The sequence below is a fragment of the Acidovorax facilis genome (genome assembly GCF_050626955.1).
GTDB classification, from domain to species: domain Bacteria; phylum Pseudomonadota; class Gammaproteobacteria; order Burkholderiales; family Burkholderiaceae_C; genus Acidovorax; species Acidovorax facilis.
Genome location: NZ_CP192460.1, coordinates 736,135 through 792,418, shown reverse-complemented (window position 1 = coordinate 792,418; position 56,284 = coordinate 736,135). Strand labels below are relative to the sequence as shown.

Below are 56,284 nucleotides of genomic sequence, written 5' to 3'. Positions count from 1 at the left end.
CCCCGGCATTCCGCGCGCGCTCCCTCCGGACGGTTCTTCCCCTGGTCGAACCCCGAAAGGACGCTTCGCATGTCTGCCACCGATACCGCTACCTCCCACCAGCCGCTGTTCAGCGGGCTCTGGATCGCCTTGGTCACACCGTTCAAGGACGGCGCCGTGGACCACCCGGCCCTTGCCGCCCTCACCACCCGGCTGCGTGCCGACGGCGTTGCGGGCTTCGTTGCCTGCGGCTCGACCGGTGAGGCCGCGGCCCTCGACAAGGCCGAGCAACTGCAGGTACTGGAGACCGTGCTCAGCGCCGCCCAGGGTTTGCCCGTGGTGATGGGCGTATCGGGCTACCACCAGGGCCAGGTGCTGGAACAGGTGTGGACCCTTGCACACTACCCGGTTGCAGGTCTGCTGGTGTCCGCCCCGCACTACATCCGCCCCTCGCAGGAGGGCCTGCTGCACTGGTTCCGCACCCTGGCCGACGCCAGCGCGGTGCCCCTGCTGATCTACGACATTCCGTACCGCACGGGCGCCACGCTCACCACCGAGACGCTGCTGGCGCTGGCGGCGCATCCGCGCATAGAGGCCATCAAGGACTGCGGCGGCAACACGGCCAAGACGCAGGCCCTGATCGCCGATGGACGTCTGCAGGTGCTGACCGGTGAAGACGCGCAGATCTTCCATACGCTGGCCCTCGGCGGTGCAGGCGCCATCTCTGCCTGTGCACACTGGCAGACGCCGCGTTTTGTGGAGTTGATGGCATTGCTGCGCCTGGGCGACCTGCCTGCAGCCCGCCACTTGTGGCAGGCCTTGCAACCCTGGGTGGAAGCGTGTTTTGCAGAGCCCAACCCTGCCCCGCTCAAGGCCATGCTGGCGCATGCAGGGTGGATGCGCAGCGAACTGCGCGCGCCGATGATGCCGGCCTCGGAGGCGCTGCAGGATCGTTTGAGGGCGCTTTGAGGTGACGTGCCAGAGCGTGCGAGAGCGCCCCGGCTAACCGCCCGTCACCGGCGGGAAAAAAGCCACCTCGGCCCCATCGGCCAGGGTGGCGGATTCATCGCTCAAGGTCTGGTTGAGTGCCATGCGCACGGCCCGGCCACGCGCGAGGCTGCTGGCATGGGCGCCGCCGCGTGCAATAAGCTCATCGCGCAGGGCACCCAGCGTGGTGGCAGCGGTATCGACCGCTTCGCTGCCTTGCCCAATGGCCTCGCGGATGGAGGCAAAGTAGCGCACGGTGACCGTCATGACAAAAGCTCCGAAAAGGCAATCAACCGCACCGTGTCGCCGGATGCAATCGTCTGGCCCGCCGGGTTGTCCACCACACCATCACCCCAGGCGGCCGAAGTGAGCACGCCCGAACTCTGGTTGTGAAACAGATCCAGCCCACCTGCCGCGTTGTGGCGCACGCGCAGAAACTCGCGGCGTTTATCGGCCTTGGGCCAGGTGAAATCAGCGCGAGCAGCTATGGGTTGAGGAGCAACGTCCACCACACCCTGCAGCCGCAGCACAAACGGGCGCACCAGCAGCGCAAAGGTCAGAAAGCTCGACACCGGGTTGCCGGGCAGGCCCATGAAGTGGGCAGCACCACCGTCACGCGGGATCTGGCCATAGGCAAACGGCTTGCCGGGCTTCATGGCGATCTGCCACAGGTCGAGCGTGCCCAGCGACTCGACGGCGGGCTTGATGTGGTCTTCCTCGCCCACACTCACGCCGCCGCTGGTCAGGATCAGGTCGTGTGCGCTGCTGGCTTGGCGCAGGGCGTCGATGGTGGCGTCGCGCCGGTCGGGCACGATGCCAAAGTCCGTCACCTCGCAGCCCAGGCGCAGCAGCATGGCGCGCAGGAAAAAGCGGTTGCTGTTGTAAATGGCACCAGGGCGCATTTGCTCAGGCGGCACCTCGCCGGGCATGACCAGTTCATCGCCCGTGGAGAACAGCGCCACGCGGGGGCGGCAGGCCACCTGCAGTTCGTGCAAGCCGATGCTGGCGGCCAGGCCCAGCTCGGCCGGGGTCAGGCGTGTGCCGGCCGACAGCACCACGGCACCCCGGGTGATGTCCTCGCCCGCGCGGCGGATCCACTGGCCCTGTGGGGGCACGGCGTTGATGCGCACCTGGCCCAGGCCGTCGCCCGTGGCGAGGGCTTCGCAGTCTTCCTGCATCAGGATGGCATCCGCCCCCTCGGGCACAGGCGCGCCGGTGAAGATGCGAGCGGCGGTGCCCGGCAAGAGCGGATCACCCGCGCTGCCCGCAGCAATGCGCTGCGAAACAGGCAAGGTGATCGGCAGCGCCACACCCACGGCCGCCACATCGGCGCAGCGCACGGCGTAGCCGTCCATGGAGCTGTTGTCCTGCGGCGGCACCTGCAGGGCCGAAACACAGTTTTGCGCCAGCACGCGGCCGTCCGCGTCAAACGTGGTGACCGTATCGACCTCTGGCAACGGTGTGGCCTTGGCCAACAGGTCGGCCAGCGCCTCGTCGAGCGGCTTCAGGGGCTTCATTGGGGGGCGCATGGCACCAGGCCTCCGTGCAGATCCCAGTTGTACTCAAAGCGGTGTTCGTATTGGAGCAGCCAGTCCACCACCTGCGCCGGGCTGTTGAGGTCTAGCAGGGGCAACTGGGTGGGCACAGGCAGGCCCTGCGGTGCATCGGTGGCCACGGCGACCACAAAATCGTCTTCGGGGTAGCGCACGGGCTTGGCCACCTGGCCGGGTTCGGGGGCACGCCAGACCTCGATCTTGAGCAGGTCGCTGTCCTTGAAGCCCTCCACCAGCACCCAGTCCACGCCCTGGTACAGCTCGGCCAGCAGGTGGTGCACGCTGAGCGTGGCGGGCTGCTCGAACTCGCGCACCAGCATGAGGCGCTTGTCCGATGCCGCGACCACCTCGAAGGCCCCTGCCTCGCGGTGGCGGTAGGTGTCCTTGCCCGGGTGGTCGATGTCGAAACTATGGTGGGCATGTTTGACCACCGACACGCGCAACCCCCGCAGCCGCAGCTCGGGGATCAACTGCTCGACCAGCGTGGTCTTGCCACTGCCGGAAAAACCGGCAAAACCGACAACCTTCATCCACTGCTCCTTGGTTAGCTATTGTATTTATAGCTGCTAACGCTTACCAGACAAGCGCCAGGGGCATTTTTAGTTCAAACCCAGTATCCTGAGCCGCTCCCGCATCCGCAGCGACAGAGCGGCTACGGATTGCCCACCCTAGAGGGCGGGCGTGCAGTGGCGCTCGATGTATTGCTTGACCAACTGCACGTTGGCAGGCATCACCTGCACGCGCTTGGGCAGGTCTTCGATGCCCGCGAACTTGGCGGGCCGCTCGGGCGCATGGCCCAGGGCTTCGACGATGGTCTCGGCAAACTTGATGGGCAGCGCGGTCTCCAGCACGATCATGGGCACCTTGGGGTCCTGGTGGTGTTCGCGCGCCACCTTCACGCCGTCGGCCGTGTGGGTGTCGATGGTGACGCCGTGGCGCTCGAAGTTGTCCTTGATGGTGGCCAGGCGGTCGGCGTGGGTGCTCTTGCCGCTTTCAAAACCGTATTTGGTGGCGGCATCGGCAAACAGCGGTTCGGCGCTCAAGTCGAACCTGCCATAGGCGGGCAGCGCTTTGGCAAACAACGCGTTCGTGCGCTGGCCGTTGCGGCCCAGCAGGTCAAAGATGAACCGCTCGAAATTGCTGGCCTTGCTGATATCCATCGAGGGGCTCGATGTCTCGTGCGTGTCGGCTGCGGCGCGCACGCGGTAGGCGCCGGTGCGGAAGAACTCGTCGAGCACGTCGTTCTCGTTCGTGGCCACCACCAGCTTGCCAATGGGCAGGCCCATCATGCGCGCCACATGGCCCGCACACACGTTGCCAAAGTTGCCGCTGGGCACCGTGAAGCTGACCTTCTGGTCGTTGGTCTCGGTGGCCTGGATGTAGCCCGCGAAGTAGTACACCACCTGCGCCAGCAGGCGCGCCCAGTTGATGGAGTTGACGGTGCCAATCTTGTACTTGCGCTTGAAGGCCAGGTCGTTGCTGACGGCCTTGACGATGTCCTGGCAGTCGTCGAACACGCCTTCGATGGCGATGTTGTGGATGTTCTCGTCCTGCAGGCTGAACATTTGCGCCTGCTGGAACGCGCTCATTCGGCCGTGCGGGCTGGTCATGAAGACGCGCACGCCCTTTTTGCCGCGCATGGCGTACTCGGCCGCGCTGCCGGTGTCGCCGCTGGTGGCGCCCAGGATGTTGAGCTCTTCACCCCGGCGGTTCAGTTCGTATTCGAACAGGTTGCCCAGCAATTGCATCGCCATGTCTTTGAAGGCCAGCGTGGGGCCGTTGGACAGGGCTTCGAGCCACAGGCCGTCTTCGAGGTGGCGCAGGGGCACGATCTCGCCCGTGCCAAACACCTCGGCTGTGTACGTCTTGGCGCACAGGGCCTTCAGGTCAGCGGCGGGGATGTCATCGATGTAGAGCGACAGGATCTGAAACGCCAGCTCGGCGTAGCCTTGCTCGTGGTAAGCCTTGCGCAGCTTTGTCAGCATCGCGTCGCTGACCTGCGGGTAGTGCTCGGGCAGGTACAGGCCGCCATCGGGCGCCAGGCCTTCGAGCAGGATGTCGCAGAAATGCTTGCGGTCGGCGTGGCCGCGTGTGGAGATGTACAGCATCAGTTCAGTTCCTCCTTGCGGATGCGCGTGATGGGCGCCAGCACCGTGGGCAGGGCCTGCATCTGGGCGATCACGGCGTCCATGGTGCCTTCGCGGGTGTCGTGGGTCAGGATGATCAGGTCCGTTTGCGTAGATCCTTCACCACCGACTTCGTCAGCCTCACGCTGCAATACTGCGTCGATGCTCACACCGGCCTCGGCCAACAGGCCGGTGACCTTGGCCAGCACACCGGCCTGGTCGGCCACGCGCAGGCGCAGGTAGTAGCTGGTGACCACTTCGCTCATCGGCAGCACGGGCAGCGTGTCCATGGCATCGGCCAGCGTGTTGGCCTGGAAGGCCAGGTGCGGCACGCGGTGCTCAGGGTCGGCCGTGTGCAGGCGCGCAATGTCCACCAGATCGGCAATGACGGCGCTGGCGGTGGGCTCGCTGCCCGCACCCTTGCCGTAGTACAGCGTGGTGCCCACGGCATCGCCCTGCACCACCACGGCGTTCATGGCGCCTTCGACGTTGGCGATCAGGCGCTTGGAGGGCACGAGGCTCGGGTGAACGCGCAGTTCGATGCCCTTGTCCGCGCGCTTCGTGATGCCCAGCAGCTTGATGCGGTAGCCCAGTTGCTCGGCGTACTTGATGTCGGCCGCGCCGAGCTTGGTGATGCCTTCGACATAGGCCTTGTCAAACTGCACGGGGATGCCAAACGCAATGGCACTCATCAGCGTGACCTTGTGCGCGGCGTCCACGCCTTCGATGTCGAAGGTGGGGTCGGCCTCGGCGTAGCCCAGGCGCTGTGCTTCCTTGAGCACCACATCAAAGTCTAGCCCCTTGCTGCGCATCTCGGACAGGATGAAATTGGTGGTGCCGTTGATGATGCCGGCGATCCACTGGATGCGGTTGGCGGTGAGGCCTTCGCGCAGCGCCTTGATGATGGGGATGCCCCCCGCCACGGCTGCCTCAAAGGCCACCATCACGCCCTTGGCCGATGCAGCCGCGAAGATCTCGGTGCCGTGCACGGCCAGCAGCGCCTTGTTGGCGGTGACCACATGCTTGCCAGCGGCGATGGCTTCAAGCACGAGCGCGCGGGCGATGCCATAGCCACCAATCAGTTCGATGACGATGTCGATGTCAGGGTTGGCAATGATGGCGCGGGCGTCGTTGACGACCTGGATGTCAGCACCCACTACCGCCTTGGCTCGCTCCACGTCCAGATCGGCCACCATGGTGATCTCAATGCCACGGCCAGCGCGGCGGCTGATCTCGTCCTGGTTGCGCGCGAGCACGTTGAACACGCCGCTGCCGACGGTGCCGATGCCCAGAAGGCCTACTTGGATGGGTTTCATGGGATTTTTATCAGTCAAAATGGGCTCTGGCGCTTATCCATCAAGCGCTAGCAGCTATGAAAAAATGAGTTTCTGCACCACTCAACGTGCAAGTTACGCAGCCGCCGCCATTTGTACGCGCTTGCGGTATTGCTCCAGGAAGCGCGCCACGCGGCCGATGGCGTCGCGCAGATCGTCTTCGTGTGGCAGGAACACGATGCGGAAATGGTCCGGCGCCGCCCAGTTGAAGCCTGTGCCCTGCACCAGCATGACCTTGGTCTCCTGCAGCAGTTCCAGGAAGAACTGCTGGTCGTCCTCGATGGGATACACGGCAGGGTCGAGGCGCGGAAACATGTAGAGCGCCGCCTGGGGCTTCACGCAGGTCACGCCCGGGATGGCCGTGATCAGCTCGTACGCCAGATCACGCTGCTTGCGCAGGCGGCCGCCCTCGCCTACCAGCTCATTGATGCTCTGGTAGCCACCCAGCGCCGTCTGCACCGCCCACTGGCCGGGCACGTTGGCGCACAGGCGCATGTTCGAGAGCATGTTCAGGCCCTCGATGTAGTCCTTGGCGGGCTTCTTGTCGCCCGACACCACCATCCAGCCCGCGCGGTAGCCACATGAGCGGTAGCTCTTGGACAGCGAATTGAAGGTGAGTGTGAGCACATCCTCGCTCAGCGAGCCAATGGCCGTGTGTTTGGCGCCGTCGTACAGCACCTTGTCATACACCTCGTCGGCAAAGATGACCAGGCCATGCTCACGTGCAATGGCGACGATGCCCTTGAGCAATTCGTCCGAATACAGCGCGCCCGTCGGGTTGTTGGGATTGATGACCACGATGCCCTTGGTGCGGGGCGTGATCTTGGCGCGGATATCCTGAAGGTTGGGCATCCAGCCATTGGCTTCATCGCACACATAGTGCACGGGCGTGCCGCCCGACAGGCTGGCAGCGGCGGTCCACAGGGGGTAGTCGGGCGAAGGCAGCAGCAGCTCGTCGCCGTTGTCCAGCAGTGCATTGGTGGCCATCACGATCAGCTCGCTGGCACCGTTGCCCAGGTAGATGTCGTCCAGCATCACACCCTTGATGCCCTGCTTTTGGGTCTCGTGCATGACGGCCTTGCGCGCCGCAAAGATACCCTTGCTGTCCGAGTAACCCGCCGAATTGGGCAGGTTGCGGATCATGTCCAGCTGAATCTCTTCCGGCGCATCAAAACCGAACACCGCCAGGTTGCCGATGTTGAGCTTGATGATCTTGTGGCCGTCTTCCTCCATCTGCTTGGCCGCGTCCATGATGGGCCCCCGGATGTCATAGCAGACGTTGGCGAGCTTGGCGGATTTTTGGACGGTTTTCATGCGCTGACGGTGGTGCAGTGGGGTCAGGTGGCGGCCAGAGCGGCTGGCACCTTGGCGAAACCTATAATTTGACCACAGATCACAAGCGCGCCCAGGCCCTGCGCCGGGCCTACCCGCAGCGCCACCGCCTGCAACCGACGCCAACACCCATGAAATTCCAGCCCGACCGCTCGAACGCACAAACCATCAGCGGCTACGGCCCCGGCTGGATCGGCGTGGATGCCGAGAAGATCACGCACAGCGTCATCATCGGCTCGTCGGGGCTGCGCCAGGCCTGGCCCTGCACGCGCTTTGAAGACCTGACCCCCGAACATTTCGCGCAATTGGCAGCCCTGGAGACAGAGCTGGTCATTTTTGGCAGCGGCACACGCAACCGGTTCCCGCCACCGGCGTGGCTGGCGCCGCTCATCGCCCGCCGGCTGGGGCTGGAAACCATGGACACCCCTGCCGCCTGCCGCACGTACAACATCCTGGCCAGTGAAGGGCGCAACGTGGTGGCAGCACTGATTCTGGAAGCCTGAGCTACAGGCCCGCAACCGCCGCGGCAAGCTGCAAATCCGGCGCTTGCACCTATGCAAGCCCTTGCCTAAATGCCCGCCACTGCGGGCCGGACACACTGTCTTACATTTGGCCGAAGAGTGAATTCGGGGTAAAATCGCCGGTTGCGGTCGGGGGCACCACCAAGAGCAATAACACACTAGCTCCCCCGGCTTACCAACGACTACATCCTGAGAGATTGAAGTGATATGGCGATCGTTGTCAACAAACCCCTCCCTGAATTTGAAGCCAACGCTACCGGTGGACTCAAGGTCTCCAACACCTCCCACCTTGGCCAAATTCTGGTTCTCTACTTCTATCCCAAGGACAACACGCCTGGCTGCACTACGGAGGCCATGCAGTTTCGCGACAAGTACAAGGACTTCGTGAAGGCAGGCGCTGCCGTGTTCGGCGTGTCCCGCGACAATATGAAGTCGCACGACGAATTCAAGGAAAAGCTGGAACTGCCCTTCGAACTCATCGCCGACACCGAAGAAAAGATGTGCCACATGTTCGGTGTGGTCAAGAACAAGATCATGTACGGCAAGAAGGTCAAGGGCATTGAGCGCAGCACCTTCCTGATCGGCCCCGATGGCCTGCTGGTGCAAGAGTGGCGCGGCCTCAAGGTTCCCGGCCACGTGGACGAGGTCCTGAAAGCCGTCAAATCCATCAAGGCCCTGAAAAAGGCCGCCTGATCTGCACATTGGGGCATCGGCGCGACACCCCGCTTGTTTTGCCCAGGCAAGACATCCGGAGTAGGCATAATGGTTTTATGCCCCTGGTTATCGCAACGTTTGCCCTCCTCCAAAAAGCCGCCTTGGCCTCCAGGCGGCTTTTTGCTTTCTGACCCACCCGTTACCCCTTTACCGACCGAGGCCCTGCCACCATGCCCCTGCCCCCCGCCCCCAGCCGGCGCGCTGCACTCCTCGCGCCAGAAGCCTTTGAAGTCGCAGCCCGCCCCCGCGTAGCTACCACCTCGGCGAACGAAGCCGTTGCTACGCCCCAGCGCACCGCCACCGCTACAGCCCCCACCCGCGCCGGACGCAAGGCAGACAGCGTGGCCTCGTCGCTGGCAGCGCCTGACACAGCTCCATTGGTCCAGATTGAGACCCGAGCACGCACACCCCAACCCTCCGCCGCCCCCGTGGCCCGAAGCACCGGCACGCGCAAGGCACGCAGCACCGACACACCTGCCGCCGTCACCGCCAGCACCACCCCGGCCACCGCGACCACCACACGCACCCGCAAATCCGCACCGCAAGGTCCGACCAAGCTCTTTGTGCTGGACACCAACGTGCTCCTGCATGACCCAACCAGCCTCTTCCGCTTTGAAGAGCACGACATCTTCCTGCCGATGATCGTGCTGGAAGAACTGGACGGCCACAAGAAGGGCATGACCGAAGTGGCCCGCAACGGCCGCCAGGCCAGCCGCACGCTGGATGCCCTGGCTGCCGCCCAGGGCGCCGACATGGCCAAGGGCCTCAAGCTTGACTCCACCGGCCAGCGTGCTGCGGGTGGCCACCTGTTCTTCCAGACGGTGCCACTGGACTACAGCCTACCCACCAGCCTGCCCCCGGGCAAAGCCGACAACCAGATCCTGGGCGTGGTCGAAGCCCTGCGCAAGCTGCACGCACCGCGCGAAGTGGTGCTGGTCTCCAAAGACATCAACATGCGCGTCAAAGCCCGCGCGCTGGGCCTGACTGCCGAGGACTACCAGAACGACAAGACGCTGGAAGATGGCGACCTGCTCTACGCTGGCGTGCTGGCCCTGCCCCCCGACTTCTGGGCCAAGAGCGGCAAGAACGTGGAAAGCTGGCAAAGCGGCGCCCACACCTATTACCGCATTGGCGGCCCCATCGTGCCGCAGCTGATGATCAATCAGTTCGTGTACTTCGAAGCCCCCGGCGAGCCCAGCCTGTTTGCGCGCGTGAGCGAAATCCGCGAGAAAACAGCGGTACTGCAGACCCTGAAGGATTACGGTTCGGCCAAAAATGCCGTGTGGGGCGTGACCACGCGCAACCGCGAACAGAATTACGCCATGAACCTGCTCATGGACCCCGAGATCGACTTCGTGACCCTGACCGGCACGGCCGGCACCGGCAAGACCCTGCTCGCCCTGGCTGCAGGCCTGACCCAGGTGCTGGACGATCGCCGCTACACCGAGATCATCATGACCCGCGCCACGGTGAGCGTGGGCGAGGACATCGGCTTTTTGCCCGGCACCGAAGAAGAAAAGATGGGCCCCTGGATGGGCGCGCTGGACGACAACCTGGAGTTTTTGGCCAAGGGCGACGGCGGCAATGCTGGCGAGTGGGGCCGCGCTGCCACCAACGAGCTGATCCGCAGCCGCATCAAGATCAAGAGCATGAACTTCATGCGCGGGCGCACCTTCCTGAACAAGTACGTGATCATCGATGAGGCGCAGAACCTGACGCCCAAGCAAATGAAGACGCTGATCACCCGCGCCGGTCCCGGCACCAAGATCATCTGCATGGGCAACCTCGCGCAGATCGACACGCCGTACCTGACCGAAGGGTCATCCGGGCTTACCTACGCCGTGGACCGCTTCAAGGGCTGGCCGCACAGCGGGCACATCACGCTGGCGCGCGGCGAACGCTCGCGCTTGGCAGATTTCGCCAGCGAGGTGCTCTGAGTTGGCTGCAGGCTGGGTTGCAGCACTGAAGCTGGTGCCCTGGGGCGACGTCATCGAGGCGACGCCCCAGATTCTCCAGGCGGCCAAAAAGCTGCTGGGCACCACCCGAAAAGGGAACGCTGAAGCTGCTGCGGGAGCACTCGAAGGCGCTGGGGGCGAGCCCGCCATTCCCGTGGCCTTGCAGCTGGAACATCTGCGCGAGCGGGTGGCAATGCTGGAGCAGGAGCAACAGGAATCCGCCGTGCTGATCCAGTCACTGGCCGAACAGAATGCCCAGGTGGTGCAGGCGGTAGAAGTGCTGCGCCAGCGCCAGCAACGGCTCACTGTGGCTGTGGGTGTTCTTGCCGTGGGATGTGCGGGTTTGCTGGTGTGGGTGCTGCGACCCTAATGGAACTCCGACCAACACCATCTACCCCGGCCAAAAACTCCTAATTTGATAGCTACTTGCGCTTACCCAATAAGCGCTAGTGGCTATTTTTATTAGAAATCGTCGCCCGAACCCATGGCCAGGTTCTCGAAGCGCGTCTGGTTCTTCTGGAAGAACAGCTTCACAGTACCCGTGGGGCCGTTCCGCTGCTTGCCGATGATGACCTCGGCCACGTTGGGCTCCTTGGAGTCCTTGTTGTAGTAGTCGTCGCGGTAGATGAACATGATGATGTCGGCATCCTGCTCGATAGCGCCTGACTCGCGCAGGTCGGACATCATGGGGCGCTTGTCGGTGCGCTGCTCCACCGAGCGGTTGAGCTGCGACAGCGCGATCACCGGGCACTGCAGTTCCTTGGCCAGCATCTTGAGGCCCCGGGAAATTTCACCCAACTCGGTCGCCCGGTTGTCCGAACTGGCCGCCGAACCCGAGCCGCTCATCAGCTGCAAATAGTCGACCACGATCAGGCCCAGCTTGCCGCACTGGCGCGCCAGGCGCCGCGCGTTGGCGCGCAATTCACCGGGTGTGAGGCCCGGGGTTTCATCAATGTGCAGCGAGACGGTGCGCAGTTTTTCAATCGCCTCGGTCAGGCGCGGCCACTCATCATCGGTGAGCTTGCCGGTGCGCAGATTGCCCTGGTTCACCCGGCCAATCGAACCGACGATACGCACCGCCAGCTGGGCGGCGCCCATTTCCATCGAGAAGATGGCGACCGGCAGGCCCTCATTGAGCGCCACGTGCTCGGCAATGTTCACCGCGAACGAGGTCTTGCCCATGGAGGGGCGCGCTGCCAGCACCACCATGTCGCCCGCCTGCAGACCCGAGGTCATGCGGTCCAGGTCTGCAAACCCGGTGGGCACACCCGTCACATCCACAGGGTTGTCTGCCATCTCCTGCACGCGGTCGAGCAGGTCGATCACCAGCGTATCCAGCGACTGGAAACCCTGCTTGGTGCGCGAGCCTTCCTCGCCAATGGCAAAAATCTTGGACTCGGCCTCGTCCAGAATCCGTTCGACCGTCTTGCCTTGCGGGTTGAACGCGTTGGTGGAAATTTCGTCGCTGGCCGTGACCAGCTTGCGCAGGATGGCACGCTCGCGCACGATTTCCGCATAGCGGCGGATGTTGCTGGCGCTGGGTACGTATTGCGCCAGATTGTTCAGATAGGCCAGCCCGCCCATCTCTTGCACTTTGCCCTGGTTCTGCAGGTGCTCGAACACGGTGATCACGTCGGCCGGCTTGCTGGCGTTGATCAGTGCGCCGATGGCCGAGTAGATCATCTGGTGCTCATGGCGGTAGAAATGGCTTTCTACCAGCAGGTCGCCCACGCGGTCCCAGGCGTTGTTGTCCAGCAGCAACCCGCCCAGCACGCTGGACTCCGCTTCTATCGAGTGCGGCGGCACGCGCAACTGGGCGATTTCACGGTCGGGTACCGGCGTGAAGCCATCGTCAAGGGGCGGAAAAACAGCAGACATGGAATCCTCGGAGCTAACCCGGCATGCTAGCGCCCGTGCGGCGCGCCGTCATGGCACAAGTCTGTGGATAAAGTTGGGGCAACCAGTGGGTAACCATGTACAACCCAGAGCCGCACAAAAACAAAAGCCGCCCGAAGGCGGCTTTGCGTGAAACACCGAAGTGAATCTCAGGCGGTTTCGCCGTAGACCGACACGGTCACGTCCACCACCACATCGGTGTGCAGAGCCACACTGACAGTGCTTTCGCTCACGACCTTGATCGGGCCGTTGGGCAGGCGGATTTGCGACTTGGCAACCTTGTAGCCTTGCTTGCTCAGCTCTTCGGCGATGTCGTGGTTGGTCACGGAACCAAACAGACGGCCGTCCACGCCAGCCTTTTGCGTCAGCTTGACGGTGGTGCCAGCCAGCTTTTCGCCTTGGGCTTGAGCTTCTGCCAGCTTGGCAGCTGCGGCCTTTTCGAGTTCAGCGCGCTTGGCTTCGAACTCTGCCTTGGCGGCTTCCGTGGCGCGACGGGCGCGGCCAGCGGGGATCAGGAAGTTGCGGGCGTAGCCGTCTTTGACCTTGACGATTTCACCGAGGTTGCCGAGGTTCACAACCTTGTCGAGCAGGATGATTTGCATGGGTTGTGCTCCTTAGATCTTGTGCTGGTCGCTGTAAGGCACCAGGGCCAGGAAGCGAGCGCGCTTGATGGCGGTGTTCAGCTGACGCTGGAAGATGGCGCGCGTGCCGGTCAGGCGTGCGGGGATGATCTTGCCGTTTTCGGCGATGAAGTCGCGCAGCGTATCGACATCCTTGTAGTCGATTTCTTCAACACCGGTCACCGTGAAGCGGCAGAAGCGCTTGCGCTTGAACAGCAGGGACTGGGTGTTGCGCTTTGGGCGCTTGTCTTTGTTGAACTTCTTGAACGTGGCCATTGCGGACCCCTTGAAAATTAATTTTGTTGAATATCCTGGATGTGCAGCACTGCGGTCTTGCCATTGCGCGGGTTGGCCAGAAATCCATGGAAAGTCCAGAGACTTCCGATGTTCTGCCGTGCCAGTCGCTCGGCCATCGCCCCAAAGGCAATGGCTTTCATGGCAGCCTTGACTTCGCGGGGGTGGCCTGCCTCGGTTTGCTGGGACTCGTGTTCGAGGCGCAGCGTAAGGGCAGGCAATCCGGCGGGCGTGTAGCGCAGGGGTTCAGCCTCTGCGATACAGGCGGTCAAGGCAACGCGGTTCTCCACTCCAACGGGCTAGATCAGCGCTCGGCGCGATCTGGGCGCTCGCCGCGCTCACCACCGGCCGCTGCATATTCAGCTTGGCTGGCCTTGCGGGCTTCTTCGCGCTCGACGGTCTTCATCATGGAAGATGGGCCCGTATCGGCCTTCTTCTTCTGAACCGTCAGGTGGCGCAGCACGGCGTCGTTGAACTTGAAGGCGTGCTCCAGTTCAGCCATCACGGCCTGATCGGCTTCGATGTTCACGCACAGGTAATGGGCCTTGGCCAGCTTGTTGATCAGGTACGCCAGTTGACGGCGGCCCCAGTCTTCCACGCGGTGCACCTTGCCACCGCCAGCGGTGATCATGCCCTTGTAGCGCTCCAGCATGGCTGGAACTTGCTCGCTTTGATCTGGATGGATCAACAAAATGATTTCGTAATGACGCATGCATACTCCTTTTGGGTAAGACCACCCACTGCGTCTTGAAGTGGTGTGGCAAGGGAAAGCCTGCGATTATAGCCCGGCCTGCGTCGCTTGTACACTCAGTGCTTCGCCGCCCCTGCCCAAGCGTACAAAAAGATGGCATAGATGTCTCCAGCCCCTTGCAAAACCAGTGGCTGGGCCGACATGTACTACAACAATCCGCGATGCATACGGGGCCCGAGAGACCATACCCCTGGTGCAGACCTTGATTTGTGGTGTCACGCCCCCAGATCCCGCGCGTACCGTTCATTTACTTCCAGACCAAGACATGTCCGACACCAGCCAAACCACCCCCGCACAGAGCGCCCCCGCCCCCGAAGAAGTCGAAGCCGCCATGGCTGCCCACGCCTCTGACGAGCTGGCACGCCTGCAGGGCGAGTTGGCCGAGCTCAAGGCCAAAAGCGCTGATCTGGCCGACCAGTTCCTGCGCGCCAAGGCCGAGGCCGAGAACGCCCGCCGCCGCGCCGAAGACGAGGTTTCCAAGGCCCGCAAATTCGGTATCGAGAGTTTTGCCGAGAGCCTGCTGCCCGTGGCCGACAGCCTGGATGCCGCCCTGGCCATCAAGGAAGCTACGCCCCAGCAGCTGCGCGAAGGCGCCGACGCCACCCTGCGCCAGCTGACGTCGGCACTGGAGCGCAACAAGGTGATTGCCATCAACCCGGCCGCTGGCGCCAAGTTCGATCCGCACCAGCACCAGGCCATCAGCGTGGTGCCTGCCGAGCAGGAAGCCAACACCGTGGTGGCTGTGCTGCAAAAGGGCTATGTGATCGCCGAGCGCGTGCTGCGTCCGGCCCTGGTCACGGTGACGGCTCCCAAGTAAGCCTCAAAAAAATCGACCCGGAAGACTTGAACCACACCAAGTTATCCACAAGTTACTAGCCATCCAAACCATTCAAGCATTCGGAGAAAAATCATGGGAAGAATCATCGGCATTGACCTGGGTACGACCAACAGCTGCGTCTCCATCATGGAGGGCAACACGACCCGCGTGATCGAAAACAGCGAAGGTGCACGCACCACGCCCTCCATCGTGGCCTACCAGGAAGACGGCGAGATCCTCGTCGGTGCCTCGGCCAAGCGCCAGGCCGTGACCAACCCCAAGAACACGCTGTACGCCGTCAAGCGCCTGATCGGCCGCAAGTTCACAGAAAAAGAAGTGCAAAAGGACATCGACCTGATGCCCTACAAGATCGTGGCCGCCGACAACGGCGACGCATGGATCGAAGTGCGCGGCAACAAGCTGTCGGCCCAGCAAGTGTCTGCCGACATCCTGCGCAAGATGAAGAAGACGGCTGAAGACTACCTGGGCGAGCCCGTGACGGAAGCCGTCATCACCGTGCCCGCGTACTTCAACGACGCACAGCGCCAAGCCACCAAGGACGCTGGCCGTATTGCGGGCCTGGACGTCAAGCGCATCATCAACGAACCCACCGCTGCGGCTCTGGCCTTTGGCCTGGACAAGCAGGAAAAGGGCGACCGCAAGATCGCCGTGTATGACCTGGGCGGCGGCACGTTCGACGTGTCCATCATCGAAATCGCCGATGTGGACGGCGAAAAGCAGTTCGAAGTGCTGTCGACCAACGGCGACACCTTCCTGGGCGGCGAAGACTTCGACCAGCGCATCATCGACTTCATCATTGACGAGTTCAAGAAGGAGTCGGGCGTCAACCTCAAGAACGACGTGCTGGCCCTGCAGCGCCTGAAGGAAGCGGCCGAGAAAGCCAAGATCGAACTGTCGAACTCGGCCTCGACAGACATCAACCTGCCCTACATCACGGCAGACGCATCGGGCCCCAAGCACCTGAATATCAAGCTGACCCGCGCCAAGCTGGAACAACTGGTGGAAGAGCTGATCGAGCGCACCATCGCTCCTTGCCGCATGGCCATCAAGGACGCTGGCGTGTCGGTGTCTGACATCCATGACGTGATCCTGGTCGGCGGCATGACCCGGATGCCCAAGGTTCAGGAAAAGGTCAAGGAATTCTTCGGCAAGGACCCCCGCAAGGACGTGAACCCTGACGAAGCCGTGGCCGTGGGCGCCGCCATCCAGGGCCAGGTGCTGTCGGGTGACCGCAAGGACGTGCTGCTGCTGGACGTGACACCCCTGTCGCTGGGTATCGAAACCCTGGGCGGTGTCATGACCAAGATGATCACGAAGAACACGACCATCCCGACGAAGTTCGCACAGACCTTCTCGACGGCCGATGACAACCAGCCTGCCGTGACCATCAAGGTCTACCAGGGCGAGCGCGAAATCGCTACCGGCAACAAGCTGCTGGGCGAATTCAACCTGGAAGGCATTCCACCGGCAGCCCGCGGTGTTCCGCAGATCGAAGTGTCGTTCGACATCGACGCCAACGGCATCTTGCACGTGGGCGCCAAGGACAAGGGCACGGGCAAGGAAAACAAGATCACTATCAAGGCCAACTCGGGCCTGTCGGAAGAAGAAATCCAGCAGATGGTGAAGGACGCCGAACTGAATGCGGCCGACGACAAGAAGAAGCTGGAGCTGGTGCAAGCCCGCAACCAGGGTGAAGCCGCCGTGCACAGCGTGAACAAGAGCCTGGCCGAACACGGCGACAAGCTCGACGCAGGTGAAAAGGACGCGATCACTGCCGCAGTCAAGGCACTGGAAGAAGCCTTGAAGGGCGAAGACAAGGCCGCGATTGACGAAAAGACCACGGCGCTGATGGCTGCCAGCCAGAAGCTGGGCGAAAAGATGTACGCCGAGTCCCAGGCAGCGCAAGCTGCTCAGACAGCCGGGGGTGCTGAGGCCGCAGGCGCGTCGGCTGGTGGCGCGTCCGCCAAGCCCGCAGACGACGACAACGTCGTCGATGCCGAGGTGAAGGAAGTCAAGAAGGGCTGAGCACGCCGCCGTTGACCCCAGCCGCCGCGCGGGGCCCTTGACGGGGCTTGCGCGGCGTTCCTGTTCCAACCGGGCTCAGAATGACCATGTCCAAAAGAGACTTTTACGAAATCCTGGGCGTTCCCAAGAACGCCTCGGACGAAGAAATCAAGAAGGCCTATCGCAAGCTGGCGATGAAGCACCACCCTGACCGCAACCAGGGTGACGCAGCCAAGCCTGCCGAAGAGAAGTTCAAGGAGGCCAAAGAGGCCTACGAGATGCTCTCCGACCCGCAAAAACGTGCGGCCTACGACCAGTACGGCCACGCCGGGGTGGACCCCAACATGCGCGGCCCCGGCGGCGCGGGGGCGGAGGGCTTTGGTGGTTTTGCCGAGGCCTTTGGCGACATCTTCGGCGACATGTTTGGCCAGCAGGGCGGGCGTGGGCGCGGTGCCGGCGGCCGACAGGTGTACCGGGGCAGCGACCTCAGCTACGCCATGGAGATCACGCTGGAAGAAGCCGCCCGCGGCAAGGATGCTCAGATCCGCATCCCCTCGTGGGAGAGCTGCGACACCTGCCACGGCAGCGGTGCCAAGCCCGGCACCAGTGCCAAGACCTGTGGCACCTGCCAGGGCGCAGGCACGGTGCAGATGCGCCAGGGCTTCTTCAGCGTGCAGCAGACCTGCCCCCACTGCCGCGGCACGGGCAAGATCATTCCCGAGCCGTGCACGACCTGCCATGGCCAGGGCAAGCTCAAGAAGCAAAAGACGCTGGAAGTGAAGATCCCTGCGGGCATCGACGACGGCATGCGCATCCGCTCCACCGGCAACGGCGAGCCGGGCACCAACGGCGGCCCACCGGGTGACCTGTACATCGAAATCCGCCTGAAGAAACACGACATCTTCGAGCGCGATGGCGACGACCTGCACTGCCAGGTGCCCGTGAGCTTCATCACGGCAGCACTCGGCGGCGAGATCGAAGTGCCCACGCTGGCTGGCAAGGCAGCGATCGACATTCCTGAAGGCACCCAAGCCGGCAAGCAGTTCCGCCTGCGTGGCAAGGGCATCAAGGGCGTGCGTGCCAGCTACCCGGGCGATCTGTACTGCCACATCGCAGTCGAGACACCCGTCAAGCTGACCGAGCACCAGCGCAAGCTGCTGCGCGAACTGGAAGATTCGCTCAAGAAGGGCGGCGCCCGCCACTCGCCCAGCGGCGAGAGCTGGACGGACCGGCTGAAGAACTTCTTCAGCTGACCGCGCACCGGCATCCATCGAAAACCGCTTGTGGCCTTTTGGCCCAGGCGGTTTTTTCTTGACGCAGGGCAAGAAACTCCCTAGGGCCCGTGCGATGCACGCACAGCGCAGTAGGATGGGTCTCATCGATGATCACCCGGGAGCTTGGGCACATGAACGTCAACATCACCTTCCTGGGCGGCTCCGGCACGGTCACCGGCTCCAAGTACTTGGTGCGTTACAACGGCAAGAGCCTCCTGGTCGATTGCGGCCTGTTCCAGGGCTACAAGCAGTTGCGCCTGCGCAACTGGCAGCCTCTGCCCGTCACGCCGCACCAGATCGACGCCGTGGTGCTGACCCATGCCCACCTGGATCACAGCGGCTACCTGCCGCTGCTGGCGCGCGACGGCTACACCCACGCCATCCACTGCACACCGGGCACACGCGACCTGTGCACCATCCTGCTGCCCGACAGCGGGCACCTGCAGGAAGAAGACGCGGCCTTTCTCAACCGCCACCAGCTCAGCAGCCACAGCCCCGCCCTGCCCCTGTACACCCGGCTCGACGCGCTGCACTGCCTCAAGCAGTTCCAGATCCACCCATTTCACAAGGCGTTTGAGCCCCTGCCCGGCTGGCGTGTGACGTTTTCGCCCGCAGGCCACATCCTTGGTGCAGCCAGCGTGCTGCTGGAGGTGGGAGGCAGGCGCATTCTGTTTTCGGGCGACCTGGGGCGGCCCGATGACCTGCTCATGAACCCGCCTGACGCGCCGCCCCAGGCCGACACCGTGCTTATCGAGTCCACCTACGGCGACCGCGAGCACCCGCCCGAAGGCCCGCTCGATGAACTGGGCCCCGCCCTGCAGCGCCTGGCAGCGCGTGGCGGTATTGCCGTGGTGCCGGTGTTTGCCGTGGGGCGTGCACAGGTCGTGCTGCACGCGATTGGCCTGCTCAAGGCGCAGGGTGTGGTGCCCGCATCGCTCAAGGTGTTTCTGGACAGCCCCATGGCCGTCAGTACCACGGGGCTGTTCCAGCACCACATGCAGGAACACCGCCTGAGCGGCCGCGAGGTGCAGGCACTGGAGCATGGCGCCACCATGGTCCAGACGCCCGAGCAATCCAAGGGGCTGGCCAAGCTTCATGGCCCCATGGTCATCCTGTCGGCCAGCGGCATGGCCACCGGGGGGCGCGTGCTGCACCACCTGGCACTGCACGCGGGCGACCACCGCAACATGATCATCCTGACCGGCCACCAGGCCCCAGGCACCCGTGGTGCGCGGCTGGCAGAGGGCGAAAAAACCATCCGTATCCACGGCCAGGATGTGGCCGTGCGCGCCGAGGTGGTTCGGCTGTCCTCTGCATCAGCCCATGCCGACGGCAACCAGCTCATCGCCTGGCTGCACAGCATGGGGCACGCGCCGGACAAGGTGTACGTGGTGCATGGTGAAATGGGCGCGGCCGATCTGCTGCGTCAGCGCATTGAACATGAGCTGCGCTGGCGTGCCGCTGTGCCAGAGCACGGCAGCACCTGCACCGCCTGAGCCACGTTAGCTTTCTGGGCCTCAGCGGTTCTACCCTCGCGCAGAAGGGCAGTGCCGCCATCGCGTATCGCGATGTCAAAGCGGCAATAATGGGGAGAAAATAGGCAACCTTCTCATTTCGAGAAGTTAAAACCCCATGAAAAGCTCCGAGCGCAGTTTTGCGCGCCGTATCGACCTGACCTCGCTGCAACTGTTTGTGGCGGTGTGTGAGCTCGGCAGCATTGGCCGCGCGGCTGAGCGCGAATTCATTGCAGCATCGGCCGTCAGCAAGCGCCTGTCGGACCTGGAAACCGCCGTGGACACCGCCCTGCTCTACCGCCACAGCCGGGGCGTCACGCTCACACCCGCAGGCGAGAGCCTGCTGCACCATGCGCGCACCGTGCTGTTTGGCCTCGAACGCATGCAGGGCGAGTTGAGCGAATACGCCGACGGCGTGCGCGGCCATGTGCGCATGCACGCCAACATCTCGGCCATCTTCCAGTTCCTGCCCGAAGACCTGAGCGCCTTTGCGCGCGAGCACAGCCAGATCAAGATCGACCTGCAGGAGCACCTCTCCAGCGACGTGCTGCATGCCGTGCAGGAGGGCGCCGCCGACTTGGGCATCTGCAACATCGGCATGGCCAGTGGCAACGGTGCCCTGGAATTGCAAAGCCGCCCTTACCGCGCCGACAATCTGGTGCTCGTTGTACCCCTGGCGCACGACCTGTCTGCGCTGAATGCTATCAATTTTGAAGAAGTTCTGGACTGGGACATCGTGGGCCTGCATGCCAACAGCAGCATCAGCCTGGCCATGCGCGCCGCCGCCGCCGCCGCCGGGCGCCCGCTGCGACAGCGCATCCAGGTCACAGGGCTCGATGCCATGTGCCGCATGATCGACAACGGCCTGGGCGTGGGCCTGCTGCCCGACCGGGCATTTGCGCTGATGCGCGGCGTGGGCAACCTGCAAGCCATCCCGCTGACCGATGCCTGGGCCCACCGCGAGCTGCGCGTGGTGGCTCGCGACTTCGACGCCCTGCCCGTCACGGCCCGTTTGCTGGTGGAACACCTGTCACCCCGGCCAGACCCCGACACTAAAATCCAATCACCCACCTGAAAAGCAGAAAGAAAGCCACGCCATGGGACGCACCCTGTACGACAAGATCTGGGACGAGCATGTCGTCCACACCGAAGAGGACGGCACCTCCATCCTCTACATCGACCGCCATCTGGTGCACGAGGTGACCAGCCCCCAGGCGTTTGAAGGCCTGCGCGAGGCGGGCCGCAAGGTCTGGCGCATGAGCTCCATCGTGGCCACGGCCGACCACAACACGCCCACCACGGGCTGGGAAAACGGCTACGACGGCATCACCGACCCAATCAGCAAAGAGCAGATCACCACGCTGAACGACAACATGGCGCAGATCTCGCCCGCTGCGTTCTTCCCCTTCATGCACAAGCGCCAAGGCATCGTGCACGTGATCGGCCCCGAAAACGGCGCCACCCTGCCCGGCATGACGGTGGTGTGCGGCGACAGCCACACCAGCACGCACGGCGCCTTCGGCGCACTGGCCCACGGCATCGGCACCTCGGAAGTCGAGCACGTGATGGCCACGCAAACCCTGCTGGCCAAGAAGGCAAAGAACATGCTGGTGCAGGTGGACGGCACGCTGGCCAAAGGCGTGACGCCCAAAGACGTGGTGCTGGCCATCATTGGCAAGATTGGCACCGCTGGCGGCACGGGCTACACCATCGAGTTTGCAGGCTCCGTCTTCCGCGCCATGAGCATGGAAGGCCGCATGACCGTGTGCAACATGGCCATCGAAGGCGGCGCACGCGCGGGCCTGGTGGCGGTGGACGACAAGACCATTGAATACGTCAAAGGCCGCCCCCTGTCGCCCACCGGCGTCGAATGGGACCAGGCCGTGGCGTACTGGAAGACGCTGCATTCCGACGCCGACGCGAAGTTCGACACTGTCGTCAAGCTCGATGCGGCCGACATCGTGCCGCAAGTCACCTGGGGCACCTCGCCCGAAATGGTGCTGGGCGTGGACGCCCGCGTGCCGGACCCCGACAAGGAAAAGGACGCCAACAAGCGCGGCGCCATCGAGCGCGCCTTGACCTACATGGGCCTGCAGCCCGGCAAGGCGATCAACGACATCACCATCGACAAGGTGTTCATCGGCAGTTGCACCAACAGCCGCATCGAAGACATGCGCGAAGCCGCTGCCGTGGTGAAGAACCTGGGCCGCAAGGTGGCCAGCAACGTGAAGCTGGCCATGGTGGTGCCCGGCTCGGGCCTCGTCAAAGAGCAGGCCGAGCGCGAAGGCCTCGACAAGATTTTTGTCGCCGCAGGTTTTGAGTGGCGCGAGCCCGGCTGCAGTATGTGCCTGGCCATGAACGCCGACCGCCTGGAGCCGGGCGAGCGCTGCGCATCCACCAGCAACCGCAACTTTGAAGGCCGCCAGGGCGCTGGTGGCCGGACCCATCTCGTCAGCCCCGCCATGGCAGCCGCCGCCGCCGTGCACGGTCATTTTGTGGACATTCGCCAATTCGCCTGAAGGAGCTCGCCATGAAGAAAATTGCTGCAACCCTCATCGCACTGTCTGCCGCCTTGCTGCTGGTCGGGTGCAACACCGTCAAGGGCGTAGGCCAGGACGTTCAACGGGCAGGGGGCGCACTCGAACGCGCCGCCAACAAATAAACAAGGCACCCATGCAGAAATTCACCTTGCTCAAGGGCCTTGTGGCCCCCATGGACCGCGAGAACGTCGACACGGACGCGATCATTCCCAAGCAGTTCCTCAAGTCGATCAAGAAGACCGGCTTTGGCGTGAACCTGTTTGACGAGTGGCGCTACCTGGACCATGGCGAGCCCGGCCAAGACCCCGCCAGCCGCAAGCCCAACCCCGACTTTGTGCTGAACCAGCCGCGCTATGCAGGCGCCTCCATCCTGCTGGCACGCAAGAACTTCGGCTGCGGCTCCAGCCGCGAGCATGCGCCCTGGGCACTGGACCAGTTCGGCTTTCGCGCCGTGATCGCGCCCAGCTTTGCCGACATCTTCTTCAACAACTGCTTCAAGAACGGCCTGCTGCCGATCGTGCTGCCCGAGGCCACGGTGGCCCAGCTGTTCGATGAAGTGCACGCCTTCCCCGGCTACCAACTCACCATCGACCTGGAGCGCCAGGTCATCGTGCGTCCTCAGGGCGAAGAAATCCCGTTCGACGTGCAGGCCTTCCGCAAGTACTGCCTGCTCAACGGCTTCGACGACATCGGCCTGACCCTGCGCCAGTCCGACAAGATCAAGGCGTTTGAAGCGCAGCGCCTGGCGACCAAGCCCTGGCTTGCGCACACCATGGTGTCGTAAGACACCGCAGGCATCAAAAAATATCATTTAAATTAGCCTCTAGCGCTTTATCCATAAGCGGTAGCAGCTATCAAAATCAAAGCAAATTCAATGAAAATCGCAGTTCTGCCGGGTGACGGCATCGGTACCGAAATCGTCTCCGAAGCCGTGAAGGTTCTGGAAGCCCTGGACCTGAAGTTCGAGATGGAATCTGCCCTGGTCGGCGGCGCCGCCTACGAGGCCCACGGCCACCCGCTGCCCGAATCCACCCTGAAGCTCGCCAAGGAAGCCGACGCCATCCTGTTCGGCGCCGTGGGCGACTGGAAGTACGACAAGCTCGACCGCCCCCTGCGCCCCGAGCAGGCCATCCTGGGCCTGCGCAAGAACCTGGGCCTGTTCGCCAACTTCCGCCCTGCCATCTGCTACGAGCAACTGGTGGGCGCATCGAGCCTCAAGCCCGAGCTGATCGCGGGCCTCGATATCCTCATCATCCGCGAGCTCACGGGCGACATCTATTTCGGCCAGCCGCGCGGCCGCCGAGTGGCCACCGACGGCCACTTCCCCGGTGCCGAGGAAGCCTTCGACACCATGCGCTATTCGCGTCCCGAGATCGAGCGCATCGCCCACGTCGCCTTCCAGGCCGCCCGCAAGCGCAACAAGAAGGTCACCAGCGTGGACAAGGCCAACGTGCTCGAAACCTTCCAGTTCTGGAAGGACGTGGTCACCGACGTGCACAAGGAATACCCCGACGTCGAACTGCAGCACATGTACGTGGACAACGCAGCCATGCAGCTGGTCAAGGCCCCCAAGGCGTTTGACGTGGTGGTCACGGGCAACATGTTTGGCGACATCTTGAGCGACGAAGCGTCCATGCTGACGGGCTCCATCGGCATGCTGCCCTCGGCCAGCCTGAACAGCAGCAATCAGGGCCTGTACGAGCCCAGCCACGGCAGCGCCCCCGACATCGCTGGCAAGGGCGTGGCCAACCCGCTGGCCACCATCCTCTCGGCCGCGATGATGCTGCGCTTCAGCCTGAACCAGGAAGCCGCCGCCCAGCGCATCGAAGCCGCCGTGCAAAAGGTGCTCGCGCAGGGCCTGCGCACGCCCGATATCTACAGCGAAGGCACCACTAAGGTGGGTACGGCGCAGATGGGCGACGCGGTGGTGAAGGCGCTGACGGCCTGATCCCCCGCTCAGCGGTCACAAAAAAAATGCGCCGGACACTCCCGGCGCTTTTTTTTATGGATCCGTGGCACTGCCCGTACCGCCTACAGCCACCCGTTGTCGATGAATTCGATGATGGCGTAGCGCCGGTTCTCCAGCGGCCGCTCGCGCACGGCTGCCACGATGTGCGCAACGCCCTCTGCATAAGGCGCATCGCCATAAACACGGGTTTCCAGCGTCACGCTGCAAGCCCCATCCTCTATCAGGACCTGATGGTAGGCATGGCGGCCAAGATGTTCTGGGGGAATCTGCAGCACGCGCTGCTGAACCTCGGCATCGCGCACAGACCGGATATCACCGGGCACAAGACCCAGCGCCTGCGCCATGCTCACGGCCGTGCCCGGCACCGACGACTTCTGAGCCTGGTGCGACTCGGTCAGCCCGATGCGATAGCCACGGAACAAGTGCCCACTGCGCTCCAGCATGGCCATGAACTTGAGCATGAGAAGGTTGGTGTTGGGACACAGGACCACGGGAAAACCTACAGCCAGGTGTTCCAGCGCTGATCCCGTGGACAGCTCCACCAGCGCAGAGCACGTGGATTCACAAAACGCGCTCACCGCTTGTAGCTCCCGGCCCGAGCCTGCATGCACCACCACCGATTTTTCTGCAGGCAGCCCCTCGGCGGCCCAGGGCACAACCTGCCCAGCGTCCCCAGAGGGCAGCGCCCCCAACAGCTCCCTGGCCAGCTTGCCAGACCCCACAACGATGACTTGCATTTTTCCACTCTCGATGAATCGCAGACAAAGCGATAGGCAGGACTGTAGTGCGGTGCAGACCATGGGCGCATGCTCTCCCCCAAGTCATTGGCTTTTTTCTACCGTCTATCCCGCCGATCGCTCCCCAGAGATGCCTGTTGGAACAACGGCACAGAGCCCCAAGCCCGCATCCGCTACAATCTTCGCCTATGTTTGCCGCCCACGCGTTCGCCCTGAACATTGCACCCGCCGCCACGGCCGGTGTGGCTGCGCGCGCAACCATCACCAAAACCACGACCATTAAGGGCTGACTCAGCCTGGTTCGTCGTGCGCCCTTCCTGGCCAGACGAGCCAGGCGAGCAGTCCGGTCTGGCACTGTTTCTTACTTAGAAAGGGCGTTGAAATGAGCAAGTTGGTAGGGTTGGTCGGCTGGCGCGGCATGGTCGGCTCGGTCTTGATGGACCGTATGGAACAAGAGAAGGACTTCGATCTGATCGAACCCATGTTCTTCTCCACCTCGAACGCAGGCGGCAAGGCCCCTGCCCAAGCCAAGAACGAGACTGCACTGCAGGATGCGTTCAACATCGAGGCTCTCAAGCGCTGCGAAATCATCATCACCGCCCAGGGCGGTGACTACACCTCTGAAGTGTTCCCAAAGCTGCGCGCCGCCGGCTGGAACGGCCACTGGATCGATGCCGCCTCCACCCTCCGCATGGACAAGGACGCCGTGATCATTCTCGATCCGGTCAACATGCCCGTCATCAAGAACGCCCTGGCCAAAGGCGGCAAGAACTGGATTGGCGGCAACTGCACCGTGAGCTGCATGCTGATGGGCGTGGGCGCGCTGTACAAGGCAGGTCTGGTGGAATGGATGAGCACCCAGACCTACCAGGCAGCATCAGGCGGCGGCGCGCAGCACATGCGCGAGCTGCTCACGCAGTACGGTACGCTGAACGCCGAAGTGCGCGCACTGCTCGACGATCCCAAGAGCGCCATCCTGGAAATCGACCGCAAGGTCATCGCCAAGCAGCGCAGCCTGTCAGCCGCTGAAACCGCCAACTTCGGCGTACCGCTGGGCGGCTCGCTGATCCCCTGGATCGACAAGGACCTGGGCAACGGCATGTCCAAGGAAGAGTGGAAGGGCATGGCCGAGACCAACAAGATCCTGGGTATGGGCGAGGGCTTCAACGCCTCCGCCATTCCCGTCGATGGTTTCTGCGTGCGCGTGGGCGCTATGCGCTGCCACAGCCAGGCGCTGACTTTCAAACTCAAGAAGGATGTGCCCGTGGCCGACCTCGAAGCCATGATCGCCGCCGACAACCAGTGGGTCAAGGTGGTGCCCAACACGCGTGAAGCCACCATCCAGGACCTGACCCCCGTGGCGGTGACCGGCACCATGAACATCCCTGTGGGCCGCATCCGCAAGCTGGCCATGGGCCCTGAATATGTGGGCGCCTTCACCATTGGCGATCAGCTGCTCTGGGGCGCCGCCGAGCCCCTGCGCCGCATGCTGCGCATCTTGCTCGACGCCTAAGCCGGCAATCCCCAAAAAGCGCGCACGGCCCTCGCCGTGCGCGCTTTTTTACGCCCGGTACCTTGACACACTCAGTTACGCCACGTTGGCAATTGGCAACATTTGAATGCCCCAATCTGGTGCGTCTGAACCTCGCTCAAAGCTTCGGAGCCACCTCAGCTTGTCAGTGCAAAACATTGATGCTATGGTGCTTTTTACATATTTTCACGCGCCGGGGCGGGACCAGACCATGAGAAAAAAAGCACCGCTCGACCGAGCCGCACAAAAACCTAATCAGTTGTTGGCAAACATGCATCGTTGGAAATTTTCTGTCCTGGCGGCTGCGGCCGTAGCGTCCGCTGGCTTTTACGCTGGCGACGCCTCGGCCCTGGCGTTGGGCCGCATCACCGTGCAGTCTGCCTTGGGCGAGCCTTTGCGCGCCGAAATTGACCTGCCCCAGATCACCCCCGCCGAAGCCGACACCCTGCGCGCTACGACGGCTACCCCGGAAGTTTTCCGCGCCCAGGGCATGGAATACACGCCCGCGATCAACAACCTGCAAATCCAGCTGCAGCGTCGCCCAGACGGCACCGCCGTGCTGCGTCTGACGAGTGATCGTCCGGTGAACGACCCCTTCCTTGATCTGGTGCTGGACGCCAACTGGGGCTCGGGCCGCATTGTGCGCAGCTATACCATGCTGTTTGACCCGCCAGCACTGCGCCGCGCAGCACCGAATGTGACGGCGTCCCCTCAGATCTCGGCACCTGCCGCCCCGTCGGCGCCCGCCGTGCGCGCACCGGTCGCCCCGCGCGCCACCGAATCCCCTGCCGCTGCTGCACCGCCAGCGCCACGCCCGGCAGCAGCAGCCCCTCGTCCAACCCCCGCAGACGGTGTCAAGGTGCAGACCGGTGACACCGCAGGCCGCCTGGCGAATGCCTACCGTCCCGCCAGCGTGTCTTTGGATCAGATGCTGGTTGCCATGATGCGTGCGAACCCGGACGCGTTCATTCAAGGCAATGTCAATCGCCTCAAAGCTGGCGCGGTATTGCAGATGCCCGATGAAGTTGCGGCGCAGGCAACCCCAGCCCCCGAGGCACGCCAGATCCTGGCAGCCCAGGCCAAGGATTTCAACGAATTCCGCCGCAAGCTGGCAGGTGCCGCCCCGACCACGGCAGTGGCCGCTGCCGAGCGCTCTGCGTCGGGCACGGTGCAGACCCGCGTGGAGGACAAGAAACCTGCCACGACCGCACCCGACAAGCTGACGCTGTCCAAAGGCTCCGTGAAGGGCCAGAAGGCCGCCGAGGACCAGCTCGCCAAGGACAAGCAAGCCAGCGAGGCCGCCACCCGGATGGCCGAACTGTCCAAGAACATTACCGACCTGAACAAGCTGGGCGCAGCATCGGCCGCTGCTGGCAGTGCCGCGCCCGCTGGCGGTGCCAGCGCCCCCGCTGGCGTGGCCGTGCAGGCCCCCGCAGTCCCCGCCACGCCTACAGCACCCGCCGCGCCTGAAACACCTGCGTCGGCCCCCGTGCCCCCAGCCAGTGCCCCAGCGGATGTTGCCGTTCCTGCCGAGGCGGCCTCCGAACCCGCCTCTGCACCGGCTCCCGTCGCATCCGCACCCGCAGCCCCCGTACGGATGCCTGCGCCAGCACCAGCCCCTGTTGAAGAGCCGAGTTTCCTGTCCGGCCTCATGGACGATCCGATCCTGCCCTTGGCCGGTGGTGGCCTGCTGGCCCTGTTGCTGGGTTATGGCGCTTACCGTGTGGTGCAGCGTCGCCGCCAGAACGCTGGCGTAGACAGCTCGTTCCTGGAAAGCCGCATCCAGCCTGATTCATTCTTCGGTGCCAGCGGCGGACAGCGCGTGGATACCGCCAACAGCGAAATGACGACCGGCTCGTCAATGGCCTACTCCCCGAGCCAGCTCGATGCTGGCGGCGATGTGGATCCCGTGGCGGAGGCAGACGTTTATTTGGCCTATGGCCGCGACCTGCAGGCCGAGGAAATCCTGAAGGAAGCGATTCGCCACAATCCGGCCCGCGTGTCGGTCCATGTGAAGCTCGGCGAAATTTACGCCAAGCGCCAGGACCGCAAGGCACTGGAAGCGGTGGCAGGGGATGTGTTCAAGCTGACGCAGGGCGAAGGCCCGGACTGGAACCGCATTGCCGAACTCGGCCGCGACCTGGACCCCGAAAACCGCTTGTACCAGCCTGGTGGCCGCCCCGGCATGGCCGAGGACGAATCTCCATCGCTGCCCCCAGGTGGCTTCCCGAGCACCTTCACGGGCGGTGCGGGCAATGCGGCGGCCACAGCGGCACTCCCCCCCGATCTCGACCTGGATCTCGATCTGGACCTGCCAGATGACGCACTGACCGACGCTCCCTCGGTGGCACCAGCACCCCCGGGCGGGTTTGCAGCGGCGGCCGCTGCAGCTGCGGCCGCGGCCGCAGGTGGCACCCGTCGCACTACGGACGCCGATGCCAGCGATGAACCACAAACACTGCGCCCGGAACTGGATTTGCCAGAGCTGCCCTCTGCAACGGCCCCAGCCTGGGGTGGTCAAGATACAGCCCCCGGCCCGATGATGGCCCCTCCGCCCGTCGCCAACCTCGACTTCCCGAGCGCAGACGACCTGAGCATGGCGCCATCTGGCCCCATGCCGCTGGCAGGCGACGCCAAGGATTCCGGCCCCATGGAATTTGATCTGGGCGAACTGTCTCTGGACCTGAACGCACCGTCCAAGCCCATGGCAGCCCCTGCGGCCAAGGCACCCGCTCCGGCACCCGAGTTCGTCGATGATGGCTCGGCTGCGGCCCAGGATGATCCGCTGGCCACCAAGCTGGCATTGGCCGAAGAGTTCAACGCCATTGGCGACACCGACGGTGCTCGCACGCTGATCGAAGAAGTGGTGGCCGAATCCAGCGGCGCCCTCAAGACCCGCGCCCAGCGTATGCTGGCCGAACTGGGCTGATGCAGCCGGGTTCTCTCACGGCGCGCTTTCCCCACCCCCAGGCCGCCCCATGACGCGGGTGGCGCTGGGTGTCAGCTACAACGGACAGGCCTACAGCGGCTGGCAAAGCCAGCTGTTGGGCAACACGATTCAGGACAAACTCGAAGCGGCCCTGGGCCGCTTTGCCACGCACCCTGTCAGCACTTTGTGCGCAGGCCGTACCGACGCAGGTGTGCATGGATTGATGCAGGTGGTGCACTTTGACACGCCGCTGAACCGCCCGCCCTCCTCCTGGGTACGGGGTACCAACACCTTTCTTCCTGCCGATATTGCCGTGCAATGGGCGCAGCCCGTGCCGGACGGCTTCCATGCTCGCGCCAGCGCGATCGCGCGGCGCTATGCCTATGTGCTGCTGCAGTCCCCCGTGCGGCCGAGTGTGGACGCCGGTCGCGTGGGCTGGGTTTTCCATCCGCTGGACCACCAAGCGATGCGGCAAGCTTCGGACTACCTGCTGGGTGAGCACGACTTCACCTCGTTTCGTGCGTCGGCGTGCCAAGCCAAGTCCCCCGTCAAGACCCTGCAACGCATCGACATTACGCGCCGGGGTCTGGGAGAACCACACCCGGAGCTGGGCTGGAGCCCCTGCTACTGGCGCTTTGAGTTCGAAGCCAACGCGTTTTTGCACCACATGATCCGCAACATCATGGGCTGCCTGATTGCCGTGGGCCAGGGCAAACAGCCTCCTGAATGGGTGGCGCAGGTGCTCGCCGCCAAATCCCGCGATGCGGCAGCGCCCACGTTTTCGCCGGATGGGCTGTTTTTTCAAGGCCCGGTCTATGACGCCGCCTGGGGCTTGCCCCAGCGCACGGCTGCGTATGATTGGTTGCCATGAACGCACAAGACATCTCCAAGCTGCCGCATGCACGCACCCGCATCAAAATCTGCGGCCTGACCCGCGAGCAGGACGTGGATGCCGCAGTGGCGGCAGGCGCCGATGCAGTGGGTTTCGTGCTGTATGCCCCCAGCCCGCGTGCGGTAACACCCGAACGCGCAGCACAACTGGCCAGACGCCTGCCGCCCTTTGTCACACCAGTTTTGCTGTTCGTGAACGAGCCCGCTACCAATGTGATAGCTATCAGCGCTTTGATAGCAGGCGCTACGATCCAGTTTCACGGTGATGAATCTCCCCAGGATTGCCTGGCCGCCACCCACCAAGGCGCACGCCCCTACCTGCGAGCCGCCCGAATTCCCCTGGGCGACGGTGCGGCCAGCTTTGACCTCGTAAAATACGCCTACGATTACTCTCACGCCCAGGCCATCCTGCTCGACGCCCATGTCGAAGGTTTTGGCGGCAGCGGCAAGGCATTCAATTGGTCACTCCTTCCACCAAGCGTCAGCTCTCACCTCGTTTTGTCTGGTGGACTCACGCCTGCAAACGTGACCGATGGCATTTTGCAAGTCCGCCCGCGGGGTCTCTCGCTGGCGGTTGATGTCAGTTCCGGCGTCGAAGCCTATGGCCCCGATGGAAAGCCCATCAAGGGCATCAAAGACGCACTGAAGATCCAACGCTTCGTTGCCGCCGTGCGGGCGGCCGATGCACAACTTGCAAAGAACCCCCATGAATTCCTATCAGCAACCTGATACTTCTGGCCATTTCGGCCCCTACGGCGGCAGCTTCGTCAGCGAAACCCTGACCCACGCCATCCAGGAACTGCGCGAGGCCTACGCGCGCTACCAAAACGACCCCGAGTTTCTGGCCGAGTTTCACTACGAACTCAAGCACTTCGTCGGTCGCCCATCACCCATCTACCATGCAGCCCGTACCAGCCGCGAAATGGGTGGCGCGCAGATCTACCTCAAACGTGAGGACCTGAACCACACCGGCGCCCACAAAATCAACAACGTGATTGGCCAGGCCATGCTGGCCAAGCGCATGGGCAAGCCCCGCGTGATTGCAGAAACGGGCGCAGGTCAGCACGGCGTGGCCACGGCCACCATCTGCGCGCGCTATGGCCTGGAATGCGTGGTGTACATGGGTGCAGAGGACGTCAAGCGCCAAAGCCCCAACGTGTACCGCATGAAACTGCTGGGCGCCACGGTGATGCCCGTGGAATCGGGCAGCAAGACGCTGAAAGATGCGCTCAACGAGGCCATGCGCGACTGGGTGGCCAATGTGGACAACACCTTCTACATCATCGGCACGGTGGCAGGCCCACACCCCTACCCCATGATGGTGCGTGACTTCCAGAGCGTGATCGGCAAGGAGTGCATCAACCAGATGCCCGCCATGTTGGCCGAGCAAAAAGTGCTGGGCGACCAGCCCGATGCCGTGATCGCCTGCGTGGGTGGCGGCAGCAACGCCATGGGCATCTTCCACCCCTACATCCCGTTCGAGAAAACGCGCCTCATTGGCGTGGAAGCCGCAGGCGAAGGGCTGGAGTCGGGCAAACACTCGGCATCGCTGCAAAAGGGCAGCGCGGGCGTGCTGCACGGGAACCGCACCTTCATCCTGCAGGATGACAATGGCCAGATCACCGAAACCCACAGCATCAGCGCAGGCCTGGACTACCCCGGCGTGGGCCCGGAGCACGCCTGGTTGCAGGAAATCGGGCGTGCCGAATACGTCGGCATTACCGACAAGGAAGCTCTGGAAGCCTTCCACTACCTGTGCCGCACCGAGGGCATCATCCCCGCGCTCGAATCCAGCCATGCCGTGGCCTACGCCATGAAACTGGCCAAAACCATGCGCCCTGACCAATCGATCCTGGTCAACCTCTCGGGCCGTGGTGACAAGGACATTGGCACCGTGGCCGACCTGAGCGGCGCCGATTTTTACTGCCGACCCAGCTGCCAGGGGCAGTCCGTCAAGGGCGGCGAGCAATCCATCAAGGTGGTGAAATAAATGAGCCGTATTGCATCCACCTTCTCTGCCCTGCAAGCGCAGGGCCGCAAGGCACTGATTCCCTATGTGACCGCTGGTTTCCCCTTCGCCGACATCACCCCTGCACTCATGCACGGCATGGTGGAGGCCGGTGCCGACGTGATTGAGCTGGGCGTGCCCTTTTCCGACCCCATGGCCGATGGCCCGGTGATTCAAAAGGCGGGCGAAAAAGCCCTCAGCCTGGGCATTGGCATGGTGCAGGTGCTCGACCATGTGCGCGAGTTCCGCAAGCGCAACAGCACCACACCCGTGGTGCTGATGGGCTATGCCAACCCCGTGGAGCGCTACGACCAAAAGCACGGTGGAGGTGCCTTTGTGCGCGATGCGGCGGCCGCTGGCGTGGACGGCGTGCTCATCGTGGACTACCCACCCGAAGAGTGCGAGACCTTTGCCGCCAGCCTGCGTGAGCACGGCATGGACCTGATCTTCCTGCTGGCCCCCACCAGCACCGATGAGCGCATGGCCCAAGTGGCGCGCGTGGCCAGCGGCTACGTGTATTACGTGTCGCTCAAGGGCGTGACCGGCTCGGGCGCGCTGGACACCTCGGCCGTGGAGCAAATGCTGCCCCGCATCCGCCAGCATGTGACGATCCCCGTGGGTGTGGGCTTTGGCATTCGCGACGCCGCCACCGCCCAGGCGATTGGCAAGGTGGCCGACGCCGTGGTCATTGGCAGCCGCATCATCCAGCTGATTGAAGACCAAGAGCACGCCAAGGTGGTGCCAATCACGATCGACTTCCTGCGCGGCATCCGCAAGGCAATGGACGCGTAGACGCATAATGCAGCCCGGCGCGCCGCCCTCATCGGGGCACGGCGCGCCACAGATTCCACCCGGCCTGCCCCCTGCGGCGCCCCAGCGCCCCGGCAGGCCGAGCCACTGAAGAGGAGAACACCATGTCCTGGCTCGAAAAACTTCTGCCCTCCAAGATCCAGCAAACCGACCCCACCGAGCGCCGCCAGGTGCCTGAAGGGCTGTGGATCAAGTGCCCGAGCTGCGAAACGGTGCTCTACAAGGCCGATCTGGAGCAAAACCAGAACGTTTGCCCCCATTGCAGCCACCACCACCGCATTGGCGCCCGCGCGCGGCTGGACGCTTTTCTGGACGCCGAAGGCCGCTATGAAATCGGCCAGGAAGTGCTGCCCGTGGATGCCCTCAAGTTCAAGGACAGCCGCAAATACCCCGAGCGCCTGAAGGAAGCCCTGGAAAACACGGGTGAAACCGATGCCCTCATCGTCATCGGTGGGGCGGTCAAGAGCATCAACGTGGTGGCAGCGTGCTTTGAGTTCGACTTCATGGGCGGCTCGATGGGCTCCGTGGTGGGCGAGCGTTTTGTGCGCGGCGTGGAAACCGCCATTGAGCAGAAGGTGCCCTTCATCTGCTTTACCGCCACCGGCGGCGCACGCATGCAGGAAGGCCTGCTGTCCCTGATGCAGATGGCCAAGACCAACGCAGCGCTGACCCGCCTGGCCAAGAAGGGCCTGCCCTACATCAGCGTGCTGACCGACCCGACCATGGGCGGCGTGAGCGCAGGTTTTGCGTTTGTGGGCGACATCGTGATTGCCGAGCCCAAGGCCCTGATCGGCTTTGCCGGACCGCGTGTGATCGAATCCACCGTGCGCGTGACCCTGCCCGAAGGCTTCCAGCGCGCCGAATTCCTGCAAACCAAGGGTGCCGTGGACTTCATTTGTGACCGCCGTGAACTGCGCAACACCGTGGCCAGCAGCCTGGCCATGCTGCAGCGTTTGCCTGCTGACGCAGTGATGTAACACCACCGGGTGGGTGCGTGCGCAAAGCCTAGTGCTGAGGTGATGCGCCCGCCAAAGCCGCGAGAATACTATTATTTTGATAGCTACTAGCGCTTTATGGATAAGCGCTAGGGGTCAATTTCACTGATATTTTTGGTATCAGATATCCATTTGCCGCGAATCATGCGCAGCCGCCGAAACCGGCGCGGCCCCAACCAGGGACGGCAAGCAAGGGCCGCCCCGCAGCAAGGCCGTCGTCCCCCTGGGGGGAAGGCGCCAAAGGCGACTCAGGGGGGCTACTTCATTACGCTGGCCTGCAAATGGCCCAGCACGATCATCGCCACCTGCAGCAACACCAGCACGGCCAGCGGCGACAGATCGATACCGCCCACCAGCGGGATGATGCGGCGAAACGGCCGCAGGATGGGCTCACACAGCCGGGCAATCACATCGGCCAGGGGTGACCGCGCCTGCACCCACGACATCACGGCATAGACGATCAACAAGCCAATCAGCCCCGACACCGCCACCCGCGCGAGGCCAAACAATGCCAACCACGGCAGCCAGGCCCATGCCGAGGCGGCGCCCAGCAGCAGGGTCAGCAAAAAGTACTGCGCCAGCTGCAGCAACACGGCTGCCACCAGGCTCGACACATCCCAGCGCCCCACCGGGGGGATCACGCGGCGCAGCGGCATGATGAGCCAGTCCGTCAGCGCAAAAACCAGCCCGCCGACGGGGTTGGAAAACGGCACGCGCTGCCACTGCATGTACAGCCGCAACAGGCATGCCCCGGTGAGCAGGCCACCAACAACGTCAAGCAGGAAAGAGGCGATCTGGTAGAGCATGGATGAGACAAAAATAAGGGGCCGCCGCGAAAGCAGGCTGCGCCATGGGATGATAGCGAGCCAAGGTATCCCCCCTTTCATGACACAACCCCTCACCCTGTCATCCTTGCCCCTTTTCCCTCTGGGCTCCGTGCTGTTCCCAGGTGGTCTGCTGGCCCTGCGCGTGTTCGAAGTGCGCTACCTGGACATGGTGCGCAAGTGCCATCAGGCGGGCGCGCCCTTTGGCGTGGTCGCCCTCACGCAAGGCCGCGAAGTGCGCCAGGCGGGCGCGCCTGAAGAACAGTTCAACGATGTGGGCACCCTGGCCGTCATCGAGCAGATCGACACCCCGCAGCCTGGCCTGATCACACTGCTGTGCCGTGGCAGCCAGCGCTTTCGCATCACCCAGCGCAGCCACCTGCCCCATGGCCTGTGGATCGCCGATGTGGGGCACATCGACCCGGATCTGATGGTGCCAATCCCGCATGACCTGAGAAAGGCATCGACAGCCCTCGCCCAGGTGCTGCACACCCTAAAGCAGCGTGACCCCGAAATTCCGACTGCGATTGTCCCCACGGCAGCCCAGCTGGACGACTGCGGATGGGTGGCCAACCGCTGGTGCGAGCTTTTGCCCGTGCCCCTGGAACTCAAGCAGCGCCTGATGGAGCTGGACAACCCGCTGGTGCGGCTGGAACTGGTGGGCGATGTGCTGGAGCGGACCGGAATTGCCCCCACACAATGAGCCGCCGAATCGCTACTGCCCCCTCTTCTTCTCATAGCCCATGCTGAACCGCATCCTGGGCTGGTCACGCGCAGCCAAGCGCATGGTGGTGGTGGCCATGGACATCTGTCTGGGTGTCATCGCGATGTGGCTGGCCTTCACGCTGAGGCTGGAGACGCCCCACTGGCCCTCAGGCATGCAGTGGCTTGCGTATGCGCTGGCGCCCGCCCTTGCGCTTCCGATTTTTGCCAAGCTGGGGTTGTACCGCGCCATCTTCCGCTACACGGGGATCACGGCGCTCATCACCACCGGCAAGGCCGTGGCCATCTACGGCGCGCTTTTGCTGGGCTGCCTGCTGGCGGCTCAGTGGGAGGGCGTACCCCGCAGCGTCGGCATCCTCCAGCCGCTGTTGTTCATGCTGCTGGTGGGTGCCAGCCGTGCACTGGGGTGGCTGGCGCTGGCGGGGCGCAGCAGCCATGCGCCGTACCGCCTGCTGATCTACGGCGCTGGCAGTGCGGGCGCACAGACGGCTGCGGGGCTGGGCAGCATGCGCCAGTACCTGCTCAAAGGGTTTGTGGACGACGATGCCAGCAAGATCGGGCGCAGCATCAACGGCGTGCGTGTGCACGCCTCCAACGCGCTGCCCGAGGTGGTGCGCCGCCTTGGCATCACCGACGTGCTGCTGGCGCTGCCCAGCACCACGCGCGAGCGACGGCGGCAGATCATCGAAAGCCTGCGCGAGTTGCCCGTGCGGATCCGCACGCTGCCGGGCCTGTCGGACCTGGCCAGCGGCCGGGTGACCGTCACGGACTTCCAGGACCTTGAAATCGAAGACCTGCTGGGCCGGGAGCCGGTGGCGCCGGACCCAGGTCTGCTGGGGCGCAATCTGGCGGGCACCGTGGTTCTGGTGACCGGCGCGGGCGGCAGCATTGGCAGCGAACTGTGCCGGCAGATCGTGCGCGAAGGGCCGTGCCAGTTGCTGCTGGTCGACCACAGCGAATATGCGCTGTATTCCATCCACCACGAATTGGCGGCGCTCGCGCACCAGGGCGAGCATGAATGTGCGCTGGTGCCCCTGCTCGCCAGCGTCACCCACAAGGCGCGCATGGCAGACATCTGCCGACAATACCGGCCCACATCCATCTACCATGCGGCCGCCTACAAGCACGTGCCCATGGTGGAGGCCAACGCGGGCGAAGGTATTTTGAACAACGTGTTTGGCACCCTGAACATGGTGCAGGTGGCGCTGGAGTGCGGTGCCACCCATTTCGTGCTGATTTCCACCGACAAGGCCGTGCGCCCGACCAACATCATGGGCGCCACCAAGCGTGTGGCAGAGATGGTGCTGCAAGCGATCGCAGCGTCGCCCCGCGCACCTTTCCCGCAGCTTGCCGACAGCTCACCCGCCTGGGCTTGCCCCACCCGCCTGTCGATGGTGCGCTTTGGCAACGTGCTGGGTTCCAGTGGCAGCGTGATACCGCTGTTTCGCAAGCAGATCGCGGCCGGTGGCCCCCTTACCGTGACGCACCCGGACGTCACGCGCTACTTCATGACCATTGCCGAAGCCGCCCAGCTGGTGCTGCAGGCAGGGGCGATGGCCGAGGGCGGCGACGTGTTCCTGCTGGACATGGGCGAGCCCCTACAGATTCTGGAATTGGCAGAGCGCATGGTGGCCTTGTCGGGATTGACGGTGCGCGACGATCTGCACCCCGAAGGAGACATCGAAATCGTTTTCACCGGACTGCGCCCGGGTGAAAAACTTTTCGAGGAACTGCTGATTGGGGACAATCCCTTCCCCACCGACCACCCCCGCATCCTGCGGGCGCGTGAAGAATACCGCCCATGGGAGGAGCTGCAGACCTTGCTCCAGGCATTGCAGAAGGCAGCCCATGCGGGCGACCCCATCGCCATGACCGCTCTGCTGCGACAGCTGGTGCCTGGCTACCACCCCGAAACGCAACCCGTACTGCCATGAAGTCGGGACTTGTACGGGCAACGCTGACCCTGCTCACGGGCAGCGTTGCAGCCCACGCCATCCCGCTGGTGCTGGGCCCCGCACTCACACGCCTCTACAGCCCTGAGGACTTCGGACAGTTTGCACTGCTGTGGGCGCTGGCCACCAACCTGGCGGTGGTGGGCTGTGCGCGCTATGAATTCGCACTCCCCCTCGAAAGCACCGAGCTGCGCGCCGCCCAGCTCATGGCGCTGTGCGCTCGCATCTTGCTCGCTGTCACCACGGCATCTGCTGCAGCCGCAGCCGTGCTCCTGCTGTGGCGCGGCATGCCGATGGTGTGGGCGCTGCCATTGGCGGTGTTCGCAGGCGGCGCTGTGCAATGGCTCACGCTGTGGGCGACACGGTCCCAACGCTTTGGTCTGCTGTCGGCGGCCAGGCTGATGCAACAAGGCGGTGGCGCCATCCTGCAATTGCTGTTCGGATTCATGAAGACCGGCCCGCTGGGTCTGGTGCTGGGCGCCACATTGGCCAGCCTGGGCGCGGCATGGATGCTGGCCAGGCCTGCCCCTGCGGGTGGCTGGGTGGGTCTGTGGCGCCAGCCGTTGGCCACACTCCGGTCCATGGCCCAACAGCACCGGGACTTTCCGTTGCTCAACACACCCCACGCTTTCATGGGGGCGCTGCAGGACACCCTGACTCTGGTGCTGGTGGCGGCCTGGACTGGAGACGCCGCAGCGGGGTTCTGGGCGCTGGCGCTGCGCTACCTCAAGGCCCCTGCGACCCTCATCGGCGGGGCCTTGTCGCAAACCCTGTACCCCCGTCTTCTGAAGGCGCAGAGCCCCAACGAAGCGCGCACCCTGGTGCGCCAGGCCATGATGGGGCTGGCCGCCCTGGCCTGCCCGCTGGCGGCAGTGCTGCTTGCCTGGGGCCCGGACATCTTTTCCCTGGCCTTTGGCGACCAATGGGCGCAGACCGGGGAACTGGCCCGGGCCATTGCGCCGTACATCGCCGTGCATTTCATGGCATCGCCCCTCGCGGTGGTCACCATGGCCTGGGGCGCGCAGGCCTGGGCGCTGCGCCTGGCGTTGGTTGGACAATGCCTGTTTTTCGCGGGCCTGCTGCTGGGCCTCCATCTGGGCGGGCTGACCGGCGCCGGATGGGGCGTGTCAGCGAGCATGCTGGCCTACTTTGCCTACTATTTCTGGGCGTTGGCAAACTGGAAGGACATCCCCCATGAGAGCCGTGCTTAACCGCTGGCGCCGCCGTATCTGGCAGGCGCTGTTCTACCGCATGGTGTTCGGGGAAAGCGACCACCTGGGCCGCAGCCTGCCCCACACCCGCATTGCCCCCAGCACCTGCATCGAAGGCGCCGAGGGGCTGCGGCTTTCCGACCACGTGTTCATAGGGCAATTCAACTTCATCGACGCCACGGCAGGCCTGCAGATTGGGCAAGGGGTGCAGATCACCAACTTCGTCAGCATCGTCACCCACAGCTCCCACCGCGCCATTCGCCTCCTGGGCAGCAGCTACGCAGTCCACGAGGGCCCCAAGCCTGGCTACATCAGCGCGCCCGTTGAGATCGGCGCCTACACCTTTGTTGGCCCCCACAGCCTGATCGAAGCGGGTACACGCATCGGCAAGGGGGTGGTGGTGTGCGCCTACGCGCAGGTGCGCGGCGAAGTGCCCGATTTCGCCATCATGGCAGGGGCCCCAGCGCGCAAGATTGGCGACGTGCGCGAGCAGGATGAGCGCCTGCTGTTGCAGCATCCGGAACTGCGCCCACACTACGAATCCTGGGCACGGGCAAGCTGACATGGCCACACACTTGTGCCTGCTGGGCGATGCCACCAGCCCCCATGTCCAGCGGTGGGCGCGGGAAATGCTCCAGCGTGGCTACCGCGTTTCGCTGATCACGGCCCGCCCCGCGTCCATCGATGGCGTCACGGTGCGGGCCATCCGGCCTGTGCACCGATCGCTGGACTGGCTGTTCCGTGTACGGGAAACGAGGCGCCACGTAGCCGAGCTGGCCCCCGACCTCCTGCATGCCCATTACGTCACCTCCTACGGCTATCTGGCCGCACGTTGCGGCAAACATCCGCTGGTGATGACCGCCTGGGGCAGCGACCTGTTGGTGACCCCGGGCAAAAGCGCCTGGATGCGCTGGCTGACCGGCTGGATACTGCGCCAGGCCGACCTCATCACGGGCGACTCCGCGAGCCTAATGAGCGCGGTGGCAGACTTCCGCCCGCCCGGCACCGCCGAGGAAATTCATTGGGGTGTGGAACTGCAACGCTTCCACCCCGCTCCCTGGAGTCACAAGCAAGGCAGCCAGCTGGTGAGCCTGCGCGCCTGGGAACCCAACTACAACATCGACACCATCATCGAAGCGTTCGCCCTGCTGCAGGCGCGATTGCCGGGCGCCGATCTGCGCTTGCACCTGCTCGGCGGAGGCAGTCTGGAAGGTGCCCTGCGCAGCCAGGTGCACACGGCACAGCTGGACAACAAGGTGCAGTTCCACGGCCGACTCGATGACGCTGGCATGACCCGGGTACTGGGCGAAAGCAAGATATCTGTGTCGGTGCCCAGCAGCGATGCAACATCGGTCGCCATGCTGGAGAGCATGGCGTGTGGCCTCGCCGTGGTGGCCAGCGAACTGCAGGCCAACCGGCACTGGATCGACGCTGAGTGGCTGGTTGCAGCCGGAGATGCCACAGCGCTCGCCGCCCGGCTCGAAGCCCTGATTGCCAATGACGCCATCGCGGAACAAGCCGGGCTGCAAAATGCTGCCCGCATAGCGCAAGACGGTGACCGCGCGGTGCAAATGAACCGCATGCACGCGCTGTACCAGCAACTGCTCCGTACACCTTGAACCCCATGCCCCAAGGCCTTGAATTGGACAACCTGATCAGCGTGATCGTGCCGTGCCGCAACGAGCGCCAGCACATCGACGCTTTCTGCAACTCCGCCCTGCGCCAAGAACTGCCCGCAGGCTGGCGCATGGAAGTGCTGATTGCAGACGGTGACAGCGATGACGGCACGCGCGAACACCTGATGCAGCGCTGTGCTGCAGACCCCAGGCTCGTCCTGGTGGACAATCCCGGCCGCATTGTGTCCACCGGGCTCAACGCCTGCATTGCCCGCGCACGGGGCGGCACCATTGCCCGCATGGACGTGCACAGCCAGTTTGCCCCCGACTACCTTGCGCAGTGCATCGAGGCGCTTGAACGCACCAGCGCTGACAACGTGGGCGGCCCTTGGGTCGCCCAAGGAACGGGCCCCACCGGGGCCGCCATAGCCGCCGCCTTCCAATGCCGCTGGGTGGTGGGTGGCGCACGGTCGCGCGATGTGCAATACGAAGGCGAGGTGGATACCGTCTACCTCGGATGCTGGCCCCGCGGCGTGTTTGACCGATTCGGGCTGTTTGACGAAGCCCTGGTGCGCAACCAGGACGACGAGCACAACCTGCGCATGCGCCTGGGGGGTGCACGCATCTGGCAGAGCAGCCGCATCCATTCCACCTACCACCCGCGCAATTCGCTCAGGCACCTGTTCGCGCAACAACGGCAATATGGCTACTGGCGGCCTTTTGTGATGCGCAAACATGGGCAGCCGGGCTCCGTGCGACAACTGGTGCCCGCAGCTTTTGTGGCCGCAGCAGTGGGCGCCACCGCCGCCTCGCCGTGGTCCGCCTGGCCCTTGGCTGCACTGGGCATCGCCTACGCAGGGTATCTTCTGGCGGCATCAGTGGCGGCAGCCCGGTCGGCCCGCAACGGGGGACTGCTGCCCCGCCTCCCGGGGACGATTGCAGCGTTTCATGTGGGCTACGGCCTGGGTACCTGGCGAGGACTGTGGGACATTGCGCGCTCGCGCGCCCCTTCGTCCGACTTTGCACGCATCACCCGATGACCGACAACGAACCCCAGGCCGTCAAGGCCCGCTACGCCCGGCGCGACACAGTGGCCGACGAAGCGCGCTACAGCCTGTATGCCAACGCTGCGGCGCTGCAGGCACAGCAGGAGCGCCTGCGCGCCATGGCACGCATCTGGCGGGCCCACGGCTGGAGCAGCCTGGCCCAGCGGCCCATGCTGGAGGTTGGCTGTGGGAGTGCGGGCAATTTGCACGATCTGGTGCGGCTGGGCGCCACGCCCGCTTGCCTGACGGGCCTGGAGCTTCTTCCAGAACGTGCCGCCGCAGCGCGCGCCTTGCTACCAGCGGGCGTGGCCATTGCCGAAGGCGATGCCGCCTTGGCCCCGGTGCAGCCCGCCAGCCAGGATGCCGTGCTGGCGTTCACACTCTTCAGCTCCTTGCTCGACGAGGGCTATCGCCGCCATCTGGCCGACGTGATCTGGCAATGGGTCGCGCCCGGCGGCGGTGTTCTCGTCTATGACTTTGTCGTCAACAACCCCGCCAACACCGATGTACAGGGCATTCCACTGCGCGAACTGGGCATCCTGTTTCCCGGGGCCCAGATACACTCCCGCCGCGTTACGCTGGCACCTCCGCTGGCACGGCGCCTGCCCGCGCCAGCGATTACGCCAGCATCCGCACTGCTGTGGTTTCTGCGCACCCACCGCCTGACCTGGGCCGTGAAGCCACGCTGAGCGCGGCCTCGCTCTGGCCCTCTTAGCACGCACCACAATGCCCATGAACTCCGCCACCGACCTGCCCTTTCTCCCGTTCGCCCGCCCCGACATCGGGCCGGCAGAAATCGATGCCGTCAGCGCGGCCATGCGCTCGGGATGGGTCACGACCGGGCCCAAGACCAAAGAGTTTGAGCAGGCATTCACCGCCTTCCTGGGCGGCGGTGGTCTGCAGAGCATCGCCGTCAACTCCGCCACGGCGGGCCTGCACCTCGCGCTGGAGGCCCTGGGCATCGGCCCCGGCGATGAAGTGATCGCGCCCACACTGACCTTCACCGCCACCGTGGAGGTGGTGCGCTACCTGGGTGCGGACCCGGTACTGGTGGACGTGGACCCGGTGACCCTCAATATCGACCCGGCCAAGGTGCGCGCGGCCATTACACCCCGCACCAAAGCCATCATGCCCGTGCACTACGGGGGCCTGGCCTGCGACATGGACGCCATCCTGGCCATCGCCAAAGAACATGGCTTGAAGGTGGTGGAAGACGCAGCCCATGCCTTGCCCACCACCTGGCGCGGCACCCTGGTGGGGCAGTTGCAGTCCGATGTCACGGTGTTCAGCTTCTACGCCAACAAGACCATCACCACCGGCGAAGGCGGCATGGCCGTCACGCATGACCCGGCGCTTGCGCAACGCATGCGCACCATGCGCCTGCATGGCATGAGCCGGGATGCGTTTGACCGCTTCACCTCCAAAACCCCGGCCTGGTACTACGAGGTGGTCGCTCCGGGCTTCAAGTACAACATGACGGACGTTGCCGCCGCCATGGGCGTGGAGCAGCTGGCACGGCTGCCACAGTTTGTGCAGCGGCGTCAAACCCTGGCAAGCCGCTACAACACACAGCTGGCGCCCCTTCCGCTGCTATTGCCAGCCGATGCACCACACGGCGACACCCATGCGTGGCACCTGTATGTCATCCGGCTGCGAGCGGACGCACCACTGGGGCGTGATGAGGTCATCCAGGCGCTGTCAGACCGGGGCATCGGCACCAGCGTGCACTATGTGCCGCTGCACCGGCACCCATACTGGCGGGACCGCTATCAGCTCACGCCGGAGATGTTCCCCCAGGCCGATGCAGCCTACCAGGCCATGATCAGCATCCCCCTGTTCACCGCCATGGGTGACAGCGATCAGGACCGTGTGATTGCCGCGCTGCACGAGGTGCTGGGCTGACATGCCCAAGCGGCTGTTCGACCTGTTCTTGGCCGCCCTCGGGCTGCTGCTGCTCGCGCCCGTTCTGCTGGCCGTGGCACTGTGGGTGGTGTGGGATTCGCCCGGCCCGGCATTCTTTCGCCAACAGCGCGTGGGCCGCGCAGGCAGGTTGTTTCGCATCGTCAAGTTCCGCACCATGCACCCGCGTGCAGAAGCTGCGGGGCCTGCGATTACCGTGGGGGCCGACGCCCGCATCACCCGGGCTGGCCACTGGCTGCGGCGCACCAAGATCGATGAATTGCCGCAGCTTTTCAACGTGCTGCTGGGCCATATGAGCCTTGTCGGCCCCCGACCCGAAGTGCCGCACTATGTGGCGCTCTACCCGGATTCCGTGCGGGACCTGGTGCTCAGCGTCCGGCCGGGCATCACGGACCGCGCCTCCATCGAATTTCGCGACGAAAGCACTTTGCTGGGCCAGAGCAGCGATCCAGAGCGCACTTACATGGAGCAGATTCTGCCCATCAAGCTGCGCTATGCCGCCGAGTACGCCCGCTCGCACACGCTTTTGAGCGACTTGAAGATCATCGTGAAGACGGCATCCGCGCTGTGGGGCGATCGCCCGTCCAGGGGATAAGGACCAGTCGGCACCCCTTAGCCGATAAAATCAGGGGTTTGGCTGAACCCAGCCCCATTTCACGCCCCCGCACCGACGGCACCTATGTCAGACCAAAACCACGCCCCCGCTCCCCAGGACGAAAACCAGCTCATCGCAGAGCGCCGCGAAAAGCTCCGCGCTCTGCGCGAAGTCCAGGCCACTGGCGGTGGGGTTGCCTTCCCCAATAACTTCAAGCCCGGCCACAAGGCTGCCCAGTTGCACCTGGAACACAGCACTGCCACGAACGAGTCCCTCGAAGCCACGCCAGTGAACGTCTCCGTGGCTGGCCGCATGATGCTCAAGCGCGTGATGGGCAAGGCGAGTTTTGCAACCGTGCAGGATGGCTCGCTGGGCGACGTGGGCGGGCGCATCCAGCTCTATGTGACCCGTGACGCCGTGGGCGAGGATCTGTATGCCGCCTTCAAGCACTGGGACCTGGGCGACATCGTGGGTGCCGAAGGCACGCTGATGAAGACCAAGACGGGCGAGCTGTCGGTCAAGGTGACCAGCCTGCGCCTGCTCACCAAGAGCCTGCGCCCGCTGCCCGACAAGTTCCACGGCATGGCCGACCAGGAGCAGAAATACCGCCAGCGCTACGTGGACCTGATCACCGACGAGCACGCCCGCAAGCGCTTCATGGCGCGCAGCAAGGCCGTGAGCGGGCTGCGCGAGTTCATGGTGAGCCACGGCTTCCTTGAAGTCGAAACGCCTATGCTGCACCCCATCCCGGGCGGCGCCAATGCCAAGCCGTTCGTCACGCACCACAACGCGCTGGAGCAGGAGATGTACCTGCGCATCGCGCCCGAGCTCTACCTCAAGCGCCTGATCGTGGGCGGCTTCGAGCGCGTGTTCGAGATCAACCGCAGCTACCGCAACGAAGGCATCTCGGTGCGCCACAACCCCGAGTTCACCATGATGGAGTTCTACGCGGCGTACTGGAACTACCTGGACCTGATGGACTTCACCGAGACCCTGATCCGTGAAGTGGCCCTGAAAGCCACGGGTTCGCTGCAGATGACCTACCAGGGCCGCGCGGTGGACCTTACCCAGCCCTTTGCCCGCCTGACGATCCGCGAAGCTATCTTCCAGCACACCGAAGCAGGCGCCCATGTGGACGATGCCGCCTGGCTCATCAGCGCATTGAAGAAGCTGGGCATGACCGAAGAGAAGGACAAGCTCTCGGCCCGCACGCTGGCCAGCCTGCAGGTGCTGTACTTTGAAGAAACGGTGGAAGACAAGCTGTGGCAGCCCACCTTCATCATGGAGCACCCCACCGAGATCTCGCCCCTGGCGCGTGCCAACGACGCGCGCCCCGAGGTGACGGAGCGCTTTGAGCTGTACATCACCGGCCGCGAGTTCGGCAATGGTTTCAGCGAACTGAACGATGCCGAAGACCAGGCCGCCCGCTTTCACGCCCAGGTGGCCGCCAAAGACAGCGGCGATGACGAAGCCATGTTCTACGACCACGATTTCGTACGCGCGCTGGAATACGGCATGCCCCCCACGGGGGGTTGCGGTATCGGCATTGACCGTCTCATGATGCTGCTGACTGACAGCCCCAGCATTCGCGACGTGATCCTGTTCCCCGCGCTTCGCCGCGAGTCCTGAGTCGCGCGTCCCCGATGCCCTCGGGGCATCCCGGACCCGCCCTTTGAAGGCCCCAAGGAGACACTACCGTGCCCTTCAGTTCCAGCAACGCCCCCTACCCGGCCAGCCAGCCCTTGCCCTCGGGCAACGCTTTTTCGGTGCTGGTGGTCGAAGACCAGGGATCCGTGCGCGCAGCGCTGGTGGCCGAGCTGCGGCGGGCTGGGGTGTCAGACATCTTTGAGGCGCCCGAGGGCATCGCAGCGCTGCACCTGTTCAAAACCCACCGCCCCGATCTGGTGCTGCTGGACATCCGGCTGCCCGGCCAGGACGGCTACTGGGTGGCCCAGCAGATGCGCGAGAGCGAGGCGGGCGACTGGACGCCCATCATCTTCCTCTCGGGCCTGGACAACGAACTCGATGTGTGGCGCGGTATTGAAGTGGGTGGTGACGACTACCTCGTCAAACCCGTCAAGCCCATCGTGCTGATGGCCAAACTGCGTGCCATGCGCCGGCTGCTGGACATGCGCCGCAGGCTCGTCTCCATGTCGGCCGAGTTGCATCTGGCCAACCAGCGGCTCAACGAAATGGTGGAGATGGATGCGCTCACCGGCCTGGTCAACCGCCGGGGGTTTGACCGCATTTTGCACAACGAAATCCTGGCTGCGCGCCGGGACGGTACGCCGCTCACGCTGATGCTGTGCGACCTGGACCACTTCAAGCTCTTCAATGACGCCAGCGGGCATGTGCAGGGCGATGCCTGCCTGAAGGAAGTCGGCCGCCTGTTGCGCGAGGTGTGCGTGCGCCCTCGTGACATCGCCTCACGCTACGGTGGTGAGGAATTCGCCCTCATCCTGCCCAACACGCCACGCTCGGGTGCCATGACCTTCGCGCGGGCCCTGGGACAGCTGCTCAAGGTGCGCGCCCTTCCACACGCAGATTCCCCGCTGGGCAACATCCTCACGCTGTCAGGCGGCATCACCACCTGCGTGCCTGACGACAGCACGAACGCCGAAAGCATGATCATGCGTGCCGACCAGGCGCTTTATGCCGCCAAGGCCCAGGGCCGCAATCGCTTCTTCAGTTTTGAAATGCAGATGGACACCGTGGAGCAACTGCGCAATTGAGTTTCTTTTCTGCCCTCACGTTTGACGCCACCGAGCGCAACGCCCGCACCGCCGTTTCGCGCATGCAGCTGCTGAAAACCCGCCTTCCCGACTGGGTACAAGACTGGCTCGAAGTCATCATCCCCGGCACGCAGATCCTGCTGATCCTGTTTGTCGCCTGGCTGCTGCAACGGGTGCTGCGCCGCATAGTGCGCCGTGCCAGCGCGCACTACCAGGTGCCCGACGAACTGGTGGTGCCCATGAACGGGCTGATCCGCTGGCTCATCATTGCCAGTGCGGCGCTGCTGGTGCTGGAACGCATGGGGGTGTCGGCCACCGTGCTCTGGACCGCGTTCACCGGGTTTGCCACTGTCGGGGCCGTGGCCTTTTTCGCGGCGTGGAGTGTGCTCTCCAACCTGTTTTGCGCGCTGCTCATCTTCACCGTGCGGCCCTTCAAGATTGGCGACTACATCGAGGTGCTGGACACCGCCGAAAAGCCCGGGGCCAAAGGACGTGTGGTGGACATCAACCTGCTCTACACCACGCTCGAAGACCATGGCGCTGCGGCGGACCAGGTAGCCTGGCTGCAGATTCCCAATGCGCTGGTATTTCAACGCGTGGTGCGCAGGTTTCAGGGGGTGCCACCACCGCCTGCACTACCCGCCAACGCTGCAGAGGCCGCAGAAAGTGCACCGGCAGCCCCGCCTCCAGTCACGCCAGGGCCTTTCAACACGCCCTAGTCCACTGAAGCCGAGAAATCGGCTGTGCGTGAGGGTCTGGCAGGGTCGCACGCTAGGCGGCGAGCGCAGGCGGGTTGCACACCCGGCGAGCACGGCAACGACGAGGGGCGCCGCACCAGACTCCCGGCCACTGGCTCTCACGGCGTCAGGGCAACAGGTCCAAGGCCTGCAGATAGGCGGGCTGGTACATCAACTCATCCCAGGCCTGGGGAAAGGTTTCGGGCAGCAGCGCCAGGCGGCGGGATTCGCTGACCACACTCGGCTGCCAGCGGCCCAGCTTGCGGGCCTGTTCCAGGCCGTCGATGAGTTCATCCACGGCCTTGCCATCGCCCACGCTCTGGTTGCACAACAGCACCAGGTCGCAGCCTGCCTCCAGCGCTGCCATGGCTGCGTCGGTGTAGCTGACGACCTGGCCGTCCAGACGCCGAGCGCCTTCCATGCTGAGGTCGTCGCTGAAGATGGCGCCGTCAAAACGCATCTGCCGCCGCAGGATGTCCTGCAGCCAGCGCTGCGAGAAGCCTGCGGGGCGGCTGTCCACCTTGGGGTAGATCACATGGGCGGGCATCACGCTGGTGAGCGTGCTGCTGAGCCAGGGGTATGGCGCGGCGTCGTCGGCCAGGATGGCCTTCAAGCTGCGCTTGTCCACCGGCACCTCGGTGTGCGAGTCGGCTTTGACAAAGCCGTGCCCCGGGAAGTGTTTGCCGCAGTTGGCCATGCCGGCCTGCAGCAGACCGTGCATGAGGCTCTTGGCGAGTAGCGCCACCACACGCGGGTCGCGGTGAAAGGCACGGTCGCCGATCACACTGCTTTCACCCCAATCGAGATCGAGAACGGGGGTGAACGAGAAATCAACCCCACAGGCGCGCAACTCCGCACCCAGCACGTAGCCCGCCGCCGTGGCTGCATTGGTGGCGCGCAGCGCGCCGCTGCCAGGCACGACCTTGGCGCCCTTGCCGTCATCCATCCACATCTCGCCCAGGGCGCGCATGGGCGGCAGGTGGGTGAAGCCATCGGTGCGAAAGCGCTGCACACGGCCGCCCTCATGGTCCACGCAGATCAGCAGATCGTCACGCACGGCCTTGATACTGCTGGTCAGCTGCAGCAGCTGCGCGCGGTTTTCCCAGTTGCGGGCAAACAGGATCACGCCACCGGTCAGCGGATGGGTCAGGCGGCGGCGGTCGGCGGCGGTCAGCTCTGTGCCTGCCACGTCGAGGATGAGGGGTGCGTGTTCGGTCATAGGGTGTCAAACATCAGGTTGCTATTACAAACATAGCTGCTAGCGCTTATCCATCAAGCGCTAGAGGCCATTTTTAATCCAATTTCTCTACCACACAGAAGCTGGCGGCGTAGTCGGTCTCGTCCGTAACGCTCAGGTGCGCTTTCAGCCCTTTGGCGTCAAACCATTCCTTGAGTGCGCCGTGCAGCACGATCACGGGCTGGCCGCTCGCAAGCTTGGCCACTTCACAGTGGCGCCAGGTCATGGGCATGCGCATACCCAGGCCGATGGCTTTGCTGAACGCTTCCTTGGCAGAGAACCGCGTGGCCAGGTAGCGCAGGCCGCGGTCGGGCCAACGGCCACTCCTCTCGTGCCAGGTGGCCAATTCACCGTCGGCCAGCACCTTCTGGGCAAAGCGCTCGCCGTGGCGTTCCAGGCTGGCCGCGATGCGGCGCACGTCGCAGATGTCGGTGCCAATGCCGTAGATCATGGTTTTTGAATAAAATTGGGCTCTAGCGCTTATCCATCAAGCGCTAGCAGCTATCAAATCAGGAGTTATCAGGTTGTGCGGCACAACCCGACTGGATGCAGCCCAGGTAGGCCAACACCGTGGCGGCGTAGCCCAGCTCCAGCGCGTCGGCAATGAGGGCGTGGCCGATCGAGACTTCGAGCACACCGGGCACCTCGCGCACAAAGGCGGCGAGGTTGTCACGGTTGAGGTCGTGACCCGCGTTCACGCCCAGCCCCACATCCAGCGCGGCCTGGGCGGCGGCGGCGTAGCGCTTGAGCTCAACGTCTTGCTGCGGCGTGCCCCAGGCTGCGGCATAGGGCTCGGTGTACAGCTCCACCCGGTCAGCGCCCACCGCCTTGGCGGCGGCCATCTGCTCGGGCACGGGGTCCATGAACAGGCTCACGCGCACGCCCAATGCTTTGCACTCGGCGATCAGGGGCGCCAGGCGCGCGGCATCCTGCGGAAAGCTCCAGCCGTGGTCGCTGGTGAACTGGTCTTCGCTGTCGGGTACAAAGGTCGCCTGGTGCGGGCGAACCTTGCGGATGAAGTCCATCAGGTTCTGAGATGGATTGCCCTCGATGTTGTATTCGCGGTCGGGCCAAGCCTTCATCAGCGTGGCCAGCTCGAACACGTCCTGGCTGCGGATGTGCCGCTCGTCGGGCCGGGGGTGCACCGTGATGCCCTGAGCCCCCGCCTGCAGGCACAGCTCGGCCGCCCGGGTGACACTGGGAATGCCCAGGTGGCGCGTGTTGCGCACCAGGGCGACTTTGTTGACATTGACCGAGAGGGCCGTGGCGTGGGGGGTGCGTGAGGTCTGGTTCATAGGGCCTGCAGATCGATCATGAGCTGGCGGGTGCGCAGCATGGGGCTGCCGCAATGGTATTGCAGCAGGGCGCGCAGCTGGGGTTTGAGTTCTGCAGCCACCGGCGCGCAGGCACGCAAGGTGGCGGTGTAGGTGGCTGCGTCGTCCAGCGCGCGTTGCAACGTCTGCCACTGGACGCCGAGCAGGCCCGCGCGGTCGGCCGAAGAGGAGGCGCGCAGGCCGCCTTCGGGCACCAGCGTGTAGCGCGTCTTGGGTTGCAAGACCTCCAACGTCATGGTCTGAACATCCAGGCCAGGAAGCAAGCCAATCTCGCGCAGCAGCAATAGCTCGAAGCTGCGCAGCACGGGCTCTAACGCATCGCCGTGTTCGCTGGCCAACACGCGCACCACACCGGCATAGGCATCGAACAGGGCCGCATGCGGATCAGCGCGCGCCAGCAGGCGCAGCAGTAGCTCGTTGAGGTACATGCCCGACAGCAGGGCATCGCCCGTGGGCATCACATGGCCGCCCACCCACTCCGCCCCCTTGAGGGTGTGGATGTCTGCGCTGCCATCGCCGGTGAGCGTGTAGGTCACCAACAAGGGCTGGAGCGGCAGCAGCACCGGGCGGAAGTTGGAGCTGGGCTTCTTGGCCCCCTTGGCCACCAGCGCCACACGCCCTTGCTGACGGCAGAAAACCTCCAGGATCAGGCTGGACTCGCTCCAGTCGTAGCTGTGCAGCACGAAGGCGGGTTCATCGGAGATGCGCTTGGCGGCAGCCATTGGCTTCAGGCCCGCAGAAATGCATGCGGCTGGCAAGCGCCAGACAGCTTGTGCCGCCCGGGCAAGACAGGGTCACGGGCGGGCACGGAATTATTCGTAACCGAACGAACGCACGCGTGCCTCGTCGTCGGCCCAGCCGGAGCGCACCTTGACCCACAGCTCCAGGAACACCTTGGCATCCATGAGCTTTTCCAGTTCCTGGCGGGCTTCGGTGCCAATACGCTTCAGGCGCTCGCCCTTGTCGCCGATCACCATCATCTTGTGGTTGTCACGCTCGACCACGATGGTGGCAGCGATCTTTACAAGCCGCTTGTGCTGCTTGCTGGCTTCTTCCTCAAACTTGTCGATCACCACGGTAGAGGTGTAAGGCAGTTCGTCGCCCGTGAAGCGGAAGAGCTTCTCGCGCACGGTTTCGGACGCCAGAAACTTCTCGCTGCGGTCGGTCAGCTCGTCTTCGCCGTACCACCAGCCCTGCTCGGGCAGGTACTTGGCGCAGATGCCAAACAGGCGCTCGATGTCGCCCTTGTTCTTGGCCGACATGGGCACAAACTCGGCAAACGGGTGGCGCTCCTGCATGCTCTTGAGCCAGGGGGCCAGCTCGGCACGGCGGTGCACCATGTCGAGCTTGTTGGCCAGCAGCAGCGTGGGGATGCCGGGCTTGAACAGCGACAGCACCTTGGCATCGGCCAGCGTGAAGTTGCCCGCCTCGACCACGAAGAGGATCAGGTCCACATCGCCAATCGCGCCCATCACGGTCTTGTTCAGCGACTTGTTGAGTGCGGTGGCATGGCGCGTCTGGAAACCCGGTGTGTCCACAAAAATGAACTGAGTCTGCTCGCGCGTACGAATACCGGTGATACGGTGCCGCGTGGTCTGCGCCTTGCGCGAGGTGATGCTGATCTTCTGCCCCACCAGCGCATTGAGCAATGTGGACTTTCCCACGTTGGGCTTGCCCACGATGGCGATCACGCCACAACGCTGGCCGGGCACGGCGGCCGGGGAGCCTGCTGCCGCCAGCATGGCTTCGAGGTCATTTTGCGCTCCAACGCTTGCTGGAGCGGCTTCATTCGCTACATCTTTGGTAGCATCATTCATAATTTCTTTGCTTTCAATGTGGCCAGCATGGCAGCAGCGGCTGCCTGCTCGCCCGCCCGGCGGGAGCCGCCGATGCCACGTTCGGTGAGGCCCAGTTCAGGAATATCGCACTCGACGTCGAAGGTCTGGCGGTGCGCAGCGCCCACTGTGCCGACGACCTTGTACTGCGGCAGCTTCATTTTGCGGCCCTGGAGCAACTCCTGCAATGCGGTCTTGGCGTCCTTGGACGCTGCCTGCATCTGTGGGTTGATCTCCACACCCTGAAAAAGGCGGTGCACCAACGCTTCGGCACTCGCGTACCCGGCATCCAGGTACACCGCACCAATCAGTGCTTCCAACGCGTCGGCCAGGATGGAAGGACGTTGCTGGCCGCCCGATTTGGACTCGCCCTCACCCAATCGCAGCACGTCGGAGATCTTGAGGCCCAGCGCCAGCTGGTGCAGCGTGTCCTGCTTGACAAGGTTGGCACGCACGCGAGAGAGATCGCCTTCGGGCAACGCCGACAACTGCCGATACAGCAGGCTCGCAACCGCCAGATTCAACACGGAATCACCCAGAAACTCCAGCCGCTCATTGTGGTCGGCCGAAAAACTGCGGTGCGTGGTGGCGCGCTGGAGAAGGGATGGATCGGAAAAAACATGCTGCAGACGGGTCTGCAACGCTTGAAGGCCGGGATGCACTAGTCGGTCTGTCCTTCAAAGCGATAGACAAGGTAGGCGGGACCCGCCAGCGCAATCTCGCGGGAATATTTAAAGGAAACCACGATTTTGTTGTCCCCCCGTTTAGCAACCTCCAGATCTTTTCCCTGGATAGAGTTGATGGTATCAATCGCAGCAGAGCGGTCGAAGCTCCCCCGGACATCCGCGACAGTGGAGGCTTCCTTGGCAGCTTTGCTCGCAGCCTTCTTTATCGCCTGATACTCCAGGAAAATCGGGACAGACTGTCCGCCAATAGCAAATGCAGCCACGGCGATCAAACCCACAAAAATCACCCCAATGAATGACAAACCGCGTTGGCGAAATGGGTTGGTAGAACGATTGATACGCATGTGTTTCCCCCTCAGTGTCCAATAAAGCTGGTCATCCATCAATGGAACGACCCAATGCGCTTGAGATTACCGAAATTCATCCAGACAAAAAAGGCCTTCCCGACGATATTGCCCTCAGGAACAAAGCCCCAGTAACGCGAATCGAGCGAGTTGTCCCGGTTATCCCCCATCATGAAATAGTGGCCCTCGGGCACCTTGCATACAACGCCCTCAACACTGTAACGGCAGTTCTTGCGATAGGCAAAATTGCTGGCGCCTTGCACAAAGGCGGGCACATCCGGGTTGTTCAACAAACGATGGGGCTGTGCTCCCAGTTGCTCTTCAAACTGTTTGAAGTAGCGCATCGAGTCTTCTTCGAAAAAGTCTGGCAGCGCCTTGGTGTCAATGGCCTGGCCGTTGACCGTGAGGCGCTTGTTGAGGTAGGCCACCTCGTCACCCGGCACACCCACCACCCGCTTGATGTAGTCAAGGCTCGGCTGAGGTGGATAGCGGAACACCAGAACATCTCCGCGCGCAGGCTTGGTGCCCTCGGTGATCTTGGTATGGATCACCGGCAGGCGGACACCGTAGGTGAACTTGTTCACCAGGATCAGGTCGCCCACCAGCAGGGTGGGAATCATCGAACCCGACGGGATCTTGAAAGGTTCAAAAAGAAACGACCTCAGAACAAACACGGCAACGATGACCGGGAAAAGCCCCGCCGTCCAGTCCAGCCACCAAGGCTGCATGAGCAGCCGCCCCTTGGCCTCCTGCACATCCACATCGACCTTCTGGATGCCCATGCGATCCAGCTCCGCACGGCGTGCGGTCGCCGCATCTTCGACGGCCTGGGCAGCTCGGCGGCGTTGGGGCAGAAAGTAGAAACGCTCGGCCAGCCAGTACGCGCCCGTGACCACCGTGGCCAGGAACAACAGCAAGGCGAAATTGCCTTCGATGGCACCAAAGTACCAAGCCCCGATATAGCCACCAAATGCGGCCAGCACCAGGGATGTGAAAATCTGCATGAACTGGAGCATCAGTCTTCCACCTGCAAAATGGCCAGGAATGCCTCTTGTGGCACTTCGACCGATCCGATCTGTTTCATGCGTTTCTTGCCTGCTTTCTGCTTCTCAAGGAGCTTGCGTTTGCGGCTAACATCGCCGCCGTAACATTTTGCCAGCACGTTCTTGCGCAGTGCCTTGATGGTCTCGCGCGCAATGATGTTGGCGCCAATGGCCGCCTGGATGGCCACGTCATACATCTGGCGGCTGATGATCTCGCGCATCTTGGCAACCACTGCTCGGCCACGGTACTGGGACTGAGAGCGGTGCACGATGATGGACAGTGCATCCACCTTTTCGCCGTTCAGAAGGATATCCACCTTCACCACGTCGGACGCACGGTACTCCTTGAACTCGTAGTCCATGGATGCATAGCCGCGCGACACCGACTTGAGCTTGTCGAAGAAGTCGAGCACGATTTCGCCCAGCGGCATTTCATAGGTGAGCATCACCTGGCGACCGTGGTACGCCATGTTCATCTGCACACCGCGCTTTTGGTTGGCGAGCGTCATCACCGGGCCGACATAGTCCTGGGGCATGTACAGATGCACCGTGACGATGGGCTCGCGGATTTCCTCCAGCCGCCCCTGGTCCGGCATCTTGGAGGGGTTCTCGACCATGATCACTTCACCATCGGCCTTGACCACTTGGTAGACCACGCTGGGTGCAGTCGTGATGAGATCCTGGTCAAACTCACGCTCCAGACGCTCCTGCACGATTTCCATGTGGAGCAGGCCGAGAAACCCGCAACGAAAACCGAAGCCCAACGCTTGGCTCACTTCCGGCTCGTAGTGCAGCGAAGCATCGTTGAGCTTGAGTTTTTCAAGCGCATCACGCAGCGAGTCATATTCGCTCGCCTCGGTCGGGTACAGACCGGCAAACACCTGGGGCTGGATTTCCTTGAAGCCGGGGAGCGCCTCGGCGGCAGGGCCCGCATTGTTGGGCAACTTCTTTTCGAGCGTGATCGTGTCTCCCACCTTGGCAGCCTGCAGCTCCTTGATGCCAGCGATGATGTAGCCCACCTGCCCTGCGTCAAGCGAGTTGCGCGGCTCGTTGGCGGGCGTGAACACACCGAGGTTGTCCGCGTTGTACACCGCACCACTGGCCATCATCTTGATACGCTCGCCCTTGAGCAAACGGCCATCGACCACACGCACCAGCATCACCACGCCCACATAGCTGTCGAACCAGCTGTCGATGATCATCGCCCGAAGCGGTCCATCGGCATTGCCGCGCGGCGCGGGCACCTTGGCCACAATGGCTTCAAGGATCTCATCAATACCCATGCCGGTCTTGGCGGAGCAGGGAATCGCGTCGGTCGCGTCGATGCCAATCACATCTTCGATCTCAGCCTTCGCATTGTCGGGATCGGCATTAGGCAGATCCATCTTGTTGAGTACGGGCACCACCTCGACACCCAGATCCAATGCGGTGTAGCAGTTCGCAACGGTCTGAGCTTCCACGCCTTGCGAAGCATCCACCACCAGCAACGCGCCCTCGCATGCCGACAACGAGCGGCTCACTTCGTATGAGAAGTCCACATGCCCCGGCGTGTCGATCAGATTGAGGTTATAGACCTGCCCATCCTGCGCCTTGTATTGCAGCGCTGCGGTCTGCGCCTTGATGGTTATCCCACGCTCTTTTTCGATATCCATCGAGTCCAGAACCTGGGCCTCCATCTCACGGTCCGCAAGGCCTCCGCAGCGCTGGATCAAACGATCTGCAAGCGTCGACTTGCCATGGTCGATGTGCGCAATGATGGAAAAATTTCTGATGTGGTTCATCAACGGAAAGCGTCAAGTGATTGAATTAAAACGGAGCACACAAGAAAAAAGGGCGCGTCGAATGGCGACGCGCCCTGAACCAACAATCATTGGCAACTGCGATAGTTGGAGCTTCATTGTAGGCAAAAAGCCCGCAGTAAAAAGCCCATCCGACTGCATCCAAGGGGAGTTGCCAGGGTGCAACAGGGATCTTATCAACAACTTATACACAGTCTGCACAACTACAACGCTGGACAACTTGTGGGTGAGCTGTGGATCGGCTGTGCATGACACCGTCACATCCCGCATCGTGAATCAACGTCCAGCTAATATATGAATTAGCGTTGAACATGGGCCTCTATTCTATCGAAATCAGTTGATAGACCTTCATAAAGTTAGCCAAGGCTAACTTTCGACATCGAAAGAAGGAAAAGACAAAAAAACCAAAATGCCCACACCTCCGACAAAGGCCTGCTGCAAACGTGGGGAAATGGGTCAACCATCCCCCCACATCTGCGCCACAACGCCACTCGTCATCGTCCGGGACGGATCAAGGCATATTGGGCCCACTCGCCGCGCCGATACAG

Annotated in this window: 56 protein-coding genes (1 of these 56 cut by a window edge); 33 read left to right on the top strand and 23 right to left on the bottom strand. The window is 63.6% G+C overall.

Annotation, left to right across the window (positions count from 1 at the left end; translation table 11 throughout):
* Window positions 1–69: 69 nt before the first annotated feature.
* On the top strand, window positions 70–948 hold the full coding sequence (gene dapA, locus ACQ4MJ_RS03600) for a 4-hydroxy-tetrahydrodipicolinate synthase (protein WP_431150002.1): 879 nt from the start codon (window positions 70–72) through the stop codon (window positions 946–948).
* A gap of 33 nt (window positions 949–981) precedes the next feature.
* Here dapA and moaD read toward each other — a convergent pair whose 3' ends face one another.
* From moaD to ACQ4MJ_RS03570, 6 genes are all read right to left on the bottom strand, one after another.
* Complete coding sequence (moaD, locus tag ACQ4MJ_RS03595; RefSeq protein ID WP_055393166.1) at window positions 982–1,233, bottom strand: molybdopterin converting factor subunit 1; 252 nt, start codon at window positions 1,231–1,233, stop codon at window positions 982–984.
* Complete coding sequence (locus ACQ4MJ_RS03590; protein ID WP_431150005.1) at window positions 1,230–2,495, bottom strand: molybdopterin molybdotransferase MoeA; 1,266 nt, start codon at window positions 2,493–2,495, stop codon at window positions 1,230–1,232. Before ACQ4MJ_RS03590 ends, moaD begins: the two co-directional genes overlap by 4 nt.
* Window positions 2,480–3,049, bottom strand: coding sequence for a molybdopterin-guanine dinucleotide biosynthesis protein B (mobB, locus tag ACQ4MJ_RS03585; RefSeq protein WP_121420733.1), 570 nt, complete (start codon window positions 3,047–3,049; stop codon window positions 2,480–2,482). The genes ACQ4MJ_RS03590 and mobB overlap by 16 nt, the downstream gene beginning before the upstream one ends.
* A 138-nt stretch (window positions 3,050–3,187) precedes the next feature.
* Window positions 3,188–4,627 (bottom strand): threonine synthase, encoded by a 1,440-nt coding sequence (gene thrC, locus ACQ4MJ_RS03580; RefSeq protein WP_431150007.1) that lies wholly within the window; start codon window positions 4,625–4,627, stop codon window positions 3,188–3,190.
* Window positions 4,627–5,961, bottom strand: coding sequence for a homoserine dehydrogenase (locus ACQ4MJ_RS03575; protein ID WP_121420735.1), 1,335 nt, complete (start codon window positions 5,959–5,961; stop codon window positions 4,627–4,629). Before ACQ4MJ_RS03575 ends, thrC begins: the two co-directional genes overlap by 1 nt.
* 93 nt (window positions 5,962–6,054) lie before the next feature.
* Entirely contained in the window at window positions 6,055–7,293 is a 1,239-nt protein-coding gene (locus tag ACQ4MJ_RS03570) for a pyridoxal phosphate-dependent aminotransferase (RefSeq protein ID WP_121420736.1), read from the bottom strand.
* Between the two features lie 149 nt (window positions 7,294–7,442).
* Between ACQ4MJ_RS03570 and ACQ4MJ_RS03565 the strand changes: the two genes are divergently transcribed.
* The 4 genes from ACQ4MJ_RS03565 to ACQ4MJ_RS03550 all read left to right on the top strand — a co-directional run bounded on the left by ACQ4MJ_RS03565 (window position 7,443) and on the right by ACQ4MJ_RS03550 (window position 10,871).
* Window positions 7,443–7,814, top strand: a complete 372-nt coding sequence (locus tag ACQ4MJ_RS03565) for an Mth938-like domain-containing protein (protein WP_055393291.1) — start codon at window positions 7,443–7,445, stop codon at window positions 7,812–7,814.
* A 225-nt stretch (window positions 7,815–8,039) separates the two neighbouring features.
* Window positions 8,040–8,525 carry a peroxiredoxin gene (locus tag ACQ4MJ_RS03560; RefSeq protein WP_055393154.1) on the top strand — a complete coding sequence of 162 codons (486 nt, stop codon included), beginning with the start codon at window positions 8,040–8,042 and terminating at the stop codon, window positions 8,523–8,525.
* Window positions 8,526–8,716: 191 nt separating this feature from the next.
* On the top strand, window positions 8,717–10,483 hold the full coding sequence (locus ACQ4MJ_RS03555) for a PhoH family protein (RefSeq protein WP_121505784.1): 1,767 nt from the start codon (window positions 8,717–8,719) through the stop codon (window positions 10,481–10,483).
* 1 nt (window position 10,484) lies between these two features.
* Window positions 10,485–10,871: a hypothetical protein gene (locus tag ACQ4MJ_RS03550; RefSeq protein WP_431150011.1), complete on the top strand. Its 387-nt coding sequence runs from the start codon at window positions 10,485–10,487 to the stop codon at window positions 10,869–10,871.
* Window positions 10,872–10,963: 92 nt separating this feature from the next.
* Here ACQ4MJ_RS03550 and dnaB read toward each other — a convergent pair whose 3' ends face one another.
* The 5 genes from dnaB to rpsF form a co-directional block, all read right to left on the bottom strand.
* Window positions 10,964–12,379, bottom strand: coding sequence for a replicative DNA helicase (gene dnaB / locus ACQ4MJ_RS03545; protein ID WP_055399383.1), 1,416 nt, complete (start codon window positions 12,377–12,379; stop codon window positions 10,964–10,966).
* A gap of 167 nt (window positions 12,380–12,546) precedes the next feature.
* Entirely contained in the window at window positions 12,547–12,999 is a 453-nt protein-coding gene (gene rplI / locus ACQ4MJ_RS03540; RefSeq protein WP_055399385.1) for a 50S ribosomal protein L9, read from the bottom strand.
* 12 nt (window positions 13,000–13,011) lie between these two features.
* On the bottom strand, window positions 13,012–13,293 hold the full coding sequence (rpsR, locus tag ACQ4MJ_RS03535; RefSeq protein WP_005795932.1) for a 30S ribosomal protein S18: 282 nt from the start codon (window positions 13,291–13,293) through the stop codon (window positions 13,012–13,014).
* A 17-nt stretch (window positions 13,294–13,310) separates the two neighbouring features.
* The gene (priB, locus tag ACQ4MJ_RS03530) at window positions 13,311–13,601 is read right to left on the bottom strand and encodes a primosomal replication protein N (protein ID WP_121420739.1); all 291 of its coding nucleotides are present in this window, start codon (window positions 13,599–13,601) and stop codon (window positions 13,311–13,313) included.
* 14 nt (window positions 13,602–13,615) lie between these two features.
* Complete coding sequence (rpsF, locus tag ACQ4MJ_RS03525; protein ID WP_055399389.1) at window positions 13,616–14,023, bottom strand: 30S ribosomal protein S6; 408 nt, start codon at window positions 14,021–14,023, stop codon at window positions 13,616–13,618.
* Window positions 14,024–14,327: 304 nt separating this feature from the next.
* Between rpsF and grpE the strand changes: the two genes are divergently transcribed.
* The 9 genes from grpE (at window position 14,328) to leuB (ending at window position 24,180) form a co-directional block, all read left to right on the top strand.
* A complete protein-coding gene (gene grpE / locus ACQ4MJ_RS03520; protein WP_121420740.1) occupies window positions 14,328–14,879 on the top strand; it encodes a nucleotide exchange factor GrpE in 552 nt (183 codons plus the stop codon).
* 93 nt (window positions 14,880–14,972) lie between these two features.
* Window positions 14,973–16,925, top strand: a complete 1,953-nt coding sequence (dnaK, locus tag ACQ4MJ_RS03515) for a molecular chaperone DnaK (RefSeq protein ID WP_431150016.1) — start codon at window positions 14,973–14,975, stop codon at window positions 16,923–16,925.
* Window positions 16,926–17,011: 86 nt separating this feature from the next.
* Window positions 17,012–18,157 carry a molecular chaperone DnaJ gene (gene dnaJ, locus ACQ4MJ_RS03510; protein ID WP_055399485.1) on the top strand — a complete coding sequence of 382 codons (1,146 nt, stop codon included), beginning with the start codon at window positions 17,012–17,014 and terminating at the stop codon, window positions 18,155–18,157.
* A gap of 152 nt (window positions 18,158–18,309) precedes the next feature.
* A complete protein-coding gene (locus ACQ4MJ_RS03505) occupies window positions 18,310–19,674 on the top strand; it encodes an MBL fold metallo-hydrolase (protein ID WP_228899282.1) in 1,365 nt (454 codons plus the stop codon).
* Window positions 19,675–19,810: 136 nt separating this feature from the next.
* A complete protein-coding gene (locus ACQ4MJ_RS03500) occupies window positions 19,811–20,767 on the top strand; it encodes a LysR family transcriptional regulator (RefSeq protein WP_431150020.1) in 957 nt (318 codons plus the stop codon).
* Between the two features lie 22 nt (window positions 20,768–20,789).
* Window positions 20,790–22,211, top strand: coding sequence for a 3-isopropylmalate dehydratase large subunit (gene leuC, locus ACQ4MJ_RS03495; protein ID WP_431150021.1), 1,422 nt, complete (start codon window positions 20,790–20,792; stop codon window positions 22,209–22,211).
* A gap of 11 nt (window positions 22,212–22,222) precedes the next feature.
* Entirely contained in the window at window positions 22,223–22,354 is a 132-nt protein-coding gene (locus ACQ4MJ_RS03490; protein WP_099658184.1) for an entericidin A/B family lipoprotein, read from the top strand.
* 11 nt (window positions 22,355–22,365) lie between these two features.
* Complete coding sequence (leuD, locus tag ACQ4MJ_RS03485) at window positions 22,366–23,016, top strand: 3-isopropylmalate dehydratase small subunit (protein ID WP_228899279.1); 651 nt, start codon at window positions 22,366–22,368, stop codon at window positions 23,014–23,016.
* 90 nt (window positions 23,017–23,106) lie between these two features.
* Window positions 23,107–24,180 (top strand): 3-isopropylmalate dehydrogenase, encoded by a 1,074-nt coding sequence (gene leuB / locus ACQ4MJ_RS03480; protein ID WP_306554087.1) that lies wholly within the window; start codon window positions 23,107–23,109, stop codon window positions 24,178–24,180.
* Window positions 24,181–24,263: 83 nt separating this feature from the next.
* Here leuB and ACQ4MJ_RS03475 read toward each other — a convergent pair whose 3' ends face one another.
* Window positions 24,264–24,938 carry a dihydrodipicolinate reductase C-terminal domain-containing protein gene (locus tag ACQ4MJ_RS03475; RefSeq protein ID WP_228896796.1) on the bottom strand — a complete coding sequence of 225 codons (675 nt, stop codon included), beginning with the start codon at window positions 24,936–24,938 and terminating at the stop codon, window positions 24,264–24,266.
* A 382-nt stretch (window positions 24,939–25,320) separates the two neighbouring features.
* Between ACQ4MJ_RS03475 and asd the strand changes: the two genes are divergently transcribed.
* The 7 genes from asd (at window position 25,321) to accD (ending at window position 34,084) form a co-directional block, all read left to right on the top strand.
* Window positions 25,321–26,451: an aspartate-semialdehyde dehydrogenase gene (gene asd, locus ACQ4MJ_RS03470; RefSeq protein WP_431150024.1), complete on the top strand. Its 1,131-nt coding sequence runs from the start codon at window positions 25,321–25,323 to the stop codon at window positions 26,449–26,451.
* 289 nt (window positions 26,452–26,740) lie between these two features.
* Window positions 26,741–29,398: a FimV/HubP family polar landmark protein gene (locus ACQ4MJ_RS03465; protein ID WP_431150027.1), complete on the top strand. Its 2,658-nt coding sequence runs from the start codon at window positions 26,741–26,743 to the stop codon at window positions 29,396–29,398.
* Window positions 29,399–29,447: 49 nt separating this feature from the next.
* On the top strand, window positions 29,448–30,269 hold the full coding sequence (truA, locus tag ACQ4MJ_RS03460; protein WP_431150029.1) for a tRNA pseudouridine(38-40) synthase TruA: 822 nt from the start codon (window positions 29,448–29,450) through the stop codon (window positions 30,267–30,269).
* Entirely contained in the window at window positions 30,266–31,018 is a 753-nt protein-coding gene (locus ACQ4MJ_RS03455; RefSeq protein ID WP_431150031.1) for a phosphoribosylanthranilate isomerase, read from the top strand. The genes truA and ACQ4MJ_RS03455 overlap by 4 nt, the downstream gene beginning before the upstream one ends.
* On the top strand, window positions 30,996–32,279 hold the full coding sequence (gene trpB / locus ACQ4MJ_RS03450) for a tryptophan synthase subunit beta (protein ID WP_431150033.1): 1,284 nt from the start codon (window positions 30,996–30,998) through the stop codon (window positions 32,277–32,279). The genes ACQ4MJ_RS03455 and trpB overlap by 23 nt, the downstream gene beginning before the upstream one ends.
* Window positions 32,280–33,089 carry a tryptophan synthase subunit alpha gene (trpA, locus tag ACQ4MJ_RS03445; protein WP_218300563.1) on the top strand — a complete coding sequence of 270 codons (810 nt, stop codon included), beginning with the start codon at window positions 32,280–32,282 and terminating at the stop codon, window positions 33,087–33,089. It begins immediately after the preceding gene.
* Window positions 33,090–33,211: 122 nt separating this feature from the next.
* Window positions 33,212–34,084: an acetyl-CoA carboxylase, carboxyltransferase subunit beta gene (gene accD / locus ACQ4MJ_RS03440; protein WP_055399419.1), complete on the top strand. Its 873-nt coding sequence runs from the start codon at window positions 33,212–33,214 to the stop codon at window positions 34,082–34,084.
* 275 nt (window positions 34,085–34,359) lie between these two features.
* Here the strand turns inward: accD and ACQ4MJ_RS03435 are convergent, their stop codons facing one another.
* A complete protein-coding gene (locus ACQ4MJ_RS03435; RefSeq protein ID WP_055399421.1) occupies window positions 34,360–34,908 on the bottom strand; it encodes a YggT family protein in 549 nt (182 codons plus the stop codon).
* Between the two features lie 79 nt (window positions 34,909–34,987).
* On the opposite strand from ACQ4MJ_RS03435, the gene ACQ4MJ_RS03430 reads away from it, so the two are divergent.
* The 12 genes from ACQ4MJ_RS03430 (at window position 34,988) to ACQ4MJ_RS03375 (ending at window position 47,440) form a co-directional block, all read left to right on the top strand.
* The gene (locus ACQ4MJ_RS03430) at window positions 34,988–35,629 is read left to right on the top strand and encodes an LON peptidase substrate-binding domain-containing protein (protein WP_431150036.1); all 642 of its coding nucleotides are present in this window, start codon (window positions 34,988–34,990) and stop codon (window positions 35,627–35,629) included.
* A gap of 40 nt (window positions 35,630–35,669) precedes the next feature.
* The gene (locus ACQ4MJ_RS03425; RefSeq protein WP_431150039.1) at window positions 35,670–37,583 is read left to right on the top strand and encodes a polysaccharide biosynthesis protein; all 1,914 of its coding nucleotides are present in this window, start codon (window positions 35,670–35,672) and stop codon (window positions 37,581–37,583) included.
* The gene (locus tag ACQ4MJ_RS03420; RefSeq protein ID WP_431150040.1) at window positions 37,580–38,812 is read left to right on the top strand and encodes a lipopolysaccharide biosynthesis protein; all 1,233 of its coding nucleotides are present in this window, start codon (window positions 37,580–37,582) and stop codon (window positions 38,810–38,812) included. Before ACQ4MJ_RS03425 ends, ACQ4MJ_RS03420 begins: the two co-directional genes overlap by 4 nt.
* Window positions 38,796–39,374 carry an acyltransferase gene (locus ACQ4MJ_RS03415; RefSeq protein ID WP_431150042.1) on the top strand — a complete coding sequence of 193 codons (579 nt, stop codon included), beginning with the start codon at window positions 38,796–38,798 and terminating at the stop codon, window positions 39,372–39,374. Before ACQ4MJ_RS03420 ends, ACQ4MJ_RS03415 begins: the two co-directional genes overlap by 17 nt.
* Before the next feature lies 1 nt (window position 39,375).
* On the top strand, window positions 39,376–40,431 hold the full coding sequence (locus ACQ4MJ_RS03410; RefSeq protein WP_431150044.1) for a glycosyltransferase: 1,056 nt from the start codon (window positions 39,376–39,378) through the stop codon (window positions 40,429–40,431).
* A 5-nt stretch (window positions 40,432–40,436) separates the two neighbouring features.
* Window positions 40,437–41,468, top strand: a complete 1,032-nt coding sequence (locus ACQ4MJ_RS03405; protein ID WP_431150046.1) for a glycosyltransferase family 2 protein — start codon at window positions 40,437–40,439, stop codon at window positions 41,466–41,468.
* On the top strand, window positions 41,465–42,163 hold the full coding sequence (locus tag ACQ4MJ_RS03400; protein ID WP_431150049.1) for a methyltransferase domain-containing protein: 699 nt from the start codon (window positions 41,465–41,467) through the stop codon (window positions 42,161–42,163). Before ACQ4MJ_RS03405 ends, ACQ4MJ_RS03400 begins: the two co-directional genes overlap by 4 nt.
* Before the next feature lie 37 nt (window positions 42,164–42,200).
* Window positions 42,201–43,376 carry a DegT/DnrJ/EryC1/StrS family aminotransferase gene (locus ACQ4MJ_RS03395; protein WP_431150050.1) on the top strand — a complete coding sequence of 392 codons (1,176 nt, stop codon included), beginning with the start codon at window positions 42,201–42,203 and terminating at the stop codon, window positions 43,374–43,376.
* Window position 43,377: 1 nt separating this feature from the next.
* A complete protein-coding gene (locus ACQ4MJ_RS03390) occupies window positions 43,378–43,989 on the top strand; it encodes a sugar transferase (protein WP_431150052.1) in 612 nt (203 codons plus the stop codon).
* Window positions 43,990–44,073: 84 nt separating this feature from the next.
* Window positions 44,074–45,618: a lysine--tRNA ligase gene (lysS, locus tag ACQ4MJ_RS03385; RefSeq protein ID WP_055399439.1), complete on the top strand. Its 1,545-nt coding sequence runs from the start codon at window positions 44,074–44,076 to the stop codon at window positions 45,616–45,618.
* Window positions 45,619–45,686: 68 nt separating this feature from the next.
* Window positions 45,687–46,721 carry a GGDEF domain-containing response regulator gene (locus ACQ4MJ_RS03380; RefSeq protein ID WP_431150055.1) on the top strand — a complete coding sequence of 345 codons (1,035 nt, stop codon included), beginning with the start codon at window positions 45,687–45,689 and terminating at the stop codon, window positions 46,719–46,721.
* Between the two features lie 62 nt (window positions 46,722–46,783).
* Complete coding sequence (locus ACQ4MJ_RS03375; RefSeq protein ID WP_121422808.1) at window positions 46,784–47,440, top strand: mechanosensitive ion channel family protein; 657 nt, start codon at window positions 46,784–46,786, stop codon at window positions 47,438–47,440.
* 145 nt (window positions 47,441–47,585) lie between these two features.
* Here ACQ4MJ_RS03375 and nagZ read toward each other — a convergent pair whose 3' ends face one another.
* From nagZ to ACQ4MJ_RS03325, 10 genes are all read right to left on the bottom strand, one after another.
* Complete coding sequence (gene nagZ, locus ACQ4MJ_RS03370) at window positions 47,586–48,677, bottom strand: beta-N-acetylhexosaminidase (RefSeq protein WP_431150056.1); 1,092 nt, start codon at window positions 48,675–48,677, stop codon at window positions 47,586–47,588.
* A gap of 73 nt (window positions 48,678–48,750) precedes the next feature.
* Complete coding sequence (acpS, locus tag ACQ4MJ_RS03365) at window positions 48,751–49,146, bottom strand: holo-ACP synthase (RefSeq protein ID WP_121420761.1); 396 nt, start codon at window positions 49,144–49,146, stop codon at window positions 48,751–48,753.
* Between the two features lie 58 nt (window positions 49,147–49,204).
* On the bottom strand, window positions 49,205–49,990 hold the full coding sequence (locus ACQ4MJ_RS03360; RefSeq protein WP_431150058.1) for a pyridoxine 5'-phosphate synthase: 786 nt from the start codon (window positions 49,988–49,990) through the stop codon (window positions 49,205–49,207).
* Window positions 49,987–50,751, bottom strand: coding sequence for a DNA repair protein RecO (gene recO, locus ACQ4MJ_RS03355; protein ID WP_121505758.1), 765 nt, complete (start codon window positions 50,749–50,751; stop codon window positions 49,987–49,989). The genes ACQ4MJ_RS03360 and recO overlap by 4 nt, the downstream gene beginning before the upstream one ends.
* A 90-nt stretch (window positions 50,752–50,841) precedes the next feature.
* Window positions 50,842–51,846 carry a GTPase Era gene (gene era, locus ACQ4MJ_RS03350; protein ID WP_431150060.1) on the bottom strand — a complete coding sequence of 335 codons (1,005 nt, stop codon included), beginning with the start codon at window positions 51,844–51,846 and terminating at the stop codon, window positions 50,842–50,844.
* Window positions 51,843–52,526, bottom strand: coding sequence for a ribonuclease III (rnc, locus tag ACQ4MJ_RS03345; protein WP_121505756.1), 684 nt, complete (start codon window positions 52,524–52,526; stop codon window positions 51,843–51,845). The genes era and rnc overlap by 4 nt, the downstream gene beginning before the upstream one ends.
* Window positions 52,526–52,894, bottom strand: coding sequence for a DUF4845 domain-containing protein (locus tag ACQ4MJ_RS03340; protein WP_431150062.1), 369 nt, complete (start codon window positions 52,892–52,894; stop codon window positions 52,526–52,528). Before ACQ4MJ_RS03340 ends, rnc begins: the two co-directional genes overlap by 1 nt.
* A gap of 38 nt (window positions 52,895–52,932) precedes the next feature.
* A complete protein-coding gene (gene lepB, locus ACQ4MJ_RS03335) occupies window positions 52,933–53,910 on the bottom strand; it encodes a signal peptidase I (RefSeq protein ID WP_431150063.1) in 978 nt (325 codons plus the stop codon).
* A complete protein-coding gene (lepA, locus tag ACQ4MJ_RS03330; RefSeq protein ID WP_055399457.1) occupies window positions 53,910–55,718 on the bottom strand; it encodes a translation elongation factor 4 in 1,809 nt (602 codons plus the stop codon). The genes lepB and lepA overlap by 1 nt, the downstream gene beginning before the upstream one ends.
* 512 nt (window positions 55,719–56,230) lie before the next feature.
* Window positions 56,231–56,284, bottom strand: the 3' portion of a protein-coding gene (locus ACQ4MJ_RS03325) for a DegQ family serine endoprotease (RefSeq protein WP_431150065.1). It continues 1,413 nt past the right edge of the window; the window shows 54 of its 1,467 coding nt (coding positions 1,414–1,467); its start codon lies beyond the right edge, outside the window; its stop codon occupies window positions 56,231–56,233.

Coding starts and splice junctions, on each gene's coding strand:
- dapA (WP_431150002.1), top strand. CDS start 70: ATGTCTGCCACCGATACCGCTACCTCCCACCAGCCGCTGTTCAGCGGG.
- moaD (WP_055393166.1), bottom strand. CDS start 1,233: ATGACGGTCACCGTGCGCTACTTTGCCTCCATCCGCGAGGCCATTGGG.
- ACQ4MJ_RS03590 (WP_431150005.1), bottom strand. CDS start 2,495: ATGCGCCCCCCAATGAAGCCCCTGAAGCCGCTCGACGAGGCGCTGGCC.
- mobB (WP_121420733.1), bottom strand. CDS start 3,049: ATGAAGGTTGTCGGTTTTGCCGGTTTTTCCGGCAGTGGCAAGACCACG.
- thrC (WP_431150007.1), bottom strand. CDS start 4,627: ATGCTGTACATCTCCACACGCGGCCACGCCGACCGCAAGCATTTCTGC.
- ACQ4MJ_RS03575 (WP_121420735.1), bottom strand. CDS start 5,961: ATGAAACCCATCCAAGTAGGCCTTCTGGGCATCGGCACCGTCGGCAGC.
- ACQ4MJ_RS03570 (WP_121420736.1), bottom strand. CDS start 7,293: ATGAAAACCGTCCAAAAATCCGCCAAGCTCGCCAACGTCTGCTATGAC.
- ACQ4MJ_RS03565 (WP_055393291.1), top strand. CDS start 7,443: ATGAAATTCCAGCCCGACCGCTCGAACGCACAAACCATCAGCGGCTAC.
- ACQ4MJ_RS03560 (WP_055393154.1), top strand. CDS start 8,040: ATGGCGATCGTTGTCAACAAACCCCTCCCTGAATTTGAAGCCAACGCT.
- ACQ4MJ_RS03555 (WP_121505784.1), top strand. CDS start 8,717: ATGCCCCTGCCCCCCGCCCCCAGCCGGCGCGCTGCACTCCTCGCGCCA.
- dnaB (WP_055399383.1), bottom strand. CDS start 12,379: ATGTCTGCTGTTTTTCCGCCCCTTGACGATGGCTTCACGCCGGTACCC.
- rplI (WP_055399385.1), bottom strand. CDS start 12,999: ATGCAAATCATCCTGCTCGACAAGGTTGTGAACCTCGGCAACCTCGGT.
- rpsR (WP_005795932.1), bottom strand. CDS start 13,293: ATGGCCACGTTCAAGAAGTTCAACAAAGACAAGCGCCCAAAGCGCAAC.
- rpsF (WP_055399389.1), bottom strand. CDS start 14,023: ATGCGTCATTACGAAATCATTTTGTTGATCCATCCAGATCAAAGCGAG.
- grpE (WP_121420740.1), top strand. CDS start 14,328: ATGTCCGACACCAGCCAAACCACCCCCGCACAGAGCGCCCCCGCCCCC.
- dnaK (WP_431150016.1), top strand. CDS start 14,973: ATGGGAAGAATCATCGGCATTGACCTGGGTACGACCAACAGCTGCGTC.
- dnaJ (WP_055399485.1), top strand. CDS start 17,012: ATGTCCAAAAGAGACTTTTACGAAATCCTGGGCGTTCCCAAGAACGCC.
- ACQ4MJ_RS03505 (WP_228899282.1), top strand. CDS start 18,310: ATGAACGTCAACATCACCTTCCTGGGCGGCTCCGGCACGGTCACCGGC.
- ACQ4MJ_RS03500 (WP_431150020.1), top strand. CDS start 19,811: ATGAAAAGCTCCGAGCGCAGTTTTGCGCGCCGTATCGACCTGACCTCG.
- leuC (WP_431150021.1), top strand. CDS start 20,790: ATGGGACGCACCCTGTACGACAAGATCTGGGACGAGCATGTCGTCCAC.
- ACQ4MJ_RS03490 (WP_099658184.1), top strand. CDS start 22,223: ATGAAGAAAATTGCTGCAACCCTCATCGCACTGTCTGCCGCCTTGCTG.
- leuD (WP_228899279.1), top strand. CDS start 22,366: ATGCAGAAATTCACCTTGCTCAAGGGCCTTGTGGCCCCCATGGACCGC.
- leuB (WP_306554087.1), top strand. CDS start 23,107: ATGAAAATCGCAGTTCTGCCGGGTGACGGCATCGGTACCGAAATCGTC.
- ACQ4MJ_RS03475 (WP_228896796.1), bottom strand. CDS start 24,938: ATGCAAGTCATCGTTGTGGGGTCTGGCAAGCTGGCCAGGGAGCTGTTG.
- asd (WP_431150024.1), top strand. CDS start 25,321: ATGAGCAAGTTGGTAGGGTTGGTCGGCTGGCGCGGCATGGTCGGCTCG.
- ACQ4MJ_RS03465 (WP_431150027.1), top strand. CDS start 26,741: ATGCATCGTTGGAAATTTTCTGTCCTGGCGGCTGCGGCCGTAGCGTCC.
- truA (WP_431150029.1), top strand. CDS start 29,448: ATGACGCGGGTGGCGCTGGGTGTCAGCTACAACGGACAGGCCTACAGC.
- ACQ4MJ_RS03455 (WP_431150031.1), top strand. CDS start 30,266: ATGAACGCACAAGACATCTCCAAGCTGCCGCATGCACGCACCCGCATC.
- trpB (WP_431150033.1), top strand. CDS start 30,996: ATGAATTCCTATCAGCAACCTGATACTTCTGGCCATTTCGGCCCCTAC.
- trpA (WP_218300563.1), top strand. CDS start 32,280: ATGAGCCGTATTGCATCCACCTTCTCTGCCCTGCAAGCGCAGGGCCGC.
- accD (WP_055399419.1), top strand. CDS start 33,212: ATGTCCTGGCTCGAAAAACTTCTGCCCTCCAAGATCCAGCAAACCGAC.
- ACQ4MJ_RS03435 (WP_055399421.1), bottom strand. CDS start 34,908: ATGCTCTACCAGATCGCCTCTTTCCTGCTTGACGTTGTTGGTGGCCTG.
- ACQ4MJ_RS03430 (WP_431150036.1), top strand. CDS start 34,988: ATGACACAACCCCTCACCCTGTCATCCTTGCCCCTTTTCCCTCTGGGC.
- ACQ4MJ_RS03425 (WP_431150039.1), top strand. CDS start 35,670: ATGCTGAACCGCATCCTGGGCTGGTCACGCGCAGCCAAGCGCATGGTG.
- ACQ4MJ_RS03420 (WP_431150040.1), top strand. CDS start 37,580: ATGAAGTCGGGACTTGTACGGGCAACGCTGACCCTGCTCACGGGCAGC.
- ACQ4MJ_RS03415 (WP_431150042.1), top strand. CDS start 38,796: ATGAGAGCCGTGCTTAACCGCTGGCGCCGCCGTATCTGGCAGGCGCTG.
- ACQ4MJ_RS03410 (WP_431150044.1), top strand. CDS start 39,376: ATGGCCACACACTTGTGCCTGCTGGGCGATGCCACCAGCCCCCATGTC.
- ACQ4MJ_RS03405 (WP_431150046.1), top strand. CDS start 40,437: ATGCCCCAAGGCCTTGAATTGGACAACCTGATCAGCGTGATCGTGCCG.
- ACQ4MJ_RS03400 (WP_431150049.1), top strand. CDS start 41,465: ATGACCGACAACGAACCCCAGGCCGTCAAGGCCCGCTACGCCCGGCGC.
- ACQ4MJ_RS03395 (WP_431150050.1), top strand. CDS start 42,201: ATGCCCATGAACTCCGCCACCGACCTGCCCTTTCTCCCGTTCGCCCGC.
- ACQ4MJ_RS03390 (WP_431150052.1), top strand. CDS start 43,378: ATGCCCAAGCGGCTGTTCGACCTGTTCTTGGCCGCCCTCGGGCTGCTG.
- lysS (WP_055399439.1), top strand. CDS start 44,074: ATGTCAGACCAAAACCACGCCCCCGCTCCCCAGGACGAAAACCAGCTC.
- ACQ4MJ_RS03375 (WP_121422808.1), top strand. CDS start 46,784: ATGCAGCTGCTGAAAACCCGCCTTCCCGACTGGGTACAAGACTGGCTC.
- nagZ (WP_431150056.1), bottom strand. CDS start 48,677: ATGACCGAACACGCACCCCTCATCCTCGACGTGGCAGGCACAGAGCTG.
- acpS (WP_121420761.1), bottom strand. CDS start 49,146: ATGATCTACGGCATTGGCACCGACATCTGCGACGTGCGCCGCATCGCG.
- ACQ4MJ_RS03360 (WP_431150058.1), bottom strand. CDS start 49,990: ATGAACCAGACCTCACGCACCCCCCACGCCACGGCCCTCTCGGTCAAT.
- recO (WP_121505758.1), bottom strand. CDS start 50,751: ATGGCTGCCGCCAAGCGCATCTCCGATGAACCCGCCTTCGTGCTGCAC.
- era (WP_431150060.1), bottom strand. CDS start 51,846: ATGAATGATGCTACCAAAGATGTAGCGAATGAAGCCGCTCCAGCAAGC.
- ACQ4MJ_RS03340 (WP_431150062.1), bottom strand. CDS start 52,894: ATGCGTATCAATCGTTCTACCAACCCATTTCGCCAACGCGGTTTGTCA.
- lepB (WP_431150063.1), bottom strand. CDS start 53,910: ATGCTCCAGTTCATGCAGATTTTCACATCCCTGGTGCTGGCCGCATTT.
- lepA (WP_055399457.1), bottom strand. CDS start 55,718: ATGAACCACATCAGAAATTTTTCCATCATTGCGCACATCGACCATGGC.